Below are 57671 nucleotides of genomic sequence, written 5' to 3'. Positions count from 1 at the left end.
GTTGTTCCGCCCACGCGAGGCCGCCGAGGTCGCTCAGGAAGTGCACGGCGGCGCCGCGCGCGGTCAGCTCCTCGGCCAGGGCGACGCAGCGTACGAGGTGGCCGGCGCCGGTGCGTGGCCCGGCATCGCAGCGGATACCCACGGTGATCGTCACGCCTGCGCGAGCTCCTTCTGGCGTACGTGCGCGTTGAGCACGGTCAGCTCCGGGCGGCCGGCGAGCCAGCCGGCCAGGGCACGCACCGGCACCGGGCGGTCGCCGAAGTGCGCGACGACGGCCTCGATGAGCCGCCAGTCGTCCTCGGTGTCGAGGGTGAGCCGCAGGTGGGACAGGTCCGGCTGCAACGTCAGGCCGAGCACGTTGTAATCGTGCGGGTGCGAGTAGACGTACGAGGTCACGTGCGTGCGGTGATGCTCGGTGGCGAGCTTGTCGATCTCGCGCAGCACCTCGGTTCGGACGATCTCGACGTCGAGCCCGCGCGGCAGCGTGCGCGCTATCGAGGTGCTCAGGTAGTCAAGCGACGGGGTGGCGGCGAAGACGCCGGCGGCCAGCATGATCAGCTCCGGGTCGAGCAGCGGGCAGTCGGCGGTGAAGCGCAGCACCGCGTCGTAGTCGTCCGCGCCGGCGTCGAGCACGCCGAGGAAGCGGCTGAGCACGTCGTCGACCGGGCCGCGGTGCACGCCGACGCCGATCGCCTCGCACTCGGCAACCACCGGGTCGTCGACCTCCTCGGTGGTGGTGGCGACGACCAGGTCGTCGAGCACGCCGCTGTCGCGGGCGGCGCCGACCACCCGGCACAGCACGGTTCGGCCGCCGAGTCTGCGGAGCACCTTGCCGGGCAGCCGGGAGGAGCCCATCCGGGCCTGGACGATGCCGAGTGTTCGCATGGGATTCAGTCCTTGAAGAGGGGTGAACGGCGTACTGCCCTGACGGCCCGGCGGGCGGCCCGGGCGCCGAGCCGGGTGATGCGGTAGCCGACCTTGCCGGCGAACGCGTCGATCTGCAGGCGCGCCCGGCGCAGCTCGGCGTCGCGGTGGATCAGCTCGGTCTCGGCGTAGGCGACGCGGGCGGCGGCGTCGGCCAGCTGTTCCTCCAGCCGCCGTACCTGCTCCTCGTGCTCGCGCAGCGAATCCGGGGCGGCCGGTACGTCCCCGGCGGCGGGCACGGTGCCGGCGAGGCCGGCGGCGGCCAGCAGGATCACGGTGAGCGACGGCACGTCGGCCGCGGCGGGCCACGGCTGCGCGTAGCCGCCGGCCAGCAGCGTTTCCGCGAACTCCCGCAGCACGGCGCCCGGCTCGCCGGTGGCGCGGGCCGGGTCGAGCACGGTGTAGGTGTCGCCGTCGACGAGCACGTTGTCGAATCCGGCCGCCGGCTCGCGCGCGACCCATCCGGCCAGCAGCCGCCGGATCGCGGGCAGGTCGTGGCGCAGGCACGCGCCGATGAGTAGCTCCTCGAGGACCCGGCCCGCGGGCAGGTCGGCGGCCGGCCCGGCGCCGGTCAGGACCGGCGGGACGAGCACGCCGAGTTCGGCGCCGCGGAACGCCAGGGCCAGCCAGCAGGGTGCGAACTCGGCGCCGACCCCGGCCCGGATCGCCGCCGCGGTGAGCCGCCTCGGATCGCTGAGCACCGGCCGGCCGGCGAAGGCCGCGGCGACCGACGCGGTGGCGGCCGCGCTGAGCGCACCGGACGGTCCGTCCCGCAGCGCCGCCGGGGTCGCGGCGAACGCGGGCGCGGCCGGCAGCGGCCAGGCGGCGCCCAGCCAGCCGACGGTCAGGCCCTCGGCCGCCAGCCGTGACTCCAGCCGATCGGGGCTGCCGGGCTTCGTGCCGAACTCGCCCTCGGGGCGCCAGGCGTCGGTGGTGTGCGCGAACGTGACGGTCGCCCGGTCGACGAGGCGGTGCACGCCGAGCTCGTTCTCGACCGACAGCAGCAGGGCGCCGCCGGGGCGCAGGACGCGGTGCAGCGCCCGCACGCTCTCGGCCCAGTCGTACTGCGGTCCCTCGACCGAGCACAGCCGGTCGACGCCGTCGAGCGCCACCACCGCGTCGTACCGCTCGGCGCCGGTGAGCTTGGCGAGGCTGCCGCAGAGCACCGTCGCGCCGCGACCGGCCAGGGCGGCGGCGTCGGGCTGGGACCGCACCAGGCAGGTGACCTCGGCGAACTCGGCGAGCGTGCCGACCAGGGCCGGTGCGTGCGGCCCGGCGAGCAGGACCCGGCCGCCGAGCGGCCGCAAGAGCCCGATCAGGTACGCCGCCAGCGCGCCACCGACCGGCTCCCGGTCCGAGAAGTCAGCCATCTCGCCGCCGATGAGCTCGTAGTTCATGCGGCGGCCCAGCCGAGGACGGCGCGCAGCTCGGCGGGCGAGGCCAGGTCGTCCGCACCGAGCTCGTACAGGGCGGACGCGGTGGCGGCGGCCGGGTCCGGGTGCGGGCCGTGCAGCTCCGGCCACTGGCGGCGGATCCGCTCGGCGGTCACCCGCACCTCGCCGTCGAGGTGCATCGGGTCGCCGTAGACGGCGGGCTCGCAGCCGACGGCGGCGCCGTAGAGCACGGCGCTACTGAGCCTGTTCGACGCCACCCGGCGATGGGCGCGCAGCTCCGCGAGCTGGTTGTGCAGGAACCTGGTGTCGGTGTCGAGCCAGCGCAGGCCGCGGTAGCCGTGGCAGATGACCCGGCCGGCCCGCTCGTAGCGGCGCCGGATCCGGCTGTCGCGGAACTCGTGCCAGTACAGGCAGAAGGTGACCGGGCCGTCCTCGGTCTCCCGGATCTCGTCGATCAGCCGCTGATGGTCGCCGGCGACGTGCTGGCCCTCCCAGCCGTGGAACGGGTACCAGATCGTCCCGGTGCGCGGCGTCTCCGGGAGTTCCGGCCGGGTCGAGAGCAGGTACAGCCAGGGCGCGCCGATCACGGTCGCGTACCGGCGGCCCATCGACCAGGCGCGCCGCCGCGTCTGCTCCGACCAGACGAAGATCGGCCGTCCGGACACGTACGGCGTCCCGGCGCCGAGCCCGTCCACCACGTTCCAGCCGTGCTGCACGTATCCGTCGATCCGCGGCGGATGTTCCGGGTCGAGTCCGCAGTACCCGGCGAGGACGTGCGCGTGGCCGTAGAAGTGGTTGGCGTGGTGCACGGGTTCAGCTCTCCAGAATGGTGCGCAGGGCTTCGACGACCCGGTCCTGGTCCGAGTCGGTGAGGTCGACGAAGAGCGGCAGCGACAGCTGCTCGGCGTAGAAGCGCTCGGCGACCGGGCACATGCCGCGGGCGTACCCGAGGTCCTCGAACGCCGGATGCCAGTAGGCGGGCACGTAGTTGACCTGCACGCCGATCCCGGCCGCGCGCATCCGGTCGTACACCTCGCGGCGGCGGCCGTCCTCGATCCGTACCGGGTACAGGTGGCGCATCGGGTCGGCCCACGCGCGCCGGACCGGCAGCCGCAGCCCCGGCACCCCCGCCAGCAGGGCGTCGTAGCGCTCCGCGAGGGTCGTCCGGCGTGCCTTGAACGCGGCCAGCCGGCGCAGCTGGGAGCTGCCCAGCGCGCAGAGCACGTCCGGCAGCCGGTAGTTGAGGCCGAACTCCGGCACCTCCTGGTGCCAGCCGCCCTCGTCCGGGTGGCGCAGGCGGGCCGGGTCCCGCACCAGGCCGACGGTCCGGAACGCGCGCGCCCGCTCCAGCAGCCCGGCTTCGGTGGCGGCGACCGCGCCGCCCTCGCCGGTGGTCAGGTTCTTCGTCGGGAAGAAGGAGAACGTGGTGAGGTCGGCGAGGGTGCCGACCGGCCGACCGTGGTACGTCGACCCGATGGCGTGCGCGGCGTCCGCGATGAGCACCGCGCCTGCGTTGTCGGCCACCTTGCGCAGCTGGTCGTACTCGGCCGGGTGCCCGGCGTAGTCGACCGCCGTGACGGCCCTGGTGCGCGGCGTCACCGCGGCCTCCGCCGCCGCCGGATCCAGGTTGGCGGTGTCCTCCTCGACGTCCGCGAAGACCACTGTCGCGCCCAGCATGGCGGCGGTCGACGCCGTCGCCACGAACGTCATCGGCGTGGTGACCACCTCGTCGCCCGGGCCGATCCGCGCCGCCGCGTACGCCGTGTGCAGCGCCGCGGTGCCGTTGATGACCGCGACGCAGGGCGCGCCGGCGACGCGTTCGAGCTCGCGCTCGAAGTCGCCGACCCGCGGCCCGGTGGTGAGCCAGTCGCTGCGCAGGGCCGCCGCCACCGCCTCGACGTCGGCGTCGGTGACGTTCTGGCGCCCGTACGGCAGCATCACTTCTCCTCGAGCAGGGCGCTCATCTCGTCGACCTCGAGCCACAGGTCGTTGTTGTCCGACCGGTAGTTGAAGCCGTCCGCCACCCGCTCGCCGCCGGGCGGCGTCTGGTAGCCCCAGCTCGCGACGACCGGCTGCACCACGTAGCGATCGGGGAAGCGCAGCGTGCGGCGGCTGTCGTCGGCGGCGATCATCTCCTCGTGCAGCTTCTCGCCCGGCCGCATGCCCATCTCGTGCGTCGGCGCGTCCGGCGCGACGGCCTCGACCAGGTCGAGGATGCGCATGCTCGGGATGCGCGGCACGAACAGCTCGCCGCCCTGCATCACGTCGAAGGAGTCGACGACGAACCGCACCGCCGCGTCGAGGGTGATCCAGAAGCGGGTCATCCGCTTGTCGGTGATCGGCAGGCTCCGGCCCTCGGCGTTCAGGCGGCGGAACAGCGGCACCACCGAGCCCCGGCTGCCCATCACGTTGCCGTACCGCACGACGGCGAACCGGGTCGGGTGGGTCGCGGCGTAGTGGTTGCCGGCGATGAACAGCTTGTCGGCGACCAGCTTGGTGGCGCCGTACAGGTTGATCGGGCTGGACGCCTTGTCCGTGGAGAGGGCGACGACCCGCTGGACGCCGGCGTTGATCGCGGCGTCGATGACGTTCTGCGAGCCGTTGATGTTCGTCGCCACGTACTCCGACGGGTTGTACTCGGCGGTGTCGACCTGCTTCAGGGCGGCGGCGTGCACGACGTGGTCGACGCCGTGCATGGCGCGGGCGAGGCGCTCGCGGTCGCGTATGTCGCCGATGAAGAAGCGCAGCCGCGGGTCGTCGCCGAACATCTGCCGGACCTCGTACTGCTTCAGTTCGTCGCGGGAGAACACGACGATGCGCTGCGGGTCCAGGTTTGCCAGCGCGTGACCCAGGAAGGCCTTGCCGAACGAACCGGTCGCACCGGTGACCAGGATCGACGATCCACTCAACACACTCATTAATTGCTCCCGGGGATGGCGCGGGCATTGACTCGAGGCGGAAGCATAACTGCGCGGCAAGCCATTTCCAGGTGCTGATCCAGATGCCAGACGCAATTCACGCCGAGTTCAGCTTCGATTTGTCGCGGCGTTGCGACGGCTGAGAGAAGGTGGGTTCCTTCGCCCATCCGCCCCTTGGAGTAAACCAGTGATTGAGCTGCAGAGACTGCGTGAAGCGTTCCGGACGTCGCTGGATCTGCCGCCGGGTACGCCCGTGGACGACCTGCACTACCAGGACAATGAGAAGTGGGACTCGCTGGCGCACATGTCGTTGGTCGCGTCGATCGAAGATGAATTCTCGGTAATGATCGACACGGATGATGTGATCAATATGTCCAGCTTCGGCGAGGCAATGCGAATTCTCGGTAAATACGGGGTGGATTTCAATGAGTGAACGGGTAGCTCTCGTCACGGGAGCCTCCCGCGGTATCGGCCTTGCCGTCGCCCGCCGGCTCGCCGAGCAGGGCAACGATCTCGTGGTGCACGGCCACCGGGCCGAGGCCGTCGCCGACGTCGCGGCCGAGCTCGCCGGCAAGTACGGCGTGCGGGCGGTCGCCGCGCACGGCGACATCGCGGACCCGGAGACCAGCCGGGTGCTGATGCGGGTCGCGTTCGAGAACTTCCGGCGCCTCGACGCGCTGGTGATCAACGCCGGCATCCACGCGGCCGGCGTGCTCGGCATGACCGACGACGCCACCGTGCGGCGGCTGTTCGAGGTCAACGCGGTCGGTGCGGCGTACACCCTCCAGGGCGCCGTCCGGCTGCTCGGCCGTGGGCGCGGACCCGCGGTCGTGCTGGTGTCGTCGATCACCGGCACCGAGGGCGCGGCCGGGCAGGCGATCTACGCCGCGTCGAAGGCCGCGATCTGCGGCCTGGCCCGGTCCGCGGCCAAGGAGCTCGGGCCGCGCGGCATCCGGGTCAACGCCGTCGCGCCCGGCTTCATCGCCACCGACATGCTCGACACGCTCGACGATCGCGGCCGCGCGCAGCGCATCGCGAACACCGCCCTCGGCCGCCTCGGCGAGGCCGACGAGGTGGCCGACGTGATCGACTTTCTGCTCTCCGACCAGGCCCGGTTCGTCACCGGCCAGGTGCTGGGAGTCGACGGAGGACTAAGGCTGTGAACCTGCTCCATCCACAGGCCCGCGTGATCGACGCGGCGACCGGCCGGGTACTCGACCCCGACCAGGTCCTCGCGGCGGCCGCCCGGTTCGCGGGTCTGCCGCCCGGCGTGGTCTTCGCGCTGACGCCGACCGACATCGACTCGGTCGCGCTCTACCTCGGCGCGCTCGCCGCCCACCGCCCGATCTCGGTGCTCGATCCGGACCTGGACGGCGACGTCCTGCGCGCCCTCGTCGAGCGCTTCGCGCCGGCGCTGGTCACCGGCGCGCCCGGCGCGCCGCCCGACGGCTACGCGGTGCGGGACGGCTGGTGGGTCCGCGGGTCGGCCGCCGTCGAACCGCACCCCGACCTGGGGCTGCTGCTCGCCACGAGCGGGTCGACCGGCAATCCGAAGCTGGTCCGGCTCTCCCGGGCGGCGGTGCTGGCCAACGCGGAGGCGATCGGGGAGAGCCTCGGCATCACCCCCGCCGACGTCGCGCCGACCACGCTGCCGCTCTTCTACACGTACGGCCTGTCGGTGCTCAACAGCCACCTGCTGCGCGGCGCGACCGTGGTCCTCGAGCGCGGCGGCATCATGCAGCGCGAGTTCTGGGCGGCCGCCGGCACCTACGGCATCACGACGCTGGCCGCCGTGCCCTACCAGTACGAGATGCTGCGCCGGCTGCGCTTCGACCCGGCGAAATACCCGGCGCTGCGCACGCTCACCCAGGCCGGCGGCCGGCTGCGCGTCGAGCTGGTGGAGGACTTCGCGGCGCGGATGGCCGCCGTCGGCGGCCGGCTCTTCGTCATGTACGGCCAGACCGAGGCGACCGCGCGGATGGCCGTGCTGCCGCCGGACCGGCTCGCCGGCAAGCTCGGCTCCGCCGGCCGGGCGATACCCGGCGGCTCCTTCTCGATCGCGGACGGCGAGGTCGTCTACACCGGACCCAACGTCATGATGGGGTACGCGGAGCGCGCCGCCGACCTGGCCCGCGGCGACGACCTGCGCGGCGTGCTGCGCACCGGCGACCTGGGCCGGCTCGACGACGAGGGCTTCCTGTACCTCACCGGGCGGCTCAAGCGGATCGGCAAGGTCTTCGGCGTCCGGGTCAACCTCGACGACATCGAGCGCACGCTGGCCGGGCACGGTGCGGTCGCGGCGGTCGCGGGCGACGACCGGCTGCACGTGTTCATCGAGGGCGCCGACGCCGAGGCGACCCGCTCGGTCCGCGGCGAGCTCGCGAAGTTCCTGGACACCCACTTCTCCGGCCTGGACGTGCGCGGGATACCCAGCCTGCCGCTGCTGCCCACCGGCAAGATCGACTACCGGTCCCTGGAGGCGCTGGTATGAGTACCTCCTTCACCCGCTCGCAGCCGGAGCGGGATTCGCTGCTGCTCAAGGAGCTCTCCGAGCTGGTCGAGCACCACCGGGCACACTGCGCGCCGTACGACCGCATCCTCGCCGCCGCGGGCTTTCGCGGCGCCGACGCGGTCGCGGACCTGCCGTGGCTGCCGGTGCGGCTCTTCAAGAACCTCGAGCTCAAGAGCATCCCCGACGACGAGGTCTTCAAGGTACTGACGTCGAGCGGCACCACCGGCGACGTCAGCCGCATCTACCTGGACAAGGCCGCGGCCGCGACGCAGACCCGCCAGCTCGGCGCGACCCTGCAGGCGGTGCTCGGCCCGAAGCGCCTGCCGATGGTGCTCGTCGACACCAGGTCGCTGCTCAACGACCGGCGCTCGTTCAGCGCCCGCGGCGCGGGGGTGCTCGGCATGGCCACCTTCGGCCGCGACCACGTCTGGGCACTCGACGCGGACGGCGTTCCCGACCTGGCGGCGCTGCGGGGCTTCCTGGACCGGCACGGCGACGCGCCGTTCCTCATCTTCGGCTTCACCTACCTGGTCTGGCTGCACCTCTACGAGGTCGCCCGCGACAACGGGCTCGACCTGAGCAACGGCATCCTGATCCACTCGGGCGGCTGGAAGAAGCTTGTCGACCGGGCCGTCTCCCCGGAGGAGTTCCGCCGCCGGCTGGCCCGCGACACCGGCCTGGTGCACAGCCACAACTTCTACGGCATGGTCGAGCAGATCGGCACGATCTTCCTGGAGGGGCCGTCGGGCGGCTCGCTCTACTGCCCGGACTTCGCCGACGTGATCATCCGGGACCCGCGGACCTGGCGGGAGCAGCCGGTCGGTGAGCCCGGCCTGATCGAGGTGGTGAGCACGCTGCCCACCTCGTACCCCGGCCACGTGCTGCTCACCGAGGACCTCGGCGTCGTGCACGGCGTCGACGACGGCGACTGGCCCGGCAAGCGCTTCTCCGTACTCGGCCGCCTGCCGCGCGCCGAGGCCCGGGGCTGCTCCGACACGTACCGGGAGGCGGCGTGAGATTCCGGTTCGGAGACCCCGGCGAGCTCACCGCGCCCTCGGCGGACCGGCTGACGGTCGGCGACCCGCGGGTCGTCGACTTCCTGTCCCGCTTCGCGCGCCGGCTGCTCGCGCCCGCCGTCGCCCGGCGCCACCCCGAGCTCGGCTCGCTCGGCTACTTCCTGCGGCCGGCCGAGCTGACCCGGGCCGCGGCCCGGCTGGAGCGGCCGGACGCGCTGGTCTTCCCGCGCGGTAACGTCTTCCACCTGCCACCGGCCAATGTGGACACCATCTTCGTGTACTCGTGGGCGCTGTCCGCGCTGGCCGGAAACCACAACGTGGTGCGCATCTCGTCCCGCTCCGCCGGGGCGGCGGAGACGGTGCTGGAGACGCTCAACGCGACCCTGGAGGACGCCGACCCGGTGATCGGCCGCACCCAGCGGATGGTCACCTACGGCCGGGACGACGCGACCACCGCGGCGCTCAGCGCCTGGTGCGACCTGCGGGTGATCTGGGGCGGCGACGAGGCCGTGCGGGCGATCCGCCGGCACCCGCTGCGCCCGTCGGCCCGGGACCTGACCTTCCCCGACCGGACGTCCTGGGCCGCGCTGTCCGTGCCCGGCTGGCGTGCGGCGGACCCGGCCGCCAGGCGTGCGGCGGCGGCCGGCTTCGCGAACGACTCGTACTGGTTCGACCAGGCCGCCTGCTCCTCGCCGCGCGCCGTGTTCCTGGTCGGCGGCGACCCGGACGGCGTCGCGGAGGAGTTCCTCGCGCTGGTCGGCGAGGTCGTCGCGCAGCGGGGTTGGAGCGTCGACGCGGCCATGGCGGTCGAGAAGCGGATCAACGCGTACGGGCTGGCCGCCGCCGGCGCGGTCACGTCGATGACCTTCCCGCGCAACGAGGTGACCGCGCTGTCGCTGACCGGCGCCGGGGCCGCGCCGCGCCGCTGGATCGGCGCCGGCGCGTTCCCGTTCGCGGCGGTCGCCACCCTTGAGGACCTGGTGCCCGCGATGAACCGGCAGGACCAGACGTTCAGCCACTTCGGCTTCACGCCGGCCGAGCTGAGGGCGTTCGCCGTCGCGCTGGGCGGCCGCGGCGTCGACCGGATAGTGCCGTTCGGATCCGCGCTCACCTTCAGCGCGATCTGGGACGGCTTCGACCTTCCGCGGGAGTTCACGCGGCTGACCACGCTCGACGCATAGGGGCTGTCGTGGAGAACACCGTTCTGTCGGTGGTCGTGCCGATGTACGACGAGGAGGCGGTGATACCCGCGCTCGTCGCCCGGCTCCGGCCGGTGCTCGACGGCCTCGGGGTCGACTACGAGGTGGTGGCCGTCGACGACGGCAGCGCCGACCGCACCGCCAACCTGCTCTTCGAGCACGGCCGCACCTGGCCCGAGCTGCGCCTGGTCAGGCTGCGCCGCAACAGCGGGCATCAGGCGGCGCTCACCGCCGGCCTGCAACGGGCCCGGGGCGACTGGGTGGTCAGCATCGACGCCGACCTCCAGGATCCGCCGGAGGCCATCGCCGAGATGCTGCGGGTGGCCCGCGAGCAGGGCCTCGACGTGGTCTACGGCGTCCGCTCCGACCGCAGCACCGACAGCGCGTTCAAGCGGCACACGGCCGGTGCGTACTACCGGCTCATGCGCCGGCTGGTCGGCGGCGACGTGCCCGCGCAGGCCGGCGACTTCCGGCTGCTCAGCCGCGACGTCGTCGAGGTGCTCAAGAAGCTGCCCGAGCGGGCGCCCGTGTACCGGCTGCTGGTGCCGTCGCTCGGGTTCGCCTCGGCGGAGGTCGCCTACGCCCGGGAGCGCCGCGCGGCCGGCGAGACCAAGTACCCGCTGCGCCGGATGGTCGCCCTGGCCTGGGACAGCACCGCGAACTTCTCCGCCGCCCCGCTGCGGATCGCCACCTGGCTCGGCGGGCTCGCCTTCGTCGCCTGCCTCGCGCTGATGGTCTTCGGCGTCGTCGTCTGGGCCAACGGCACTGTCATCCCGGGCTGGACCTCGCTGTTCCTGGCCGTGCTCCTGCTCTCCGCCGTGCAGCTGATCTGCCTGGGCCTGCTCGGCGAGTACGTGGCCCGGATCTACCGGACCGTGCAGGACCGGCCGACGTTCCACATCGGATTCGACTCGGCCGCCGGCGAGGCCGGGACGGACGAGGTCAGGTCCGTCGAGATCCCGCAGCAGCGGGCAGCAGCGCTGCCGTGACGCTGCTGCTCACCCGGGCGGCCGACGCACCGGCCGCCCGGTACCGCCGTGCCCCGCGCCCGCTGCTCGCGGCCGTGCCGTGGGCGCTCGTCGCCGCGGCGCTGGCGGGCGCGCTGTACCGGGCGGACGTGCCGGCCGGGGACATCGCGCTCTACGGCCTCTACCTCCTCGCCGGCGTGGTGCTGCCCGGCACGCTGGTGCACCGGGCGGTCCGGGGCAGCCGCGGCAACCTGCCCGAGGACCTCGGCTACGGCGCCGCGACCGGCCTGTTCGTGCAGATCGCCGGCTGGGCGCTGGCCGCCGCCACCGGGCTGCAGGCGCTGCTGATCTGCTGGCCGCTGCTGGTGACGGCGGTCTTCGTGGCCGTACCCGGGCTGCGCCGGCACTGGCGGACCGCAAACCCCGCGCCGCTGCCGCTGCGCTGGTCGTGGCTGATGTGCGGTGTCCTGCTCGGCGTGGTCGCCTGGGGCGCGGCCGCCTGGGCCACCGCGCCGCTGCCGCCCGCCGACACGCTCTACTACCAGGACCTCATGTACCACCTCGCGCTGGTGCACGAGATGACCCGCTCGATGCCGTTCGAGGTACCGCAGCTCGCCGGCGACGCCCTGCGCTACCACTACCTGTCCGACGCCGACATGGCCGCCGCATCCATGATCACCGGCATTCCGCCGGCGACCGTCCTGCTGCGGCTCTGGATGGTGCCGGTCGGCGCGATCGCGGTGCTCGTCCTCGCCGCGCTCGGCCGCGAGGTCAGCGGCCGGTGGTGGGCCGGGCCGCTCGCGGGCGGCGTCGCCCTGCTGGGCCTCCCGCTCGGCTTCGGCGCGCCGATCGAGGCGGCCGGCGGCGGCTCGCTCTCGTTCGTCAGCCCGTCGCAGACGTACGCGATGCCGCTGCTCGGCCTGCTCGTGGCGATCGCGATCGACCTGCTGCGCGGGCGAAGCCTCGGCCCCGCCTGGTTCCTCGCGCCCCCGCTGGCGCTCGCCTGCGCGGGCGCCAAGTCCAGCGCGCTGCCGCCGCTGGTCGCCGGCCTGGCCCTGGCCGGCCTGGTGGTCTGGTGGCGGAGCCGGCGGTTCCCGCGGGCGGCGGCCGGGCTGCTGGCCGCGCTGGTCGCCGCGATGCTGCTCGGCGCCCGGCTCTTCGCCGGCGGGGGAGCGGGAGCGCTGGCCGTGCAGCCGCTGAGCGTGCTGCGCTGGCTGCTGCCCTACGACCGGACGCTGGGCGCCGCCGATGGCGTCGCGCCGGACGGGCTGATCGCGCCCGGCGTGCAGGGCGCCGGGATGGACGGCGGCTGGTTCATCGCCTGGCTGGTCGGCTGGTGGCTGCTCGCCCAGTCGCCGCGGCTGCTCGGCGTGCTGTCCCTGCGGCGGCGCTCGGAGCCCGCGGCCTGGCTGCTGGGCGGGATGGTGGTCGCCGGGGCCGGCGCGGCCTGGACGCTCTGGCACCCCTCGGGCAGCCAGCTCTACTTCTTCCTCTGCGCCGCGCCGTTCGGCGTGCTGTTGACGGTCTGGATGCTCGCCGAGCGGACCCGCCGCTGGTGGGTGCCGCTGTGCGGGCTGGTGGCGGGTGCGCTCTGGGCGCTTGTCGCCCCGGCGGTGGCCGCGCCGGCGCGCGACGCCCTTGGCGGCTGGGCCTGGGTGCTCGCCGTGCCGGTGCTGCGGACGCTCGGCCTGGTGCTGGCGGGCGCGATCCTGGTGCTGGCGCTGCGCCGCAGGCTGCGGGTCCTGGTGACGGCCGGCACCGCCGCGGTGCTCGGCGCGAGCCTGGCGGCCGGGGTGGCGCGGCACATCGAGACGTTGTCGCACGGGACTGAACGCTCTCAGCCGATGACGTCCCGCCTGATCACCCAGGAGGAGATGCGGGCCGCGCTCTGGCTGGACGAGTACGCCGGCAACGACGACGTGGTGGCGACGAACGTGCACTGCGTGGCGATCCGGCAGATCCGGCCGTGCGACGCCCGGGCGTTCTGGGTCGCCGGGCTCGCCGGCCGCCGCACGCTCGTGGAGAGCTGGGGCTACTCCGACGCGGCGGTCGCGGCCAACGGCGTCGGCGGACACACGTACATGCTTCAGCCGCCGCCGGACCCGCTGAAGTACGCCCTGAGCCAGCGGGTGTTCACCGACGCGGACCCGGCCGACCTTGACCTGCTGCGCCGGGAGTACGGCGTGCGGTGGCTCTTCGCCGACGCCCGGGCCGGCGCGGTCGCGCCCGCGCTGAGCACGCTGGCACGACCCCGCTACACCAGCGGCCCGGTAACGATCTACGAGCTGGACGGGCCGAGGTAGGCGTCGAGGGCGGGCAGGTCCGGCACGAACCAGATGTGCCGGCCCCGGTTCGACTCGAGCACCAGGGCGCGCAGCGACGCGCTGGCCTCGACCCGCGCGGAGATGTCGCCGACGATCGCCAGCCGGATCTGGTAGTTCACGAACTTCTGCATGACCTCGCCGGCCAGCCCGGTGCGGAGCTCGAAGAAGTCGTCGCCCAGCCGCGACGCCGGCAGGGCGACCACGTCGGAGCGGGTGAACGCCGAGCCGATGAGGTCGAGGGCGTCCTGCACCTGTGCGAGCACCGGACCGTCCGCGGCGCAGACCAGCACCGGCACGCCGTTGCGCTGGAGTACCTCGTCACTCATCGTCTTCCTCCTTGTCGAGCAGGCCGTTCTCCGGGCCGAGCAGGTCGCCGATCAGCCGCACGATGTCGGCGGTCTCCGCGGGGCCGCCCAGGATCACGACCTTCATCCGGGAGTGGCCCTCGTCGTGGATCGTCTGGATCCGCAGCGGCTCGGCGGAGGCCCGGGGCGCCTGGGCGCCGGCGGTCAGCAGGGTGCTCAGGCGGCTCGCCGACGCCGCGCCGATCCCGTCGATCTGCACGATGCTGGACACCTCGACGTGCCGCCGCCCGGGCTCCGCGGTGGCCGGCTCGCCGGTCAGGGCCGCGAGATCGGCCCGGGTGATCCGGTACTGCTTGCCGATCTTGACCGCCTTGAGCCGGCCGTCGCGGACGTAGTTGCGCACCGTCCGCACGTGCAGGCCCAGCAGCTCCGCCACCTGCTCTATCGAGTACAGGTCACTCCTCATCGCTCCCTATCCTTCATCTTTCCGAGGAGTATGCGGTATGAATGTTACCCGGCCCATCCGCCACGGGTGAGGTGGCCGGTGCCTGCGCCCGGTGATGATCGACACGTGACAGCCGAGCCTTGGATCCATTGGGCGCCATCGTCGCGGGCCCTGGTCCTGACGGTCGGGCTCATGATGGCGGTCGCCATCACCGGGCATTACGGGCCGCCCGGGAGCATGCTCGTCGCCGGGCCGCTCGGCGCCCTGCTCCTGCTGCTCCTGGCCCGCTCCGCCGGGCTCGACGCGGACGACGTCGGCCTCGGCCGCCGGTCCTGGCGCCGCGGCGCCGCGTACGCGCTGGTCTGCATCGCGGCGGTCGCCGTCGTCTACCTGATCGGCGCCGCGCTGCCGGCCACCCGGACCGCGTTCCTCGACGAGCGGTACCGCTCGGACATGGGCACGGCGCTGCTTACCGCGTTCGTGGTGATCCCGCTCGGCACGATCCTCTTCGAGGAGGTCGCCTTCCGCGGGGTGCTGTGGGGGCTGCTGCGCAGGGACTGGGGTACCACCACGGCGACCTTGGTGTCGTCCCTGTTCTTCGGGTTCTGGCACGTGCTGCCGTCGCTGCGCCTCAACCAGGTGAACCCGGCCGTCACCAAGATGGTCGGCTCGGGCCCGGCCGGGCAGGTCCTGGCCGTCACCGGCGCCGTGCTGTTCACCGGCGCGGCCGGGCTGCTCTTCTGCGAGCTGCGCCGGCGCAGCGGCAGCCTGCTGGCCCCGATCGGCCTGCACTGGGCGGTCAACGGCCTCGGCGTCCTGGTCGCCGCCGGGCTGGCGGGATGAAACCTGTGGTGAGCGATGGAGAGGACGTACCGGAGATGACGACCACGACCTCGCGGACACAGGCACCCCCGGAGCCGGAGCAGCCGCCGGAGCCGCGGCGCGGCCTGTGGTGGCGGCTGCTGCACCGCTGGCACTACGGCTTCGTCGGGGTGCTCGGCGCGGTGACCTGCTTCTGCCTGTCGCTGACCCCGTCGCTGCTGCCCCGCGGGCCCGGCCTCCAGGCCGTGATCGGCGGCATCTCGGCGGCCATCGGCTACGGATTCGGCGCGCTGGCGGTGTGGCTGACCAGCAAGCTGCTCAACCGGCCGATGCCCCGGCCAGGCCGGCTGGCCTGGCGGATCCTGGCCGCCGTCTCCGCGGTCGCCGTGCTGGTCATGCTGTACCTGGGCGCCGCCTGGCAGCGGGACATCCACGAGCTGATGGGCGTCGACGCGCCGGCGCGGCCGCGCTATCTGGTCGTCCTGCCGCTCGCCCTGCTCCTCGGTGTCGGGCTGGTCGGCCTGATGCGGGCGCTGCGCCACCTGGCCCGCGTCACCGGCCGGCTGCTCGGGCGGGTCATCCCGGCGTCGACCGCCCGGGTGATCACCGGCCTCGCGGTCGTCCTGCTCGCGCTCGGCGTGCTCAACGGCGTGGTGCTCGACGGGTTCTTCGCCATCACCGACAACAGCTTCAAGGCGATAAACGCCGAGACCGAGCCCGACGCCGCCCAGCCCACCGATCCGCTGCGCTCCGGCGGCCCCGGCTCGCTGGTGTCCTGGGCCTCGCTGGGCAAGCAGGGCCGCAACTTCGTCTCCGGCGGGCCGACCACGGACCAGCTGCGCGCCTTCGGCGGCATCCGCGTCGAGCAGCCGATCCGGGTGTACGCCGGGCTGGACTCCGCGGAAACCTCGCGGGAGCGGGCCGCGCTCGCGGTCGAGGAGTTGCAGCGCACCGGCGCGTTCGACCGCAAGGTGCTCCTCGTGATCACCACGACCGGCACGGGCTGGGTCGACTCGGGCGGCGTCGACCCGCTGGAGTACATGTACAACGGCGACACGGCGATGGTCGCACTTCAGTACTCCTACCTGCCCAGCTGGCTGTCGTTCCTGGTCGACAAGGAACGCGCCCGGCAGGCCGGCCGGGACCTGTTCAACGCGGTGTACGGCGCCTGGTCGAAGCTGCCGCTGAGCCAGCGGCCGAAGCTGCTGCTGTTCGGCGAGAGCCTCGGCTCGTTCGGCGCGGAATCGGCGTTCAGCGGCGCCGACGACATCCGCAACCGGGTGGACGGGATGCTGCTGGTCGGCCCGCCGAACCGCAACGAGCTGTGGCGCGAGTTCGTCGCCGACCGCGACCCGGGCACGCCGGAGATCCTGCCGACCTACGAGAACGGCGCCACGATCCGCTTCGCCCGCGACCCGGCCACCGACCTGGACCGGCCCACGCCGACGTGGGCGTCACCGCGGGTCGTGTACCTACAGCACCCCTCGGATCCGATCGTGTGGTGGGGCCCGCGGCTGATGGTGAGCCGCCCCGACTGGCTGGCGGAGCCGCGCGGCGCCGACGTGTCACCCGACATCCGTTGGTACCCGATGGTGACGTTCTGGCAGGTCACGGCGGACATGGCGTTCTCAACCGGTGTGCCGGACGGGCACGGCCACAGCTACGGCGCTGAGCCGGTCGCCGCCTGGGCGGACATCGCCCCGCCGGAGGGCTGGACGCCCCAGCGGACCGCGGACCTCACCGCGCTCATCGCCGCAGGCGGCGGTGACTGAGCCCACCCGCGGCGGAAAACCCATGCAACTTCGCTACATGAGGTAGCAGGTTGAGCGGAGGTCGGGTTAACCCTACTGTCGAATGGGCGGACAGCGGGATCGGTTGGGAGGCCGCCGATGCCTAACGTCAATGACATGATTACCGCACCCGCCCCGGGAGAGCTGGCACCCAGCGTGGCCCAGCGCCTCCTCCGCCAGCTTGGGCTGGACACCCTGTACATCATGATCGGCTTTCCGCTCGGCCTGATCACGATCGTGCTCTTCACGACCGGCTTCTCCCTGGGCATCGGCACGCTGATCATCTGGATCGGCCTGCCGGTGCTGGTGGCCACGTTCATGATGGCGCGCGGATTCGCCATCCTCGAGCGGGTACGCCTGGGTGCGGTCTTCGGCCGCCCGGCGCCGCCCGTCCTCTACAAGCGGGCACCGGACGGCGCGAGCCTGGTGCGCCGGATCCTCACCCCGCTCGGCGACGGCCAGTCCTGGCTCGACCTGGTGCACGGCATCTTCCGGTTCATACCCAGCACTATCGCGTTCAGCTTCGCCATCACCTGGTGGGTCGGCGCGCTCGCCGGCCTCACCTTCCCGCTCTGGGACTGGTCGATCCCGCGCGGACCCGACGACCAGGACCTGCCGATGTTGCTCGGCCTCGGCGACGCGTACTCCACCCGGGTCATCTTCCACATGGCGATCGGCTTCTTCTTCGCCGGCACGCTGTACCCGGTGATCCGCGGGGCGACGCTGCTCGAGGCGCTCTTCGCCCGTGGCCTGCTCTGCGGGGTCAACGAGCTGCGTGAGCAGGTCGCCGAGGCGCAGGCGGCGCGGGACATCGCCCAGGCGCAGAAGACCGCGGCCGTGTCCGCCGAGGCGACCGCGCTGCGCCGCCTCGAGCGGGACATCCACGACGGCCCGCAGCAGCGGCTCGTCCGGCTCGCCATGGATCTGGGCCGCGCCGAGCAGCAGTTCGCCACCGACCCGGAGGCGGCCCGGGCCACCGTCGCCGAGGCGCTCAGCCAGACCCGGGAGACCCTGGACGAGCTGCGGGCACTGTCCCGCGGCATCGCGCCGCCGATCCTGGTCGACCGTGGCCTGCCCGCGGCGCTGACCGCGCTGGCCGGCCGGTGCACGGTCCCGGTCGACCTGGACGCCCCGCACCTGTCCCGCCTGGACCCGGCCGTCGAGTCGACCGCGTACTTCGTGGTGGCCGAGGCGCTCACCAACGTCGCCAAGCACAGCCACGCCACGGAGGTCCGGGTCAGCGTCGAGCCGGCCACGACGGGCCTGCTGATCGTCGTCACCGACGACGGCATCGGCGGCGCGAGCCTGGCCAAGGGCCACGGGCTGGCGGGCCTGTCCGACCGGGTACAGGCGGCCGGCGGCGTGATGAGCGTGGAGAGCCCGGCCGGCGCCGGAACCACCCTTACGGCGGCCATTCCGTTCTGATGGGGGCCCGACGGGCGCACGGCGCCCGTTAGGCTCCTCGGCATGCGGGTGGTGATAGCCGACGACGCCGTGCTCTTGCGCGAGGGTCTGATCCGGCTGGTGGAAGAGAACGACTGCACCGTCGTCGCGGCCGTCGGCGACGGTCCGTCGCTCGTCGAGGCGATCACCACCTATCGGCCGGACGTGTCCATCGTGGACGTCCGGATGCCGCCGACCCACACCGACGAGGGGCTGCGCGCCGCCGTCGAGGCCCGGGGCAAGGTGCCCGGCAGCCCGGTGCTGGTGCTCTCGCAGTACGTCGAGGTCGAGTACGCCGACGACCTGCTCGCCGACCGCCTGGGTGCGGTCGGCTATCTGCTCAAGGACCGGGTCGCGGAGATCGCCGAGTTCATGGACGCGCTGCGCCGGGTGTCGGCCGGCGGCACCGTGCTCGACCCCGAGGTCGTCGGCCAGCTGCTGGTCCGGCGCCGCCGCGACGACCCGCTGCGCAACCTCACCCCACGCGAGCGCGAGGTCCTCGGCCTGATGGCGGAGGGCCGCTCCAACACGGCGATCGCCCGCAAGATCGTGGTGACCGAGGGCGCGGTGGAGAAGCACGTCCGCAACATCTTCACCAAGCTCGATCTCGCCCCCGACACCGAGCAGCACCGCCGGGTGCTGGCAGTGCTGGCCTACCTGCAGTCGTAGGGTTAGCCCTACCATCGAAGCGCCAGGTCACCGGATCGATAGCTGGTGGCTTTCTCCCTAGCGTCTGTTGGCATGAAGCAAACGGAGAATGTCACCGGATTCGCGGCACGGGCCGCGCTGTGGAGTGCGCGGCATCGCACCGTCGCGATACTCGGATGGATCGCCTTCGTCGTCGGCATCACCATCGCGAGTGGACAGATCGGCTCTCACGAGGCGACGATGGCCGACCAGGGGCACGGGGAATCGGGCCGGGCCGACAGGATCGTCGAGCAGGCCGGCTTCCCGGTCCGGCCGGCCGGCGAGATGGTCCTGATCCAGGGCGCGGACCGGGACAAGGCCGTCGCCGACGTCACGAAGACCCTGACCGGCCGGGCGGGCGTCGCCGCCGTCGCCGAGCCGCTGGTCTCGCCGGACGGCGGGTCGACGCTCGTGCCGTTCACCATGAGCGGCGACCCGGAGACCGCCAAGGACCGGGTCCTGCCCCTGCTCGACGCCGTTGCCGAGGTGCAGCAGCGGCACCCCGGCGTGCTCGTCGCGGAGGCGGGCGACGCCAGCGGCGACAAGCTCATCGGCGACTCGCTCGACGAGGGGCTGACCCGGCTGTCGATGCTCTCCATCCCGGTCTCGCTCGGCATCCTGCTCGTCGCGTTCGGGGCGGTCGTCGCCGCCGTGCTGCCGGTCGGCCTCGCCGTCACCGCCGTCGTCGCCGCGTTCGGCCTGCTCGCGGGGGCGAGCCGATTCGCGCCGACCGTCGACGAGACGATGCACGTGATGCTGCTTGTCGGCCTCGCGGTCGGCGTCGACTACTGCCTGTTCTACATCCGCCGGGAGCGCGACGAGCGCCGCAACGGCGCCGATCCGCATCGGGCGCTGGTCATCGCCGCGCAGACGTCCGGCCGGTCGATCTGGATCTCCGGCCTGACCGTCATCGTGGCCATGTCCGGCATGTTCTTCACCCAGGACGCCACGTTCACCAGCTTCGCGGTCGGCACGATCCTGGTGGTGGCCACCGCGGTGCTCGGCTCGCTGACCGTGCTCCCCGCGCTGCTCTCGGCGCTGGGCGACCGGGTCGACGCGCTCAAGATCCCGGGCCTGTACCGCCGGCGCAACGAGGGCCGGGTCTGGGGTGCGGTGCTGCGGGTCGTGCTGGCCCGGCCGCTGATCTCCACGGTGCTGGCCGTCGGCGTGCTGGGCGTGCTCGCCGCGCCGATGCTCGACATGCGGACCAAGGGCGAGAGCATCGAGGACGTGTCGCCGAACTCGTCGATCGTGCAGACCTACGTGAAGATCAACGAGGCCTTCCCGAGCGAGACCGTACCGGCCGAGGTGGTCGTCAAGGCGCCGACCGTGCGCGGCGCGCGGTTCGACGCCGCGCTCGCGGACTTCCGCCGGGCCGCGGCGGCGACCGGCCAGCTCCGCGAGCCGATCGACGTGCGGGTCAACCCGGCGGGCACGGTCGCGGTCGTCTCGGTCGGCCTGGCCGGCAACGGCAGCGACCGCACCTCGGAACGCGCCGTTGAGCTGCTGCGCGGCGGCGTGGCGACGGACGCCTTCGGCAAGGTGCCGGGCGCGACGGTCGCCGTCACCGGTGACACCGCCGGGAGCATGGACTTCAACAAGCGGCTGGACGAGTCCCTGCCGTGGGTGTTCGGCTTCGTCCTGGGGCTGGCGTTCCTGCTCCTGCTGGTCTCGTTCCGCTCGGTGGTGGTCGCGGTCACCGGCGTGGTGCTCAACCTGCTGTCGGTCGCGGCGGCCTACGGAATGCTGGTCTTCATCTTCCAGTACGGCCACTTCGAGTCGTTGCTGGAATTCAAGTCCGGCGGCGGCATCACCAACTGGATGCCGCTGTTCCTCTTCATCATCCTGTTCGGACTCTCGATGGACTACCACGTCTTCGTGCTGAGCCGGATCCGTGAGGGCCACGACCGGGGCCTGCCGACCCGCCAGGCGGTCTCACAGGGCATCGGCGGCACGGCGGGCGTGATCACCAGCGCCGCGGTGGTCATGGTGGCGGTCTTCGCGCTCTTCGCGACCCTCCCGCTCACCGCCACCAAGGAACTGGGCGTAGGCCTGGCGGCGGCGGTCCTGCTGGACGCGACAATCATCCGCGCCGTGCTGCTGCCGGGGGTGATGGCCCTGCTGGGCGAGAAGAACTGGTGGCTACCCCGCTGGCTCGGCTGGCTCCCGGAAATCGCCCACGAACCACCCCCGGCGGTGGAGCCGGAGGCGCAGGACCGGGAACTGGTCCCGACGGCCTGACCGGAGAGAACCAAGAGGGGCGGCCGAACCGGCCGCCCCTCTTTCAGCACGGCCGAACCGGCCGCCCTGCCTCCAGCACGGCCGAACCGGCCGCCCTGCCTTCAACACGGCCGAACCGGCCGCCCTGCCTTCAACACGGCCGAACCGGCCGCGATTCCTTCAGCCCGGCGGCCCCGGCCACGGCCTCGCGTTGCAGCCAGGCCGGGTGGTGTGCCACGGAACTTCGCTGTGTCCGTACGGAATCAGCTCTTGAAAGCGTCCTTGATGTTCTCGCCGGCCTGCTTGAGCTTCGACGTGCTCTGGTCCGCCTTGCCTTCGGCTTCGAGGCGCTCGTCGTCGGTCGCCCGGCCGACGCCCTCCTTGACCTTGCCGCCCAGCTCTTCGGCCTTGTTGTCGATCTTGTCTTCGGCACCCATGGGGGACCTCCAGGTCTAGTGGCGTACGCCTGGACCGTTACCCGCCGTGCCGATCGTCAATCCCGAACGGGCGTAAAAAGTTGCCCAGCGGCAACTATGCGGCCTGCCACGCCGGTGCCGGCATCAGCGATCCCGACTCCCGCAGCAGCTCGCCGAACCGGTCCGCCGGCATCGGCGGCGCGAAGTAGTACCCCTGCGCGGCGATGTACCCCAGCGCCAGCAACTGCTCCGCCTGCTCGGCCGTCTCGACACCCTCCGCGACCGGGTGCAGGCCCAGCACCTGCGCCAGGTGGATCACCGCGGCGGAGACCGGCGGACGGCCGTCGACCTGCGCCTGGGTGAACGAGCGGTCCAGCTTGATCTCGTCGATCGGGCATTCGTGCAGCAGCGTCAGGGTCGAGTGGCCGGTGCCGAAGTCGTCGAGCGACACCCGCACACCCAGGTCCCGCAGCCCGTGCAGGTTGATGATCGACTGGCCCGGTTCCAGGGCCATCGTCTCGGTCACCTCGACGACGATGCGGTCCGGTGCCAGGCCGAACTCCTTGAGCAGGGCCGCCATGCCGTCCACGAACTCGGGCTCGCGCAGGTCGCGGGCCGACACGTTGACGTTCATGACGCCCGGCGCCTCGTCGCCGTGCTCGCTGATCCAGCTCGCGAGCTGGGCGAACGCCGTGCGCATCACCCACTGGCCGAGCGGGACGATCAGGCCGGTGCGCTCGGCGACCGGGATGAAGCTGTCCGGACCGCAGGTGCCGCGGGTCGGGTGCGCCCAGCGGATCAGCGCCTCGGAGCCCATGATCCGGCCGTCGTCCAGCGAGACGATGGGCTGGTAGAGCAGGAAGAGCTGATCGTTCTCGAGCGCCTCGCGCAGCTCCGCGCCGAGGTGGGCGTGCTCCGTGCCGTTCGCGGCCATGCTCGCGTCGTAGTGCAGGCTGGCCGTGCCGGGCAGCTTCTTCGCCGCGTACATCGCGATGTCGGCGTGCCGCAGCAGCAGTGAGGCCTCGTCGCCGGAGCGGCCGTCGGCGATGCCGATGCTGGCGCGGATCGGCAGCTCGTGGCCGTCGGCGTAGACGGGCTGGCGGAGCGAGTTCATCATCCGTCCGGCGGCCAGGTCCGCGGCGGCCGGGTCGGCGCCGTCCAGGACCACGACGAACTCGTCGCCGCCGAGGCGGGCGACGGTGTCCTCGGCGCGGACGCAGTCGGCGAGGCGCCGCGCGACGGCGACCAGCAGCAGGTCGCCGACCTCGTGCCCGAGGGTGTCGTTGACCTCTTTGAAGTCGTCCAGGTCGATGAGCGCCACCGCGACCGGCCGGTCGCCCGGCGCGGTCAGGGCCTGCTGTAGCCGGGAGTTGAACAGCACCCGGTTCGGCAGCTGGGTCAGGGCGTCGTGCTTGGCGCCGTGGTCGAGGCGCTCCAGCAGCCGGCCGTTGTCGTGGAAGGCGGTGAGCTGGCGCAGCACCACGAGCGCCGTGATCAGCACGGCGGCGGCGACCACGACGGTCTCCTCGGTGCTGCGGCCCATCGTCACGGCGATCAGCAGCCCGTCGACCGCGGCGACGGCGGCGTACGGGAGCAGGCTGAACGTGCGGCGCCGCGGTGCGACGACCCCACGGCGCGGCGCGAGGCCGAGGCCGGTGCCGGCGGTGCCGCGCTGGCATGCCGCGGCGAAGGTGGCCAGGAAGTAGACGATCGGCGTCGTGGCCAGGTCGGGGAAGAGGTGCGGATCGACCGCCTCGAACGGCCCGCGGAACAGCGGCCCGACCGAGCCGACGATCATGGCGAACGTGATCAGCCGCAGGGCGCCGTTGTCGACGAAGAGGTGGCTGGAGACCACGAACCTGGCCAGCGCGAAAACGGCGAACAGGGTGATAACGGTGACGAAGAGGGACACGTAGACGGCGCTGCGGTCGCCGCTGTTCAGCGCGTCCCGGGTCGCGTAGTGCCAGACGAAGACCGCCGCGGCCAGCATGAGGGTGCTGGCGTCGAGCACGACCCGGAGCACCTCGCCCGAGGTTCGCGTGCCCAGCGGGAGCCGGTACAGGGCGTAGACGACGCACAGCACGCCGGCGCCGCAGAAGGCCAGCATGACCATCCCGCTCTGCGGGCCGCGCGGGTCGTCCGTGGTCAGCACGTCGACGGCCTTGACCGTGGTACCGGCGCCGACGAAGGCGACCGCGTAGGTCAGGTGCCGCCAGAAGCGGCGGGTCGGCTCGGGCAGCGACGCGGTCCCGGCGGTGCGGAGGAAGGCCAGGAAGACGACGATCACCCCCGCCGAGGACGGCAGCCAGAGGATCAGCTTCGGTCCGAACGGGTGCAGGTAGTCGGCGATCACCAGCAGCAGGGACACGAGCGCGATGGCGCCCGAGGCGCGCAGCAGCCGGTCATGGCGCGCGAGAGGCACCTCAGACGCGCCCATCAGCCAGCTCCTTCGGTCGGTTCCGTACCGCCCTGATCGGTCAGCGGGCGCCCGGCGTGAGTATTTGCACCCCACCTCCTCGTCCGGCGACCCCGAGCCGTCACCTCCGGTTTGCCCCCGCCTCGCCTCGCCGCCACGACCGGCTCAGCCTGTGCCCATACGGTGACGCCTCCGCCGGAGGAACTGGGAGGTACCCGAAGAGTGCTGCGCGCCGCCGTCGACGCCGATCGCGACATCGTGCTCACCTGGCGTAACCATCCCGACGTGCGGGCGGTCAGCCTGACCCGGCACGTCATCGCGCCGGAGGAGCACGCGCGCTGGTGGGCGGGGATCGCCGGTGATCCGGACCGGCACCTGCTGATCCACGACGACACCGGCGTCGTCATCTTCGACACCCGCGCGGACCCGCCCGCCTGGAGCTTCTACCTCGACGTCGCGGGCCTGGGGCCGAACCTGCTCAAGGCCTGGATGCGGCTGGAGCGGGAGGCCGTGGAGTACGCCTTCGGCGACCTGGGGCTGACCCGGCTCGGCGGGGAGACCCTGGCGACCAACGCGCCGGTGCTCGCGCTGCACCGGCGCTTCGGCTTCACCGAGCGGCGCCGGTACGAGCGACTGGTCGACGGCACGCCGCAGACCGTGGTGTGGACCGAGAGAGGGAAATCGCAGTGATCGTCAACGACGTGGAGATCGGTGCCGGCCGGCGGCCGTACATCGTGGCCGAGATGTCCGGCAACCACAACGGCTCCCTCGACCGGGCGCTGGCCCTGGTCGACGCCGCCGCCGAGGCGGGCGCGCACGCCATCAAGATCCAGACCTACACGGCCGACACCATGACCGTCGACGTCCGGCACCCGCGCTTCCGGATCTCCCAGGACCACCAGTTGTGGGGCGACCAGTACCTCTACCAGCTCTACGAGCGGGCGCACACCCCGTGGGAGTGGCACGAGGCGATCTTCGAGCACGCCCGGGGCCGGGGCCTGACCCCCTTCTCCAGCCCGTTCGACCGGACCGCCGTCGACCTGCTGGAGAAGCTGAACGCGCCGATGTACAAGATCGCGTCGTCGGAGATCACCGACCTGCCGTTGATCCGGCTCTGCGCGGGCACCGGCAAGCCGCTGATCATCTCGACCGGCATGGCCGACGTGCGGGAGATCGCCGCGGCGGTCGACGCGGCCCGCGGCGCCGGCGCCCGGGACCTGGTCGTGCTCTCCTGCACCGCGTCGTACCCGGCGCCGCCCGAGCACACCAACCTGCGCCGCATCCCGGTGCTGGCCGAGGCGTTCGGCGTGCCGATCGGCCTGAGCGACCATACGCTCGGCATCGGCGTGCCGATCGCCTCCGTGTCCTTCGGCGCCTGCCTGATCGAGAAGCACGTGACCCTGGACCGCGGCGACGGCGGCGTCGACTCCGCCTTCTCCCTCGAACCGGCCGAGCTGGGCAGCCTGGTCGTCGAGTCGGAGCGGGCCTGGCAGGCGCTGGGCACCACCGCCATCGGCCCGACCGAGGCGGAGAAGGAGGGCCTGCGGTTCCGCCGCTCCCTCTACGTGGTCGCCGACGTCCGGGCGGGCGACGTCGTCACCGAGGACAACGTCCGCTCCATCCGGCCCACCGGCGGACTGGCACCGGACGCCATCGGCCTGGTGCTCGGCCGCACCTTCACCCGGGACGCGGCCAAGGGCACGCCGCTCACCTGGGACCTGATCTGAGAGGCACGGACAACAACGGTGTGGCTCAACGCGAACGGCAAGGAACTCCAGTGGTTCCTGGAGTCGGCATCGGTCTACTGGGAGAAGAACCTCCCGCGGCCGACTGACGACTCCGTCATCCTGGTGGAGGCCTTCCACCAGGACATCCGCGTGAACCTGCGCAACCTGGCGTTCGCGAACGCCATCCGCCGGCTGCGACCGGCCCGGATGGTGGTACTGACCGGGGTCGAGGAGCAGTGGCGGCGCACGCTCTGGAGCGGCTTCGACGTCGCCAAGGTCCGCGAGATCGCGGAGGCGTTCGGCGCGGGCGAGGTGATCGACGTCTGGGACCGGGTCCGCGCGATGACCACGGCCGGTGCCGAGGATCCCACCCTGCTCGCATACACCGACGCCACCTACTGCCGCCTGGCCAAGGTGCCGCGGCTGCCCGCCGGCCACCGCGACCGCCCGGACTACCGGCTGCGGCACGCGTACGCCACCCGGCTCTTCGAGCTCTATCAGGGCCTGTTCGCGGCCGGCAACGTCGTGGCGCTGGTGACCAGCCACGTCGACTACGACCAGTGGGGGCTGGCCGTCGAGTCCGCCCGGCGGGCCCGGGTGCCGATCATCCACACCCAGCAGACCGGCTGCCTGAAGGCGTACGGGCTGTTCCCGGAGGCCGACACCGGCACCGGTACGTTCCGCGAGGAGCTGACCCGGCAGATCGGCGACGTCTTCGAGACGCAGGTGTGGCCGCGCCGCGAGGAGCTGAGGCCGATCGCCGAGCTCGTCGCCTGGCGCGCCAAGGTCAACCTGGGCCGGCCGAGCTGGTGGCGCGGCGGGGTGACCGCCTCGGTGGACCTGAACAACCCGGCGGAACGGGAGCGGCTGCGCAGCCACGTCGTCGGCCGGCTGGGCTTCGTACCGGACAGACCGGTCGTCACCGTCTTCAACCACGCGGTCTCCGACGCGCTGGGCACCAACCGAGAGCTCTTCGCGAGCCTCGCCGACTGGTTCGCCGACACCGCGGCGTACGCGGCCGAGCACCCCGAGGCGCAGTGGCTGTTCCTGGACCACCCGAGCCAGGCACTCTACGACTCGACCGGCTTCTTCGACTCGGTCGCGGCGGCACACCGCAGGTCCAAGCACCTGGCGTTCCGGCCGAGCGCCACGCTGAGCAAGAACGCGCTCTGGAGCCTCACCGACCTGGGCGTCACCGTGCGGGGCAGCGTGAGCAACGAGCTGCCCGCGTACGGCATCCCGGTGATCCAGGCCGGCTGGTCGGAGTGGAGCTCGTGCGGGCTGTCCACGGTGGTCGACGACCGGGACGCGTACTTCAAGACCCTCGAACAGGGCATCACCGCGATCCGCGACGGCGCGGACCTGGTCACCGAGGAGCAGGTCCGCCGCGCCCGGCTCTGGCTCTGGCTGTACCGCAGCGGCACCGACGTGGTCACCCCGCTCGTGCCGCAGTGGGAGGTCTGGCCGGCCGACGTGCTGCTCAAGACGATGCGCGCGACGTTCCGGCACATCGAGGCCGACGCCGACCCGCTCTTCACCGCGGTCGAGCGGATGTGGACCCGGCGGGAGCCGATGCTGACCCGGACGGACCTCTCCTCATGATCGGCACCTGGTTCGCCACCGACTACGACGTCGCGCCGACCGCCATCGAGCTGCCGGCGGACGTCGCCGGCGGCCGGGAGGACGGCGTCTGCGTCGTCGACCAGGTGGTCCGCGGCACCGGCATCGTCGGCCGCGTCTCCGGCGACCACGGCGCGGTCGGGCTCAAGGTGATCAGCCCGGGCGTCGCCACCCGGGTCACGGTCGTGGTCCACCTCGACGAGCTGGCGACCCGCTGGTGGTCCGACCGCGTGCGCCCACAGCGCTTCGCGCCCGAACAGCCGCGGCTGGTGCTGATCCGCGCGCAGGGCGAGCTGCGCGGCGCCGCGCTGCTCTGCCGGCCGCAGGGCCTGCGGCGGGCGGGCGGCGCGAAGGCCGCGGTCTCCTTCGACCTGACGGCCGGTGAGCTCGACGGCGACGGCCTGCTGATGGTCGAGCTCGCCGAGCCGCCGCGGCCGCCGTGGGTGGCCGGGCGGCTTGCCGCGCGCTCGGCCCTCGGCGTCCGGATAGACCAGATTTCCGTACGCGCACAGCCGCCGACACCCGCAGACGACGGCGCACCGGATCCGACGGGCTGCGACCTGGCGCTGCTGACACCGAACCCGCCGGAGCGCTTCCGGCTCGAGGTGACGGCCGTGCCGCCGGCGCCGCCGCTGCCGCGCTCCCCGTCGAACAGGTGGACCCGGCGCCGGCCGGCCCGCGCCGGATTCAAGGTGCTCCGGGCCGCCCGTCGCGCGGGCACCCGGGTGGTCGCCGAGGTCAACCGGTCCCGGCCGGGCACCGTGCGCGCCGTGCACGCGGTCGAACTGCTGACCGGCGTACCGGTGGCGGTCGAGGTGGTGGCGAGCGGGCCCGGCGGCACCGACCTGCGGCTGACCGGCCCGGCGCGGGGCCCGGTCCTGCTCGGTCTCGAACGCCCCGACCGCGGCCTGTCCTGCCGGATCGTGCCGGCGCCATGATCCATCGCCCGGCGCTCGGCGCCGACCCGGTGGCCAACCGGCGGCTGCTCCAGCAGGTGCTGGACACGGTCACCGCCGGAAAGCTGGAGCTGCCGCCCGGCGTGCACGTCATCGCCGACGGGCTGCGGGTGCCCGCCGGCTGGACCATCCGCGGCGCGGAGGTGGCCGGCGCGGGCGGCGGCCGGCCCGGCACCTGGCTCGAGTCGATCGGCGCGACCGGCCACCCGGTCCTGCACATCGTCGGCTCGGACGTCGCGGTGAGCGATCTCGGGCTGCGGCCGCCGCCGGCCGACCCGGGCGAGCACGGCGGCGACCGCGGCACGGCGGTGACGGTCGGCGACTACCTCTACGCGGACGCTCCGGAGTGGATCGCCCGGGTCGACCTGCGCCGCCTGCACGTCGACCGGCCCGGCGCCCGGCACGCGAACTGCGTCGCGCTGATGGGCGCGATCCGCGACGTCACCCTGCACGACGTCACGATCCGTGGCGGCTACACGGGCGTCGCCGTGCACTGGGGTGCGGTGGCCGACGACGTGTCCACGATCGTCGGCCCGACCTACCACCCGCACCGGCTCACCATCACCGACCTGCGGGTGCGCGACGCGATCGAGGGCTTCTACCTCAGCTCCGTGCACGACGTCCGGGTCGAGGGTGCCTGCCTGCGCGACGTGGAGATGGGCTTCCGGCTGCTGCCGGGCGACAACACCGACCGGTTCGTCGGCTCGCCGGTGGTCGGCTCCGCGATCACCATCGCCGACGTCTGCGTCCGCTGGCACGGCCCGCGGTACGCCGTCCGGGTCGCGGGCTGGGGCCGCAGCGAGATCGACGGGGTGGTCAGCGTGCTGCGCTACCGCGACGCAGAGATCCGCGGCTGCACCCTGCGCGGTGCCGGCACCGGCGAGACGTGGTCGCCGATGGTGATCGAGCGGGCCGAGGGCGTCCGGCTGCGCGACAACGTGTTCGAGAGCGGCTCGCCCGGCGACTCCACGGCGTGCTGTGTCCGCGCGGTCCGGGTGTGAGTCGGCCGGGTACCTGCCCGGCGGACGCCGCGCGGGCCCGCCGCCGGGGCCGCGTGACGCTGGGCTAGCGTTGGCCCGTGGCCGAGGTTCGGGAACCGATGGAGCCGGAACCGATGGATCCGGACGTCGACCTGAGCACCCCGGCCGGCCGCGCCGAGCTCGGCCCGCACGCGCTGCCGGTGCTGGCGGCGATCTCCGCCGGTGGCGTGCTCGGCGCACTGGCCCGCTGGGGCATCGGGGCGGCCTGGCCGCACGACCCGCGTGCCTTCGCCTGGTCGACGTGGACGATCAACCTGACCGGCTGCCTGCTGATCGGCGTCCTGATGGTGTTCGTCACGCGGGTGTGGCCGCGGCGGCGGCTGATCCGCCCGTTCTGGGGCGTCGGCGTGCTCGGCGGCTACACCACGTTCTCGGGCGCGTCCGTCGACGCCCTGCGGGCCGCGCCGGGCACGGGCCTGATCTACGTGGCGGCGACGCTTGTCGGCGCGCTGCTCGCGGTCTGGGCCGGCACCGCGGCCGGCGAGGCGATGGTCCGGCGATGACCCTGCTGCTGGTTGCCCTCGGCGCGGCGGTCGGCGCCCCGCTGCGTTACCTGACCGACCGGGCGGTGCAGGTCCGGTTCGGCTCGGCGTTCCCCTGGGGCACGTTCGCGGTCAACGTGGCGGGCTCGCTGCTGCTCGGCCTCCTCGTCGGGCTGCCCGTCGCGCCGTGGCTCGCGAGCCTGCTGGGCACCGGCTTCTGCGGCGCCCTGACGACGTACTCGACGTTCAGCTACGAGGTGCTGCACCTGGGCCGGGCCGGCGGCCGGCCGCGCGCCGCGGCGTACGCGATCGGCAGCGTCCTAGCCGGGCTCGCCGCCGCCGGCGCGGGCCTGCTCATCGCCGCGGCGATCGCCTGAATCAGCTACCCGGGAAGAGCAGCTCGCCGAGCGCCTTGTCGTTGAGCGGCTCCGCGAAGTAGTAGCCCTGCCCCAGCTCGCAGTTGCCGTCGGTCAGCTCGCTGAGCTGCCCGGCGTCCTCGATACCCTCGGCGATCGTCGACAGGTTCAGCGCCTGGCCGAGCTGGATGATGCCCAGCGTCAGCGCCGCGGCCGCCGGCACGTCGCCGACGTCGTCGACGAAGGACTTGTCGATCTTGATGATGTCGACCGGGAAGCGGCGCAGGTACGCCAGGCTCGAGTAGCCGGTGCCGAAGTCGTCGATCGCCAGCCGGACGCCCAGGTCCTTGATCTCTTCGAGCTGCTGGAGCGTCGAGACCCGGTGGTGCACCAGCAGGGACTCGGTCAGCTCGATCACCAGGCAGGCCGCGGGCAGGCCGCTGCTCGCCAGCGCCGCCGCCACCACCCGGGGCAGGTCCGTCTGGTCCAGCTGGACCGCCGAGATGTTGACGCTCACGGTCAGCGGCTGCTTGCCGTCCCGGCGGGCGTTCCACCGCGCCGCCTGGCGGCAGGCCTCGCGCAGCACCCACTCGCCGATCGGGACGATCATGCTGGTTTCCTCGGCCATCGGGATGAAGTCCAGCGGCGGGATGATGCCCCGGTCCGGGTGCTGCCAGCGGACCAGCGCCTCCAGGCCGGTGATCTCGCCGGTCTTCAGCTGCACGATCGGCTGGTAGCGCAGCTCGAACTCGTGCCGGATCACCGCCCGGCGCAGGTCGGCCTCCATCTGGAGGCTGGCCTGGAAGGCGGCCTGTAGCGCCGGTTCGAAGACCTCAAGGCGGTCCTTGCCCTGCTTCTTCGCCTGGTACATCGCCAGGTCCGCGGCGACCATCAGCTCCTGCGCCTCCCGGGCGCCGGCCGCCGTGTGCGCGACGCCGATGCTGCAACTGACGAACGTCTCCTTGCCGCCGAGGTCGAACGGCTCGCGGGTCGCCTCGAGGATCCGGCCCGCCAGCGCGACGGACTCGTCCGTACCGGCCGAGGGCGCCAGCAGCACCGCGAACTCGTCGCCGCCCAGGCGTGCCGCCGTGTCGTCGGGGCCAAGGCAGGCCGTGATGCGCTCGGCGACCTCGACCAGCAGCTGGTCGCCCGCCGCGTGGCCGAGCGAGTCGTTGACCACCTTGAAGCGGTCCAGGTCGACGAAGAGCATCGAGATGCCGTGGTCGCCCTGCTCCGCCGCGACGAACGCCCGCTCCAGCCGGGCCTGGAACAGGGCGCGGCTGGCCAGTCCGGTCAGCGAGTCGTGGAACGCCTCGTTCATCGCCTCGAGGGTCCGCGCGTCGGTCAGCGCCAAGCTGACGTGCTCGGCGAACGCGCGGAGCACGTCCTGTGCCGCCTTGTCCCACGAGCGCGGCGCGACGTGCGTTCCGACCGTCAGGCAGCCGACGACCTCGCCGTTCTCGTGCACGGGTACGGCCATCACGGCCCGCATGCCGGAGCTGACGACCGCCGGGATCGCGATCGGCGAGGCCGCGTAGTCCTCCACCATGACCAGTTCGTCGCCCAGCACGGCGAGGCCCGCCACGCCGGCCGACCGCAGCGGCACGCGCTTCATCTTCGGCAGGATGTCGGGGGCGAAGCCCACGTTGGAGACCATGCTGCCGACCGACGGGTCGTCGCGCTCCAGCAGGTTCAGCGAAGCCGTCTCCAGGCCGAGCAGTTCGGCGGCGCTGCAGGTGATGGCGTCCAGGATCTCTTGCAGCGGTGCGCGGCGGGCGATCAGCCGCTGGATCCGGGTGAGGTGCTCGAAGAGCCGCTGCCGTTCCTGGAGCGAGTCGACCAGGCGGTCGTTCTCCTGCACCTGGCGGCGCTCGCTCTCGATGACCTTCAGGGCGCGCAGGCTCAGTTCGAGCACGCGGGCCATGGCGCGTAGCAGGCAGACGTCCTCGTCGGTGAAGTCCTGGCCGGTGCGGCCGAGCACCAGCACGCCGGGCGTCTCGCCGCCGATCGGGGCGCCGATGGCCGCGTACCCGGTGCCGCCCAGCGTCAGCGTGCCGCGGCGACCGGCGCCGACCTCCGCCAGCGCGGCGGGCCGGAGCTGGTCGGCGAGCACGCCGATGGTGGAGACCACGCGCCCGTCGATGACCAGCGCGGCGGTCTCGGCGTCGAGAGCGCGCGCCGCGCATTCCACTGCCGCCAACTGTGCGGCCGGCCCGTCCGGCCGGTCAGCGACCGCGGAGAGGAACTCCGTCAATCGCTGTGTTGCGAGCATGCCCATGACCTGGACTGTCGGTATACGGGGGCCGGAGTTGAGGCCTTTGCCTCGATTGTCGATGTGAGCCCGCTTTGTTAGGCGGGCCACTCCGGGTGGGGACGGCCAGGTGGAGATCGGCCCTGCGCCCCAAAAGAGGATGTCGATGGCCGTTTGTGCCATTCTTCTCACGTTCAGTTAGTAACTGATCACCGGTGGTTGTCAAAGGCCCACCGGATGGGCGTCAATGAATCGGTGCCCCCGCCTCACACCCTGGCCGCCGGGCGCCTCGGCGGCATGTCCATCGCGTTCCTCGCCATCGCCGCCGTCACTCCGCTCTCCGTCGTCGCGATGGTCGTGCCCCTGGCCTACGCGGACGGCGGCCCGCTCGCGCTGCCGCTGCTCTTCCTCGGCCTGGGGCTGCTCCTGCTGGTCTTCGCGACCGGCTACGTCGCGATGTCCCGGCGGATGCCGCACGCCGGCGCGCTGTACTGCTTCATCGCCCGGGGGCTGGGCCGCCCGCTCGGTATCGGCGCCGCCTGGCTCGCCCTGCTCGCGTACACCGCGCTCCAGGCCGGCCTGTACGCCCTGGCCGGCGCGGCCGTCGAGCCACCGGCCGCGGTGCCGTGGTGGGCGGTGGCGCTCGGCTGCTGGGCCGTCGTCGCGCTGTGCGGCCTGCTACGGGTGACGGTGACCGCCCGGCTGCTCCTCGTACTGGTGCCGGCGGAGGCCGCGGTGATCCTGGGCTACAGCCTCGCCGACGTGACGCAACCCGCCGGCGGGCGGCTGACCTGGGCGGCGTGGGATCCCGCGAACCTGTCCGGGCTGCCGCGCCCGGCGCTCGGCATCCTCCTGGTCCTCGTCGCGCTCGCCTTCGCCGGCTTCGAGACCACCGCCGCGTACGCGGAGGAGGCGCGCGGCCCGCGCCGGGCGATCGCCCGCGCCACCTACCTGTCCATCGTGGTGCTCGCGGTCCTGTTCGCCGCGGCGAGCTGGGCGATGACCGTGGCCACCGGGCCCGACCGGATCGGTGCCGAGGCCGGTGCGCGCGGGCCGGAGCTGATGTTCGACCTGGCGGCGGCCCGGCTCGCACCCTGGGCGGTGACGCTCGGCCGGGTCGTGCTGGTGGCCGGGCTGCTCGCGGCGATGATCGCCCTGCACCAGACGGTCTCCCGCTACCTGTTCGCGCTCGGCCGCGAGCGGGTGCTGCCGCCCGGGCTGGGCCGCACCGGGCTGCGCACCTCGGCGCCGGGTGCCGCCTCGCTGACGCAGACCGTCGTCGTCGGCCTCGTGATCGGCGGTGGCGCGCTGGCGGGCGCCGACCCGGCCACGGCGGCCCGCGTGCTCGGCGTCGGCGGCGGCCTGTGTGTCCTGCTGCTGCTGATCGGCGCCTCGCTGGCGGCGCTGATGTATCTCAACCGCCATCCGAACGGCGAGGGGGTGGCGACCCGGCTGCTGGCGCCGGGCCTGTCGACCGTGGCGCTCGGCGCGCTCGCGTATCTCGCCTTCGCCGACCTGCCGGCGCTGCTGGGCGTGCCGGACCGGGTGGTGCTGCCCGCGGTGGCCGGCGGCACGGTCCTGCTCGGTGTCGTCTACGGCCTGGTGCTGCGCGGCGCCGCGCCGGTGACCTACGCGAGCATCGGGCTGGGCGGCGCCGCGGTCGTGGTGACGCCGTCGGTCGCGGTGGTGCGGCCGGTACCCCGTCAGCGTCAGCCCGGTGCGCACCGGCCCGAGCGGGTCAACCGCGAGGAGCTCACCGGATAGGCGGCGCCTCGTCGCCGAAGAACTCCTCGATCTGGATGAGCGTCAGGTAGCCCTGCGGCTCGACCGCGCCCGCCTCCGCCGGCGGCGCCTTGCGGGTCACGGCGAACTCGCGGGCCTGGTCCGGCAGGTCGGGCAGGTGCGGCATCGGCGGCAGCGCGCCAAGGCCGATCGCCTCGCGGATCACCTCGAACATGCCGGTCACCTCGTGCACCGCGAGCGGGAACAGCTCGGCCGGGCGGCGGCCGCCGGCCTCCGGGGCTGCACAGGTGAAGTTCGCCCGGACCTTGCCGGCGACCCGGCGGATGTCCGCGCTCGGCCGCAGGTGGTCCACGTGCCCCTCGGCGACTATTCCGAGCTCGCACTCCGCCGTACCGGACCGCTGCCACCAGCGCCGCCAGGCCGGGTCGTCGTCCAGGGCCAGCACGACGTGCTGTAGGGCGACCATGTACGCCTGCGGCGAGCGGTCGTCCACGGTGGTCCCCATGAGCGGGTGCAGCCAGCATGGCTCTCGACCCCGGAAGTCCATCACCGCATCGTTACATTTCGGGCATGTGTCGCCCGCGCATTGCCGCTCCGCGCGTACGGGTGGTCGTGCGCCGCCCCGGGCCGGCTTTACACCTGGTCGCGGCGGTCCGGGGCCCGACCCGCCTCCTCTTTCGTGGTAACCCCCGGGCGTCAAGGGCTGTTGAACAGCCGTCCGCACCGGAGCATATGGGGCGAATACCGACGAAGGGCTGTGCATGAGAACACTTCTGGCGACTGCCGCCACGATCGTGCTGGCGGGGTGCGGCGCGACCGCCGCGTACGGAGCCGAGGCCGTGCCGCCGCGCGGTAAGCCCGGATACAAACCCGCCATCGCCTGGCGCACCTGCGGTGACACCGCCCTCCAGTCCCGGACGGCCGAGTGCGGCTTCCTGACCGTGCCGATGGACTACGCGGACCCGGCCGGCAAGACGATCAAACTGGCGGTCTCGCGCATCAAGCACTCGGTGCCGGACGACAAGTACCAGGGCGTCATGCTGATCAACCCGGGCGGCCCCGGCGCGTCCGGGGTGAACCTGTCGGTGCTCGGCGAGAACGTGCCGAACAAGGCCGGCGCCGCATACGACTGGATCGGCTTCGACCCCCGCGGGGTCGGCTCCAGCCAGCCGAAGCTGAGCTGCGACAGCAAGTACCAGGGCTACAACCGGCCGGCCTACCTGCCCAGCACGCCGGAGCTGGAGCGGACCTGGCTCAAGCGGGCGCGGGACTACGCCGCGGCCTGCGCCAGGAGCGGCGGCGCGCTCCTCGATCACCTGCGCACCGTCGACACCGTGCGGGACATGGAGAGCCTGCGCACCGCGCTCGGCGCTGAGCAGATCAACTTCTACGGCTACTCGTACGGGACCTACATCGGCCAGGTGTACGCGACCCAGTATCCCCAGCGGGTCCGCCGCATGGTGCTCGACGGCGTCGTGAACCCGGAGCGGATCTGGTACGACTCCAACCTCGACCAGGACATCGCCTTCGACCGCAACATCAAGATCTACTTCAAGTGGCTCGCCGAGCACGACGAGGCGTACCACCTCGGCAAGACCGGCGCGAAGGTCGAGAAGCTCTTCTACGCCGAGCAGGCGAGGCTGGCGAAGATGCCGGCCGGCGGGGTCATCGGACCGGACGAGCTGACGGACGTGTTCCTCCAGGCGGGCTACTACGTCTTCGGCTGGGACTCGGTGGGGTCGGCGTTCTCGAGCTGGGTCAAGCGGAAGGACCCGGCGCCGCTGCAGGCGCTCTTCGACGCGAGCAACCCGCAGGCGGAGGGCTCCGACAACGGGTACGCGATCTACCTCGGCGTGCAGTGCACCGACAAGCAGTGGCCGCAGTCGTGGGACAAGTGGCGCACGGACAACTGGCGGGTGCACAAGATCGCGCCGTTCGAGACCTGGGGCAACGCCTGGTACAACGCGCCGTGCCTGACCTGGGCCGGAAAGGCCGGCAAGCCGGTACGGGTCGACGGCAGGAAGGTCCCGCCGATCCTGCTGATCAGCGAGACCCTTGACGCCGCGACCCCGTTCTCGGGCAGCCTCGCGGTCCGCAAGATCTTCCCCCGCGCGGCCCTGATCGAGGGCGTCGGCGGCACGACGCACGCCGGCTCGCTCTTCGGCAACGCCTGCATCGACAACTCGGTCGCCGACTACCTTGCGACGGGCGAGCTGCCGAGGCGCGTGAAGGCGAACCGCGCGGACAAGCGCTGCAAGGCCATGCAGCCGCCGGACCCGTCGGCGAGCAAGGCGGAGAGCGCGGCGAGCGTGAACCTGAGCCGCATGGAGCTGCAGAAGCAGATCGGCGCGCACTGAGGCGACGAGCCGGCGCACCCGCGTGGTGCGCCGGCTCGCCGCTGTTTCGAGGCTCACATCCCCGCACCGGCCGCCCGGGGCATCCGGCCCGGTAGTCTTCGCGGTGCGAAGGGGAGTAGCTCCCAATGTCGTGGTCGACATACTGGCCCTGCGGTTCGGGGCCCGGCCACGCGGCCTCGATTCCGAGGCGAGCGAGACCTTCGACTTGGCCACAATTCTGGCCGGGTCGAGGTCGCCCTGCGCCCAAACTCCCGGTCTGACCTGCACCGGGAGTCACCATGGAAGCTTTCCTCGCCGCCACCGCGCTCAGTTTCGCGGTCATCTTCGTGGCGGAGCTGGGCGACAAGTCGCAGCTCATGGCGATGACGTTCGCCACCCGCTTCAAGCCCCTACCGGTCCTGATCGGCATCACGGTCGCCACCGCGGTCGTGCACGCCGTCTCCGTCGGCATCGGCTACGGCCTCGGCGCCGCCCTGCCCACCGGCTGGATCTCGCTGGCTGCCGGCCTCGCCTTCCTGGCCTTCGGCGCCTGGACGCTGCGCGGCGACCGGCTCACCGACGAGGAGAAGACCAAGGCGGAACGCTCGACCGGCTCGGCGATCCTCGCGGTCGGCGGCGCGTTCTTCCTTGCCGAACTCGGCGACAAGACCATGCTGGCGACGATCACGCTGGCCACCCAGCACGGCTGGTTCGGCACCTGGCTCGGCTCGACGATCGGCATGGTCGCCGCCGACGCCCTCGCCATCGTCGTCGGCCGCCTGCTCGGCCGGCACCTGCCGGAGCGGGTAATCAGGTACGGCGCCGCCGCGCTGTTCGTTATGTTCGGCGTCTGGCTGCTCGTGGAAGCCGTCATGGAGCTCAACTAGCAGGGAGTGACCGTGCTGCAATACCGGGCCGAGTTCGACGCCACCGTGACGTTCAGCAACGGCGGCGGCCTGCAGGCGCAGGGCTTCCGGGTGGACGTGCCGAGCGCCGACACGACCGAGGCGGAGATCTCCGCGCTGTTCCTGGCCGCCTGCCGCCTGCTGCTCGTCGACACCGTGGCCCTGAGCGGCGTGCGGATCTTCGCCGATCCGCACCTGGGCACGCCGGGCGGGCCGTCCGAGCCCGGCCGGCGGTGGATCGAGCTCAGCCACGTCATCTCCGCGGGCATGACCACCTACCCCGGGCTGCCCGGACCCGAGATCACGCCGCACCTGACCCGCGAGGCCTCGCGCGGTGTCTACGCACCCGGCACCGAGTTCGCGATCGACCGGATCACCATGGTCGGCAACACCGGCACCTATCTGGACAGCCCGTTCCACCGCTACGGCGACGGCACCGACCTGGCCGGCATTCCGCTGGAGCGGCTCGTCGACCTGCCCGCGGTCGTCGTCCGCACGATCGGCGGCGGCGCCCGCGGCGTCGACGTTCCCGCGCTGGAGGGCCGGAGCGTCGCCGGCCGCGCGGTCCTGCTGCACACCGGCGGCGACGCGCACTGGGCCACGCCGGGATACGCGGTCGACGCGCCCTACCTGACCGGCGCGGGTGCGCAGTGGCTGATCGACAACGGCGCCGCGCTGGTCGGCATCGACGCGGTGAACATCGACGACACCGGCCCGGACGCGGCCGGCGCCCGGCCCGCGCACACGCTGCTGCTCGGCGCCGGCATCCCGATCGTCGAGCACCTGACGGGCCTGGCGAACCTGCCGCCGGCCGGCGGCAGGTTCACCGCGGCGCCGCCGCGGGTGGCCGCGTTCGGGACGTTCCCGGTCCGGGCGTACGCGTCGGTCCCCGCGACCGAGCCGCACGGCCCGGTGCCCGGCGGGCGGCTGCCGGCCTCGGGCGCCTGACGCCAGGCGGCAGCGGCGGCGGGGCTCCTCCTCGCGGGTGGGATTCGGGAAAACGGCTCATGAAGGCTGCGACCGTGCCGATGATGACCGTGTGAGCTTCAATCCCGGAGGACGTCGATGAACGACCTGGAGCCGGGACCGCTGAGGGTGCAGAGGCCCGGTGCGCCCGGACTGACCACGCCGACCGAGATCGGTGTGGCGCGGGCCGCCGCGTTGTTCGAGCGCGTCGACCCCGCGGCCGCCGCGGCGCACCTGGAGCCCGTCCTCGCCGCCGACCCCGATTCCGCGGCCGGCTGGATCCTGCTGGCCCGCATCCGGCTCGTCCTGGATGAGGTGGACAAGGCGCTGGACGCCGCCAACCGGGCCATCGTCCTCGCGCCGGAGGATCCCCGCCCGCTCGCGATCGCCAGCCGCGCGCTCACCCTGCTCGGCCGGCACGAGGAGGCGGTCACGATGGCCTACCGGGCGGTCATCGTCGAGCCGAAGAACCCGCTCTGGCACGACCGCGTCGCCTGGTCGCTGCTCGCCGCCGACCGCCAGTACGCGGACGCCGAGCAGGCCGCCCGCACGGCCGTCGGCCTCGAGCCGAACGAGGCGCACTACTACTTCACCCACGGCGTCACGCTGGACGCGCTCGGCCACGCCGATCAGGCACGCCAGGCGTTCCTGCTCTCGCTGCGGCTCGAGCCGGAGAACCCGGTCGCGCAGCACCGGCTCGCCGTCCTGAACGGGGAGACCGTGCGCCCGCCGGAGAAGCGCAAGCGCGGCTGGAAGCTCTTCGGCAAGCGCGACGCCGACGCCGCCGGGCCGGCCCGCCCGGAGGAGTACCTGCCCTGAGCGGTCACCCGGACCGCCCGCGCGGTGATCACCGGGTGTAGGCCAGCAGGTCGAGATCCTTGAGCTTCGACGGCTCCCGGGCCTGCACCAGCAGCGTGAAGTCCGGGGAGAACAGCCAGAGCCGGGTCCTGCCGTTCTTCTTCGAGCGGACCAGCAGGTTGCCGTCCGGGTCGAAGACCGCGCCGATGATCTTGCCGCTCACCGGCAGGTCGACGATGTCGCCGGTCACCGTGTCCACGATCGCGTCGGCGGGCGCCTCGTCCGGCTCGGCCGCCGCGGCCGGCCCGAGCTGCACGGCGACCAGGTCGCCGGTCGCGTCGACGCTGACCGGGCGGCACGCGGCCCGCCCGTCCGTCTTGCTCTGATCCGGCACGGGCGTGCCGGATCGCGCGGTGGTGCCGGCGGCCACCTCGAGGCCGCAGTTCGGCGTCGCGTAGACGAGCGTGGTGCCGTCGCCCGACCAGCGGAAGTGCCGGCCCTCGAGGCCCTCGGCGAGCGGATCGAGCCGGCCGGTCGCCACGTCGAGCACGCCGGGGTCGGCCGCGTCGATGAGCAGCCGCCCGCCGTCCGGTGACCACGCGGGCGCCTGCTCGGCGGAGGCCGTGCCCGCATAGACCTGCCGGGCGTCCTCCCCGCCGGTCTCCGCCACCATCAGCGCCCCGTCGGTCACGTAGGCGATCCGGGAGCCGTCCGGGGAGACGCCGGCCGCGGAGTTCGACGCCGACAGCACGGTCGACGGGTTACCCGCGCCGGTCAGCCGGACCAGGCGCCCGTCGTCCTCGGCGTCGGCGTAGAAGATCTGGCCGGGCACGTCGACGAGCGCGGTGGACCGCGGACTCGAACTGGAGCTCCGTGGGCGTGGCCGGTCCGGCCGGGAGGTTCCGCCGACGGCCTCTCCCGGCCCGGTGGTCGGCGTCGGAGCCGTCGGTATCACCGGCGCGGGTGCCGAGGGTCCGGCCGGGCCGGCCGCGGCCGGTGGCGCCGGCTCGGCGCCCTTCGGCAGCTGCCACAGGCCGCTGCCGAGCAGGGCCAGCGCGACGACGGCCGCGGCGGTGCCGATCGCGGCCTCCCGCCGGCCGATCCGGCGCGACCGGTCGAGCGAACGCTCGTAGAGGTCGGCGGGTACCACCACGTCGGCCAGGTCGCGCAGCTCCTCGCGCAACGGATCGGGCGCGGTCATCGGCCGCCCTCCCGTGCGTCGGCGAGCGCCCGCAGGTCGGGCACGAGCAGGCGCAGCCGGTCAAGGGCGCGGCCGCACTGCGTCTTGACGGTGCTGACCGAGACGCCGAGCATCTGCGCGGCCTCCACCTCGGTGTGGTCCTCGAAGTAGCGCAGCACGATCACCGCGCGCTGCTTCGGGCTCAGCGCGAGCAGGGCGCGTTGCAGGGTGATCCGGCGTACCGCGGCCTCGGCGGGGTCGTCGATGCTGCCGCCGTGCCGCTCCAGGCCGTCTCCGGGCAGCGCCTCGGCGACCTTCGGCCGCCGCCAGATGGAGACCTGGGCGTGATACATGACCTTGCGGGCGTACGCCTCGGCGTTGCTCGGCCGTTCGAGCCGCGACCAGGCCCGATGCGTGCGCGCCAGGGCCTCCTGCACGAGGTCCTCGGCGAGGTGCTGGTCGCCGGTCAGCAGGTAGGCCGAGCGCAGCAGGGCGTGGGAACGCTCACGAACAAAGGCCGCATAGGCGAAGTCGCGAGCGTCATCCATTCCCGGCTGTCCGATCGGCGTACGGAAAGAGCCGTGAGCGTACATGTCGCGGTCAATCACCGCCGCTGTGGTCACGGGCTGCTCGTCTCCGCCGATTACCGAGTGGGGCGTCAGCCGGTGCCCCCCGTAACTATCGGCACCGGCTGCCGCCGTACTCAGTCATTGACGCGAATGCCTCCAAGATCGGGTGACGGTCCTTTCGGCTGATTCCCCGATGGTCCGAACGGCCGCCGTGATCCGGAACGCGTCCGGCCCCGCGTCGCGCGTTTCGGGCGGGCCGGCGCGACGGCGTGCTCAGGCGTTGACAGTAGGTGATCTCGTCGGTACAACGATTCCACTGTGCACACTCATCCCGATGGGGCCGGTGACTGAATTGCTGCGCGGCCTCGGCGTGAGCGCGGGCACGGCCACCGGGCCCGCGTACCGGCTGCCCGGCCCGCCCCGGCTGCCCCCGCCGCGGCCGGTGACCGACCCGGACCGCGAGCGGGACCGCGCCCTCGCCGCGCTCGCCGCCGTCGGGGAGGACCTCGGCCGCCGCGCGGCGGCGGCCGCCGATGCGACCTCCGGTGAGATCCTGCGTGCGCAGGCCGCGCTGGCCGGCGACCGCGCCCTGAGCGTTGGCGTGGCGAGGGCGGTGCACGCCGGGCACGAGGCGCCGCACGCGGTCGCCGCGGTGCTCGCCGAGTACCGCTCCAACCTGCTTGCGGCCGGCGGGCGGCTGGCCGCGCGCGCCGCCGACCTGGACGACCTGCGCGACCGGGTCGTCGCGCACTGCCTGGGCCTGCCGATGCCGGCGCTGCCCCGGCCGGGATGCCCGTTCGTGCTGGTCGCGGTCGAGCTGGCCCCGGTCGACGCGGCGCTGCTCGACCCGGCGCAGGTGCTCGCCGTTGTCACCTCGGCGGGCAGCTTCGTCAGCCACACCTCGATCCTGGCCCGGGTACGCGGGTTGCCGGCGGTGGTCGCCTGCGGTGGCGCGCTGGAGATCCCGGACGGCACGGTGGTCACCGTCGACGGCACCACCGGCCGGGTCAACCTCGGAGCGGCCGGCGAGGAAGCGGAGGTGCCCGCGCCCCGCGCGGCGCCCGCCGGGGACCACCTCGGGCGGACCTCCGACGGGCATCGGGTGGCCTTGCTTGCCAACATCGGCCGCGCCGCCGAGCTCGGCGGCGCGGCCGTCGAGGGCATCGGGCTGTTCCGCACCGAGCTGCTGTTCCAGCACCACGTCGACCCGCCGACGATGGCCGAGCAGGTGGGCGCGTACGCGGAGGTCTTCGCCGCGATGCCGGACCGCCAGGTCATCGTCCGCACCCTCGACGCCGGTTCGGACAAGCCGCTGCCGTTCCTGCGCGAGCACGACGAGCCGAATCCGGCCTTGGGCATCCGCGGGCTGCGCGTGGCCCGCCGCCGCGGCGACATCCTCCGGACCCAGATCGCGGCGATCGCCGAGGCGGCCCGGCGGCACACGGCCCGGGTGGCCGTCATGGCGCCGATGGTCACGACCGTCGCGGAGGCCGCCGAGTTCACCGCGCTCTGCCGCGACGCCGGGCTGTCCACGGTCGGCGTGATGATCGAGGTGCCGGCCGCCGCCGTCCGCGCCGCGGAGATCCTCCAGGCGGTCGACTTCCTCAGCGTCGGCACCAACGACCTGAGCCAGTACACGTTCGCGGCCGACCGGCGCAGCGGCGAGCTGGCCGACCTGCTGGACCCGTGGCAGCCGGCGCTGCTGTCGCTGATCGCCCTCTGCGCGGCGGCGGGCGCGGCCGTCGGCCGCCCGGTCGGGGTCTGCGGCGAGGCGGCGGCGGATCCCGCCTTCGCGGTGGTGCTGACCGGCCTCGGCGTGACCAGCCTGTCGATGTCACCCGGTGCGATACCGGCGGTCCGGGCGGCGCTGGCGGCGCACACGGTCGACGAGTGCCGGGCCGCGGCGCAGCGGGCGCTCGCCGCCGGTGACCCGGCGGCGGCCCGGGCCGCGGTCACCCGCGTCTGAGCGGTCGCTCACAGCAAGCATTCAGTGTGACTTGTTAGCTTCTGCCCCGAACTGACTGTCCTTAGGGGGATCTCGTGGGCTTCAAGAAGATGCTCGGCGCGTTCGGCGTCGGCGGCCCGAGTGTCGACACGGTGCTGTCCGATTCGCACACCCGGCCCGGCGCGCCGCTGGTGGGGCACGTGAATCTGGTCGGCGGCAGCCACGATGTCGACATCGAACACATCGCGCTGGGGCTGGTCACCCGGGTCGAGGTCGAGGGCGGCGAGGGCGAGTACGGCGCCACCGGCGAGTTCCACCGGGTGCAGGTCGGCGGGTCGATGCGGCTCGCGGAGAAGCAGGAGATCTCCCTGCCGTTCCAGCTCGTCATGCCGTGGGAGACGCCGATCACCGCCGTGCAGGGCCGGCACCTGCGCGGCATGACGATGGGCGTACGCACCGAGGTGGCCATCGCCCGCGCCATCGACAAGGGCGACCTGGACCCGGTCGCCGTGCACCCGCTGCCGATCCAGGAGCGGATCCTCGATGCCTTCGCCCGGCTGGGCTTCGGTTTCAAGAACGCCGACCTGGAGTACGGCCGGATCGCCGGCGTGCACCAGACGCTGCCGTTCTACCAGGAGATCGAGTACTTCCCGCCGGCCCAGTACGCGCACGCCGTCAACGAGGTCGAGCTGACGTTCGTCGCCAACCCGGCGACGGTCGAGGTGGTGCTGGAGTTCGACAAGCGCGGCGACATGTTCGGCCGCGGCCACGACTCGTTCGGCCGCTACACGGTCCCGCACGCCGACGCGGACACCGCCGACTGGGCGCAGGTCGTGGACGGCTGGGTCCGCGAGGCCATCGCGCACCGGCAGAGCTACGGCCACCCGGTGCACGGCGGCCACGGCCACGGCCGGGGACACGGTTCGGGCATGGGCGGGCTCGTCGCCGGCGTCGCGGGCGGGATGGCCGCCGGCTACCTGGCCGGCGAGGTCATGGAGGAGGCCTTCGAGGACTTCAGCGGCGACGAGTAGCACGCGGTCGTTACGCCCGGCCGAGGGGCCGGGCGGATTCACGCGAAGGGAGGATTAGGCCGAATGGGCGCCCATGATCAACCGACCCTCGTAGTCGATTGCGGGTACCTAGAAAACGTTCACAAGTGATAATTCGGACATGTCATTTCGTCGTCCAGTCGTCTCCGCGATCGTCGCCGGGACGTTCATATGCATCTTTCACGGCCCCGCGGTGGCCCACCCGCAGACCGAGACCCGGCCCGCCGACGCGGTGGTGGCAGCACACGCCGCGGCGGCCCGGGCGGCCGGCATCGGCGCGGGGAGGATCGTCGCCCTGTACGCCTTCGACGGTGGACGGTCCAGTTTGATCGCCGATGACTCCGGCAACGGTCACACGCTGAGGCTGGTCGCCGGCAACGGCGGCCGGGTCCTCGCCGTCCAGCACGGCAGCGGCGGCGCCGTGCGGTTCCCGGCCAAGTGCACGACCGGGGCGTGCCCGCACGCCGCGCTCCAGAGCCCGAGCGCCGCCAACCTCAACCCCGGCACCCAGCCGATCTCGTACGGCGCCATGGTGCTGCTCTCCCGCGGCCAGACCTCCAAGGGCCAGAACATCATCCAGAAGGGCTACTCGGCGACCAGCAGCCAGTACAAGCTCCAGGTCGACGGCGCCGCCGGGCGGGCGAGCTGCGTCCTGGTCGGCGCGCGCCCGGGAATCAGGCTCGTCACCAGCTCGATAGCGGTGGCCGACGGCAGCTGGCACACCATCGAGTGCCGCCGCCGGGCCGGGTCCCTGAGCGTGCTCGTCGACGGCGTGGTCCGCGGCAACCGGGCGATCTCCCAGCGGCTCTCGGTCAGCAACAACCGGCCGCTGAGCCTCGGCGGCAAGGGCGCCTACTCGGACAACGACCAGTTCCAGGGCATCCTCGACAACGTCTGGGTGCGCATCGGTTAGCCGTCGCTGAGGCCGGCCCGCATCGCGGCGACAAGCTGCGCGTCCGCGGTGTCGCCCGACAACTCCCACGCGAAGGCGCCGCCGAGGGCCCTGCTCCTGGCGTACGCCATCTTGGTCCTGATGGTGTCGGGGGTGTCGTAGCCCCACCACTGGCCGCCGCAGTGCGCGAAGGCCGTGCCCCCGGCGCTACCGGTGGGCGGGCAGGTGTGGCGCAGCACGGCGTAGTCCTCGATGCCCTTCTCGAAACTGCCAGGCGCCGGCCCGGTCGCACTGCCGCCCGGGCCGGCCACGCTGACCCCGCTCCAGCCGCGGCCGTAGAAGCCCACCCCGAGCAGCACCTTCTCCGCCGGAACGCCGAGCCCGAGCAGCGCGGTGATCGCGGCGTCGGTCGTCGCGGCGGCGCGCGGGATGCCCGGGTACGCGGTCAGCGGCGAGTGCGGCGCCGTCGGCCCGGTGCCGTTGCCGGTGCCGAAGAAGTCGTAGGTCATCGCGTTGAGCCAGCTCGCGGGCCGCGCGGCCGCCGCGTAGTCGGTGGCCTTCAGCTTGCCGAGGTCGCCCGGCACTGCGGCGGTGATCAGCGCGTCCGGCCCGAACGCGGCGCGCAACGCGGTGAGCAGGGCCGGCAGGGCGCCGGGCCCGCTGGCGTCGCAGACCTGCCCGCAGGCGTTCGGGTACTCCCAGTCGATGTCGATGCCGTCGAAGACGCCGGCCCAGCGGGGGTCGCCGAGCAGCCGGCGGCAGGAGGCGGCGAAGCCGTCCGGGTCCCGCGCGGCCTCGGCGAAGCCCTTGGAGCCGGTCCAGCCGCCGAACGACCAGATCACCCTGAGGCCCGGGTGGGCGGTCTTGAGCTTGCGGAGCTGGCCGAAGTTGCCGCGCAGCCCGGTGCCGGGGGTGTCGGCGACCCCGTCCGTGCTGTCCGCGGCGGCGATCGGCTTCTGGTAGTCGGCCCAGCCGTCCCTTGTGGCGCACCGGCCGCCGTCGACCTTGCCGAACGCGTACACCAGGTGGGTGAGCCGGCCGGCGGCGCCGCTGGCGTCGACGTTGCGTACCTGGAAGTTGCGCCCGTAAACGCCCCAGTCGGTGAAGTAGCCGACCACGCGCCTCTCGCCGGCCGGCGCGGCCGCGTGCGGCGACCCGGCCGGTGGCGGTGCGGCGGACGGCGACGAGTCGCAGGCGCCGGCCAGCAGCAGCACGGCTGACAGAACGACGGGTACGACCCGCATGCGGGCCTCCCCGGTCCGATCGCCGAGCCACGAACCTATCGCGCCGGCGTCGGCGAGGGCGCCTGCGTTAGCCCGATCGTGTAGTCCTCGATCGTGTAGCACGACTCGTCGTCGACGGCGCTCAGCGAGTGGTCGATGACGATCTTCGTGGGGTGCGCGTCGGAGAGGTCCCGCTCGACCTCGACCACGGCCGCGCCCTCGCGGCGGGCGGTCTCGGCCTCCTCCTCGAGCTGCTTGAGGGTGGGCACCAGGTCGGCAATGCGCAGCATCAGCGCGCGGCGGGCGGCGTCGTCGAGGCCGACGGACTTCACCACCTTGTCGTCCACGACAGTGACCTGGAAGCGGCCGATCAGCGCTCGTTCGCCGCAGTCGGACGCGAGGGTGAAGCCGTACTTGGCCGGCACCGTCCAGGTGGTCGGGGCCTCCTCCATCACGCTGGGCTCCGTGCCGGCGCAGCCACCGGAGAGGGCGAGCAGCAGAATGCCGGGCAGAACGGTCCTGGGTCGCACGAGGCCCTCCACGGAGTCGACGGTATCGGGTCCGACGCGGTCGGCGGGGTGCCGGTTCCGCCGCGGCGGTGACGGCGTCGGCCGCCTCGGGAGCGCGGGCGTGCCCGGCTGTGCGATCGTTTTCCGGTGGCCGTAAGCACTGGGGGCAGCCCACGTGATCCTGTGCCGGTCCCGGTCGTCCGGGATCGCCGGAGTGCGCTGCGTGCGGTCTTCGCCTGGCCGCGGGTCGTCGACCGGTCCCGCGCGGTCATCCGCAGCGCGGCGACCACGTTCTTCGTCCTGAGCTTCACCCTGTGGCTGATGCCCGGCGTACGCAGCACCGACGTGCTGGACACGATGGGCCTGGTGGTGCTCGTCGCCGCCGTCGGCGCGGTGCTGCGGCCCCTGCTGCTGGCCGGCGTCGTCGCGCTCGGCGGCTGGGGCGCGATGCTGCTCGGCGTGGTCGCCCAGATCATCGTGATGGTGGTGGCGCTGGAGCTGGATCCGTCGAAACGGCTCAGCGGCTGGCCGACCGTCGGTTTCGCGGCGCTGCTGGCCGTCGTGTGCGCGGCGATCCTGGACTGGATGTTCGACAGCGGCACCGAGGACACGTTCGTCAAGGAGGCGCGGCGGCTGATGCGCGGCATCCGCCGGCGCAAGGCCCGGCAGGCCGGCGGTCGCCTGATCACGCTGCGCCGGCCGGCGCCGGGCCAGGAGCCGGGCCTGCTGATGGTGCAGCTCGACGGGGTCAGCGAGCCGGTGCTGCGCTGGGCGGTGCGCGCCGGCAACCTGCCGACCATCGGGCGGTGGCTGCGCGCGGGCACGCACACGATGCGCGGCTGGCACACCGGCCTGCCGTCGACGACGCCCGCCTCGCAGGCCGGCATCCTGCACGGCGCGTCCCAGCAGATTCCCGGCTTCCGCTGGTACGAGAAGGAGACCGGCCGGCTGATCGTGTCGAACCGGCCCCGCGACGCGGCGATGATCGAGCGGCGCTTCTCCGACGGCGACGGCCTGCTGCGCGACGGCGGCGTCAGCATCGGCAACGCGTTCTCCGGTGACGCGGTGACCCGCCTGCTCACCGTCAGCCACGCGGCCCTGCCCGGTCGCTCGGCCCGCGGCTGGGCGGCGTTCATGGCCAGCCCGTTCGGCTTCACCCGGGCGCTGGTGCTCGGCGTCGGCGAGGTCATCACCGAGCTGCACCAGGCCCGGCTGCAGCGCCGCCGCAACCTGCAACCCCGGGTCAGCCGGTCCGGCGCGTTCCTGGCGCTGCGGCCCGCCTCGATGCTGCTTCGCGACGTGAACATCTCGCTGATCGCCGAGCAGATGGCCCGCGGCGCCCCGGCCGTCTACTGCGACCTGGTCGACTACGACGAGGTGGCGCACCACGCCGGCCCGGCCCGGCCCGAGTCGATGCGGCAGCTGGAGAGCCTGGACCGGATGCTCGGGGTGCTCGAGCGCCTGGCGCCGGAGGCCGGCCGCCGCTACCGCATCGTGATCCTCTCCGACCACGGGCAGAGCCAGGGCGCCACGTTCCGGCAGCGGCACGGCGAGACCCTCGACGAGGTGGTCGAGCGCTTCTCCGTGCCGGACCGGGCGGACGCGCCGGCGGCGCCCGCCGAGGAGCCGGGCGCCGAGCCGGACTTCCCCGCCACGCCGGTGGCCCCGCTGCTCGTCGTCTCTTCGGGCAACCTGGCGCTGATCTACCTGACCCGTTTTCCCGAGCGGCTCGACCGGTCCCGGATCGACCGGGAGTACCCGCAGCTCGTCTCCGGGCTGGCGAAGCACCCCGGCATCGGCCTGGTCGTCGTGGACGACGACGGGCCGGTGGCCGTCGGCGCGGCGGGCAGCCACCGGCTCGCCGACGGCACGGTCGAGGGGGTGGATCCGCTGCTGCCGTACGGGCCGCACGCCCGCGCCGACCTGCTGCGGCACCAGCGGGCCGCGCACATCGGCGACCTGGTGCTGATCAGCTCGGTTGACCCGGTGACCGACGAGGTGGCGGCGTTCGAGGAGCTGGTCGGCTCGCACGGCGGACTCGGCGGCTGGCAGACCGACGCGATGATCGTGCACCCGGCCGACTGGCAGATCACCCACGGCGACCTGGACGGACCGGACGCCGTGCACCGCCAACTGGTCGAGTGGCTCGAACTCCTCGGCGTACGCAAGAGGCCCCCTGCCGAGGACGAGGTATACCTGATGGCCGCGCCCTCATGACCACGGTTGTCACGTTGGGGGTGCTGGCCGTTGATGGGCGGCCGGTGCGGGGTGAGCGGCTGGGCGCGCTGGTTCGGGAGCTGGTCGGGGCGCGGGGGCGGGCCGTCTCCACGGTGGCGCTGGTCGAGGCGGTCTGGCGCGGCGACCCGCCGGACGACGCCGCGGGCGCGCTACAGGCCCTGGTGTCCCGGGTCCGGCGGCTGGGTCTCGCGGTGGAGGCGGTTCCCGGTGGCTACCGGATCCCCGCCGACCGGGTGGACGTCGACACGGTGGCCGTCGGCGGCCTGATCGAGCGGGCGCGTGCGGCGCTGCGGGCCGGCGACGCCGAGGCCGCGCGCTCGGCCGCCGACGCGGCCCGTGCCCGGTTCCCGGAGATTCCCGACCTGGCCGAGGGCGCGCGGCTCTTCGCAGACGTCGCCGCGCTGCGGGCCGAGGCCGCGCTGGCCGGGGCCGGTGCCGGTGCGTACGGCGAGGCCGATCTGCGCCGGCTCGCCGCGCACACGCCACCGGACGAGCCGGCCGCCGCGCTGCTCGTGCGGCTGCTCGCGGCGCAGGGTCGCGGCGCCGAGGCCCTCGACCTGTTCGAGCGGTTGCGGTCCGAGCTGGCCGACCGCTACGGCGCGGATCCGTCCCCGGCGCTCGCCGAGGCGCATCTCGCCCTGCTGCGCGGCGAGCTTCGGCCCGCGCCCGCGCCCGGGCCCGCGCCGCGCCGGTCGGCCGCCGCGCTGCCGCGCGCCTGGCGGCGACCGGCGGGTGCGCTGGTCGGGCGGGAGGGCGACGTCTCGGCCGTGACCGCCGCGCTCGCCGAGGCGCCCCTGGTGACGATCGTCGCGTCCGGCGGCGCGGGCAAGACCCGGCTCGCCGCTGAGGTCGCGCGGCGCGCGAACGGCGCGGTGCGGGTCATCGAGCTGGCCGGCGTGCGCTCGCCGGCGGGGGTGCTGCCCGCGGTCGTCGCCGCGCTCGGCGGCGCCGAGACGGAGGCCGCCGCCGGGCTGGGCCTGGAGCGGCGCGTGCTGACCCCGCGGGAGCGGCTGCGAGCGGTCGCGCCGGAACTGGACGGGCTCGTGGTGCTGGACAACTGCGAGCACGTCCTGGACGCCGCCGCGGACGTGGTCGCCGATCTGCTCGCCGCGGCCGCGCCCGAGGTCGCCGTCCTGGCCACGAGCCGGGCACCGCTCGGGCTGGCCGGTGAGGCGGTGCACCGGCTGACGGCGCTGCCCGATCACGAGGCGCTCGCCCTGCTGGAGGCCCGGGCCCGGTCCGGCGGCGCGGTGCCGACCTGGGACACCGGGCGTGCCCTCGCGCTCTGCCACCGGCTGGACAACCTGCCGCTGGCCCTTGAGCTGGCCGCGGCGCGGCTGCGGTGCATGCCGATCGACGACGTCCTGGCCGGGCTCAGCGACCGGTTCGCGTTGCTCGACGACGCCCTGCGCGGGCTGCCGGAGCGGCACGCGAGCCTGTGGGCGATGGTCGACTGGAGCAGCCGGCTGCTCGCCGACGGCGATCGGGAGCTGCTGCACCGCCTCGCGGTCATTCCGGCGCCGTTCACCGCGGACCTCGCCGCCGCGGTCGCGGGGGTGCCGGACGTCCGGCGCGGGCTGGCCGTCCTGGTCGAGCAGTCGCTGCTGAGCATCGAGGGCGACGGCGGCCCACCGCGCTACCGGATGCTCGAGACCGTCCGGGAGTTCGGCGAGGCCCGGCTGGACGCGTCCGGCGGCCGCGGGCCGGCCTCGGACGGCCTGGTGGGCTGGGCGCGGGTGGAGGCGGTCGGGCTCGCCGGGCGGTTCGTCGGCGCCGACCAGCTCGGCACGTTCGCCCGCTGCACCGCCGAGCAGGAGAACCTGCTGGCCGGCCTGCGCTGGGCGATCGCCGGCGACGACGAGGCGGCCGGTATCGACATCACCGTTGCGCTGTTCCACCTGTGGACCGTCCGCGGGCTGCACGTCGAGGTGACCACGTGGGCCGCCGCCCAGCTGCACGCCGACGACTCGCGGGCGCGGCTCCGCTCCGGGATCATGACCGGCGCCGCCGCCGGGCGCACCCTGCCTGACGCCGACCGGCTCGCCTGGTGGTGCCTGCTGGTCGGGGTGAACGCCGGCATCACCGGGCCGCTGCGGGTCGCGGTCCTCGCGCGCCGGGCGCTGGGCGTGCTCCTGTCCGAGCGGCCCGGCGAGGTCTCCTCGCGGGTGAAGGTGCTCGCGCTTGCCGTGCCCGCCTTCGACCGGATCCGGCCGGAGACCAGCCTGGCGGGCGCCGAGGAGCTGATCGCGTACCCGGATCCGTACGTGCAGGGCTTCGGCCTGTTCCTGCGGGCGGCGCTGCGGGAGAGCGGCGGGCTGCCCGGTACCTCCGTCGCCGACGCCGAGCTGGCGTACCGGCGCTTCGAACAGGCTGGTGACCACTGGGGGATGGCGATGGCCGCCCAGATCGTCGGGCACACCGTCGGCTCCCGCGGCGAGGGGCAGGCCACCGAGTGGCTGGCCCGCAGCGTGCGGCACATGGAGCTGGTGGGTGCCACGCAGGACGCGCACTCGATCGGGGTGCTGCTGGACGTGCGGCGGACGCTCGACGGCGATCCGGTCGCCGAGCGGCGGCTGCGCGAACTGGTGGCGTCCGCACCGACCGCTGACGACGACGCCGTGCACGCCTGCCTGGGCCTGGCCCACCTGGCCTGGCGGCGTGGAAACTACGACGAGGCGCTCGAATTCGCCGACGCCGTGGACCGGACCGCCGGCCTGTTCGAGGAGCATCTGCCGCGCCGGCGGGTCGCGTTTCGGGTCGGCGTCGCGATCCTGCACCTGTGGGTGGGCGAGGCCCGGCCGGCGGCCCGGGCGGCGGCATCGGCCCGGGCGGCCGCCTCGCTGACGCTCGCGCGGGACGCGGCCCTGTCCGCACACGGGGAGAGTCCGCTGCTCGGGGCGTGGGCGCTCGGGGGTGCCGAGCTCGCGACGTTCCACGGCGACGACGCGAGCGCCCGCGAGCTGTGGATGCTGGGCATCCGGGCGGGCGCGGACGCCGGCATGGTCTTCCCGTACGGCGAGGGCGCCCGGCTGGCCGCCGCCCTCGGCACCGAGGAGCAGCGCCGGGAACTGCTCGCGGCCGGCCAGTACCGGACGGCGGCGGCCATCAGCTCCCGCATCCGGGAACTGATGGCCGGCCTCGTTTAGCTCAGACCTTCTTCCGGTACGCCCGCAGCGCCAGCGGCATGAACACCACGACGAAGAGCGCGGACCAGGCCAGCGTCCACCACACGTGGTTGTCGAGGGGCGTGCCGAGGAACAGGCCACGCATCGCTCCGACCAGGTGCGTCAGCGGGTTCACCTTGACGAAGCCCTGCATCCAGCCGGGCAGCGTGTCGGTGTTGACGAAGACGTTGGAGGCGAAGCTCAGCGGCATGATCGCGGCGAACATAATGCCCTGCACCGCGCCCGGGGTGCGCACCTTCATCGAGACGAAGACCGGCAGCCAGCTCAGGCAGAGCGCGAACAGCACCGCCAGGCCGCAGCCCGCGAGCGCGCTCAGCGGATCGGTCGTGATCCGGAAGCCCATCACGTAGCCGATCGCCAGCGTGGAGACGGTGACGATCACGTACCGCACGATGTCGCCGAGCACCGCGCCGAGCAGCGGCGCCGAGCGCGGCACCGGCAGCGACCGGAACCGGTCGAAGATGCCCTTCGCGATGTCGGTGTTGAGGTTGACGCCGATCGCGATGCAGCCCGTCGCGATGGTCTGCGCGAGGATGCCCGGCAGCAGGAACTGCAGGTACTCCTCGGTGGATCCGGCGACCGCGCCGCCGAAGATGTACACGAAGATGACCAGGAACAGCACGGGCTGAAGCGTCACGTCGATGAGCGCCTCGGGCGTACGCGCGGTCTTGATCAGGCTGCGCTTGGCGAGCGCGAGCGAGTGCCGCACGAGCCGGAACGGGCGCGGGCTCGGTGCCACCTGCGTGGGCAGGACCGGGTTGCCGGTCCGGGGAGCGCCGATCGTCGTGGTCACGCCGCCACCTCTTCCTTGGTCGTGGTGTCGTCCTCGGCGGCGGTCCGCCCGGTGAGCGTGAAGAAGACCTCGTCGAGGCTCGGCAGGTGCAGGGCGAGCTCGGTGACGGCGACCCCGGCGGCGGCCAGCCGGGCGACGGCCTCGGTCATGGCCCGGTCGTCGGCGACCGGAACGGCGAGCATGCCCTTGCGGATCTCGTCGGCCTGCGCGCCCGAGGAGACCTCGGAGAGGATCGACGCGGTGAGCCGGAGCTGCTCCGGGTCGGACGGGCGGACCTCAAGGGTCTGGCCGCCGACGACCCGCTTGAGCCCCTCGGGGGTGTCGTGCGCGATGACCCGGCCGTGGTCGATCACGGTGATCTCGTCGGCGAGCGCGTCCGCCTCCTCCAGGTACTGGGTGGTCAGCAGCACGGTCGAGCCGCCCTTGACGAGCGTGCGGACGACCTCCCACATGTCCTCGCGCTTGGCGGGGTCGAGGCCGGTCGTCGGCTCGTCCAGGAAGATCACGTCGGGGGAGCCGACCAGGCTCGCGGCCAGGTCGAGGCGCCGGCGCATGCCGCCGGAGTAGGTCTTGGCCTGCCGCCCGGCCGCGTCGGTGAGGTCGAACCACTCGAGCAGCTCGGCGGCACGCCGGCGGGCGCCGGCCCGGCCCAGGTCCAGCAGGGTGCCGAAGAGCTCCAGGTTCTGCCGGCCGGTCAGGTCCTCGTCGACCGAGGCGTACTGGCCGGTGAGGCCGATCACCTGGCGGACCTTCTCGGCCTCGCGGACCACGTCGAAGCCGCTGATGCGCGCGCTGCCCGCGTCGGGGTTCAGCAGCGTGGAGAGGATGCGGACGGCGGTGGTCTTGCCGGCGCCGTTGGGGCCGAGCACGCCGAGCACGGTCCCCCGAGGCACGGCGAGATCGACGCCCTGTAGGGCCTTCGTCGACCCGAAGTGCTTGACGAGGCCCTCGGCCTCGATCACCAGATCAGCTGTCATGGGTGCCAGCGTGCCCGGGCCCGCTGACACGCCACCGACACGGCGCCTACATGGTCTTCCGCGCGGCCTGACGCTGGAGGACATTCCAGTACCTACCGGGCGCGACCCGGGCCAGCACGTCGGCGATCCTGGCCGCCCAGGTGATCACCAGCCGGGGCTTGCGTGCCCGCACCGCCGCGATGATCAGCTTCGCCGCCTCCTCGGGCGGCATGGTCAGCGAGGTGCGGGTGAACTCGGCGGCCCGGGCGGCCTGGCTGCCGTCGGTGTCGGGGCCGGACAGCCGGGCGCTGGTGGCGATGTTGGTCCGGATGCCGCCGGGGTGCACCACCGTGACGCCGACCGTACCGGCCAGCTCGTGCCGCAGCGCCTCGGAGAAGCCGCGGACGCCGTACTTGCTGGTGACGTAGGCGACCTGGGTGGGCGGTGCGATCAGGCCGAAGAGGCTGGAGATGTTGACGACGTGCGAGCCCGGGCGGCTCAGCAGCTGTGGCAGGAACGCCTTCGTCGTGCGGATCACCGCGTGCAGGTTGATCTCCAACAGCCAGTCGAAGTCGGCCATGCTGACCTCGTCGAAGGTTCCGCTCAGCGCCACGCCGGCGTTGTTGATCAGCAGGTCGGCGCCGCCGTGCAGTGCGGCGACCTCGGCGGCCAGGTCCAGCCGGTCCCCGCCGTCGGAGAGATCGACGACGTGGGTGCTCACCTGCTTGGCGCCGGACTCGCGGGCCTGCCCGGCGATCGTGGCGAGGCCCTCGGCGTCGCGGTCGACGAGGGCCAGAACGGCGCCGCGCCGGGCCAGGTCGAGCGTCAGGGCGGCGCCGATGCCGCTGGCCGCGCCCGTGACGACACAGGTGCGTCCGGCGAATGCGAAACGATTCACGATCATGCTCCTTCTGGACCGCGCGATCTCCGGGACGCTACCGGCCGGCCCGCGCGCCGTGAACCGTCAGGCCCGGACCTCCTGGCGATCGAGGGCGGCGGCCGCGCGGGCGCGGCGCCGGCGGATGTGGCGTATGTGCAGCCAGGCATAGCCGCCGACGGCGATCACCACCGCGGCTATCGCCCAGTACCGGTACTCGTGCGCCCGATCGATGATCTCCACCAGGTGGGTGCCCAGCAGGTACGAGACGGTCGTCCACCAGCCGACCCAGAGCGCGGCGCCGATCGTGTTGTAGATCAGGAAGGTCCGCCAGGGCATCGCGGTTATGCCGGCGATCACCCCGTTGAGCTGCCGCAGGCCGTCGATGAAGCGGGCGACCACCACGATCCGGTTGCCGCGCCGGGCGAAGAACCGCTCGGCGCGTTCCAGGCGTTCCGGGGTGATGAAGATGTACTTGCCGAAGCGGTGCACCGCCCGCCGGCCGCCGCGCACGCCGATCCAGTAGCCGATGTTGTCGCCGAGCACCGCCGCCACGAACGCGATCGCGGCGACGGCGAAGATGTCCATCCGCCCCCAGCTCGAGTAGATCGCCGCGGCGATCATGAGCGTCTGGCCCGGCGCGGGCACGCCGAAGCTCTCGACCCCGATGACGCCCGCCACGGCGAGGTAACCCCACTTGTCCAGGATGGGAGCCACGCTGTGCAGGAAGCTGGGTAGATCGTCCGCGGGGGGCATGGGCTGAGCGGTCTCCCGTCATCGGTGTCGGGACTCGCGCCCCCGACGTCACACGGTAACCACCTATCGGCAACGACGACACGGGGGTGAGCCCGACGATCCCTCGCCGGGGCACCCCCGGAACCCGCCCGGACGAGCACGCCCGTCAATTTTGCGGAGGCGCGTCTCCCGGACCGTTTCCCCAGGTCAGGCTCGGTGTGGTCGCCAGCGTGAAGCGGAGCCGCCCGCCCTTGGTGAGCACGCTCGCGGGCAGCCAACCCTTTGTTGTCTTTTTCCCGTTAAGAGTGAGTTTCCGTACGTAGACCGCCTTGTCATCGGTGCGCGGCGCGGCGATCGTCAGGTCCCTGCCACTCGCCAGGTGTACGACCGCGCGGGGGAAGAGCGGCGTGGTGAGCGCCAGCTCCGCGCGGGTCGGCACGGTCGGGTAGATCCCCAGCGCCGAGAAGACGTACCAGGCGCTCATCGTGCCCGCGTCGTCGTTGCCGGGTATGCCGCCGGTCCCGTTGCTCCACTTCCCGTCGATGATCGCCCGGACGGTCTCCTGCGTCCGGTACGCGGCGCCGAGGTAGTTGTAGAGGTACGGCGTCTGGATGTCGGGCTCGTTCGTCGCGTCGAACCTCGTGCTCTTGGTGGCGCTCAGGTCGAACGTGCCGTCCGGGTTGCGGAAGAACGCGTCGAGGCGCTCGAGCGCGACCTCGTTCCCGCCCATCGCCGCGGCCAGCCCGACCACGTCGGAGTAGACCATCCAGGTGTACTGCGCGCTGCTGCCCTCGACGAAGCCCGCGCCGGTCGAGGGGCTGAAGCCCTCGGCCCAGTGCCCGTCGGCGTACCGGTCGCGCATCCAGCCGACGTGGGCGCCGTCGGCCGGCACCGGGGTCGGCACGGCCGGGTCGGCCAGCTCCAGCTCGGCGAGCTGCACGATCGGCGCGCCGCCGTTCGCGGTGACGTCGAGCCGGTAGTCGCGGAACGGCCGCGGCTCGGCGACGGTGTACAGCCGGGTCTGTCCGCGTGCCTCGAACGTCTGCCCGGTCCGCGTGTCCAGGTCCGTCCAGGTGATGCCGTCGTCCGAGCCCTGCAACCGCCAGTCCTTCGGGTCCCGCGCCGGCACGTCGTTCGCGGAGGTCAGCGCGTACGTCTCGACCGTCAGCGGCGCGGACAGGCCGGCCCGGACCCAGCCGGTGGTGGCGAACGTGAGCCACTTCGTGCCCTTGTCGCCGTCGAAGGCCTGCGCCTTGCCCTCGCCGGGCGGGTTCTCGCCGCTCGCGGTGATCTCGGTGATCCGGTCGCGGATGTTGTGCTCCAGGCCCGGGTCGGCCCGGGCGGCGGGGTCGAAGACGTTGCGCCAGTTGTGCGAGCGGCGGAGGAACTCCGCGTGCTTCTCGTCCTCGCCGAGTGCCTTGGCCAGCTCGGCGATGCCGTAGTCGGCCGCCGCGTCCTCCAGGGTCTCGGCCGCGCCGCCCCAGCAGTGGCAGTCGTCGGCGGGCACGTAGCCCAGCGCCAGGTACTTGTCGAGGGAGGGCCGCTGGCCGACGCATTCGACGTTGCAGCCGGCGTCGCTGGAGTCGTTCTCCGTCGGCACGGTCGCCGCGCGCACCAGCGAGTCGAAGGCGCCCCGGACGTCGAAGTCGCGGGCGCCGAAGGCGTACATGCCGGCAACCGCGGCCGCCGACGGGTCGCCGGACATGACCGCGGTCTTGCCGTGTTGCAGCAGCCAGCGGTCCCATTCGCCGTCGCGCTGGGTGGCGTAGTTGAACAGGGACTGCGCGAAGTCGGCGGCCGTCTTCGGGTCGAGCAGGGCGAGCAGCTGCACCTGGGCCCGGTAGACGTCCCAGCCGGAGAACGTGCCGTACTGGGCCGCCTGCCGGGTGGCCAGGGTGTGTATCTCGTCGTCGGCGCCGTAGTAGCGGCCGTCGACGTCGCTGGTCAGGGTGGGTTCGAGCATGGCGTGGTACAGCGCGGTGTAGAACGTCGTCGTCTGGTCGTCGGTGCCGCCGCCGATACGGATCCGCTTGAGCCGGTGCGACCAGGCCCGGCGGGCGGCGGCCTTGATCGACTCGAAGGTTCGCCGGTCGGGCGACTCGCGCTCCAGGTTGGCCCGGGCGCCGTCCAGGCTCACGTACGAGATGGCGACGCGCATCCCGACGCTCGTCGTGCCGGGCGCGAACGACACGTAGCCGCCGGAGCCCCGGCCCGGGTTGGGCCGCCCGGTGGCGCTGTAGCCGCTGCCGCCCTCGGCGTCGGTGCCGCCCGGGTTCAGCGTCGCGTCCTTCCAGGTGCCGGTCGCGGCGAACGGCTGATCGAGCTTCGCGACGAAGTGCAGGGTGTAGTAGGCGTGCGAGTTGTCGGTGCTCTGCGGTCCGCAGAAGTTGCCGGCGCTCACCGAGCCGCTGACCGTCCGCGTCGCCGGGTCGAGGTGCACCGTCGCGGCCTCGCTGCCGGTCTCCGACATCGACGTGCGGAAGAGCAGGCCGGCCGGCTTGTCGGCGGGGAAGGTGAACCTGCCGAAGCCGGTGCGCGGCG

50 protein-coding genes (2 of these 50 cut by a window edge) are annotated in these 57671 nt (G+C 73.1%); 29 read left to right on the top strand and 21 right to left on the bottom strand.

Going from position 1 to position 57671, the window contains the following annotated elements; genetic code table 11:
- The 6 genes in view from BJ971_RS36865 to pseB are tightly spaced (at most 5 nt apart) and all read right to left on the bottom strand, a layout consistent with a single transcriptional unit that may run on beyond the window.
- Positions 1-148: the start of a PseG/SpsG family protein gene (locus tag BJ971_RS36865; RefSeq protein ID WP_377885326.1), read on the bottom strand. It extends 890 nt beyond the left edge of the window; only the first 148 of its 1038 coding nucleotides appear in the window; the start codon lies at positions 146-148; its stop codon lies beyond the left edge, outside the window.
- Between the two features lie 2 nt (positions 149-150).
- A complete protein-coding gene (locus BJ971_RS36860; RefSeq protein ID WP_184997920.1) occupies positions 151-885 on the bottom strand; it encodes a cytidylyltransferase domain-containing protein in 735 nt (244 codons plus the stop codon).
- A gap of 5 nt (positions 886-890) precedes the next feature.
- Entirely contained in the window at positions 891-2321 is a 1431-nt protein-coding gene (locus BJ971_RS36855) for a hypothetical protein (RefSeq protein WP_184997919.1), read from the bottom strand.
- Positions 2318-3127 (bottom strand): hypothetical protein, encoded by an 810-nt coding sequence (locus tag BJ971_RS36850; RefSeq protein ID WP_184997918.1) that lies wholly within the window; start codon positions 3125-3127, stop codon positions 2318-2320. Before BJ971_RS36850 ends, BJ971_RS36855 begins: the two co-directional genes overlap by 4 nt.
- A gap of 4 nt (positions 3128-3131) precedes the next feature.
- A complete protein-coding gene (locus BJ971_RS36845; RefSeq protein ID WP_184997917.1) occupies positions 3132-4256 on the bottom strand; it encodes a DegT/DnrJ/EryC1/StrS family aminotransferase in 1125 nt (374 codons plus the stop codon).
- Complete coding sequence (pseB, locus tag BJ971_RS36840) at positions 4256-5230, bottom strand: UDP-N-acetylglucosamine 4,6-dehydratase (inverting) (protein ID WP_184999292.1); 975 nt, start codon at positions 5228-5230, stop codon at positions 4256-4258. The genes BJ971_RS36845 and pseB overlap by 1 nt, the downstream gene beginning before the upstream one ends.
- A 193-nt stretch (positions 5231-5423) precedes the next feature.
- Here pseB and BJ971_RS36835 point away from each other — a divergent pair, with 193 nt between their 5' ends.
- From BJ971_RS36835 to BJ971_RS36805, 7 genes are read left to right on the top strand one after another with little or no spacing between them, the layout of a single operon-like run.
- On the top strand, positions 5424-5669 hold the full coding sequence (locus tag BJ971_RS36835; RefSeq protein ID WP_239087668.1) for an acyl carrier protein: 246 nt from the start codon (positions 5424-5426) through the stop codon (positions 5667-5669).
- Positions 5662-6399 carry an SDR family NAD(P)-dependent oxidoreductase gene (locus BJ971_RS36830; RefSeq protein WP_184997916.1) on the top strand — a complete coding sequence of 246 codons (738 nt, stop codon included), beginning with the start codon at positions 5662-5664 and terminating at the stop codon, positions 6397-6399. Before BJ971_RS36835 ends, BJ971_RS36830 begins: the two co-directional genes overlap by 8 nt.
- The gene (locus BJ971_RS36825) at positions 6396-7727 is read left to right on the top strand and encodes an AMP-binding protein (protein WP_184997915.1); all 1332 of its coding nucleotides are present in this window, start codon (positions 6396-6398) and stop codon (positions 7725-7727) included. The genes BJ971_RS36830 and BJ971_RS36825 overlap by 4 nt, the downstream gene beginning before the upstream one ends.
- Positions 7724-8764, top strand: coding sequence for a LuxE/PaaK family acyltransferase (locus BJ971_RS36820; protein WP_184997914.1), 1041 nt, complete (start codon positions 7724-7726; stop codon positions 8762-8764). The genes BJ971_RS36825 and BJ971_RS36820 overlap by 4 nt, the downstream gene beginning before the upstream one ends.
- The gene (locus BJ971_RS36815) at positions 8761-9945 is read left to right on the top strand and encodes an acyl-CoA reductase (RefSeq protein ID WP_184997913.1); all 1185 of its coding nucleotides are present in this window, start codon (positions 8761-8763) and stop codon (positions 9943-9945) included. Before BJ971_RS36820 ends, BJ971_RS36815 begins: the two co-directional genes overlap by 4 nt.
- Before the next feature lie 8 nt (positions 9946-9953).
- Complete coding sequence (locus BJ971_RS36810; protein ID WP_203709509.1) at positions 9954-10952, top strand: glycosyltransferase family 2 protein; 999 nt, start codon at positions 9954-9956, stop codon at positions 10950-10952.
- Positions 10949-13234 carry a hypothetical protein gene (locus BJ971_RS36805; protein ID WP_184997912.1) on the top strand — a complete coding sequence of 762 codons (2286 nt, stop codon included), beginning with the start codon at positions 10949-10951 and terminating at the stop codon, positions 13232-13234. The genes BJ971_RS36810 and BJ971_RS36805 overlap by 4 nt, the downstream gene beginning before the upstream one ends.
- On the opposite strand, the gene BJ971_RS36800 is transcribed toward BJ971_RS36805, so the two are convergent.
- Together BJ971_RS36800 and BJ971_RS36795 are read right to left on the bottom strand one after the other, a co-directional pair.
- Positions 13210-13581 (bottom strand): DUF4180 domain-containing protein, encoded by a 372-nt coding sequence (locus BJ971_RS36800; protein WP_184997911.1) that lies wholly within the window; start codon positions 13579-13581, stop codon positions 13210-13212. The two genes, BJ971_RS36805 and BJ971_RS36800, sit on opposite strands and share 25 nt — an antisense overlap.
- Positions 13574-14026 carry a helix-turn-helix domain-containing protein gene (locus BJ971_RS36795; protein WP_184997910.1) on the bottom strand — a complete coding sequence of 151 codons (453 nt, stop codon included), beginning with the start codon at positions 14024-14026 and terminating at the stop codon, positions 13574-13576. The genes BJ971_RS36800 and BJ971_RS36795 overlap by 8 nt, the downstream gene beginning before the upstream one ends.
- A 105-nt stretch (positions 14027-14131) precedes the next feature.
- On the opposite strand from BJ971_RS36795, the gene BJ971_RS36790 reads away from it, so the two are divergent.
- The 5 genes from BJ971_RS36790 to BJ971_RS36770 all read left to right on the top strand — a co-directional run bounded on the left by BJ971_RS36790 (position 14132) and on the right by BJ971_RS36770 (position 20988).
- A complete protein-coding gene (locus BJ971_RS36790; protein WP_239087667.1) occupies positions 14132-14848 on the top strand; it encodes a CPBP family intramembrane glutamic endopeptidase in 717 nt (238 codons plus the stop codon).
- 8 nt (positions 14849-14856) lie between these two features.
- Positions 14857-16599 (top strand): alpha/beta hydrolase, encoded by a 1743-nt coding sequence (locus tag BJ971_RS36785; RefSeq protein WP_203709507.1) that lies wholly within the window; start codon positions 14857-14859, stop codon positions 16597-16599.
- A gap of 135 nt (positions 16600-16734) precedes the next feature.
- Positions 16735-18042, top strand: a complete 1308-nt coding sequence (locus BJ971_RS36780) for a sensor histidine kinase (RefSeq protein ID WP_239087666.1) — start codon at positions 16735-16737, stop codon at positions 18040-18042.
- Between the two features lie 42 nt (positions 18043-18084).
- A complete protein-coding gene (locus BJ971_RS36775; protein ID WP_184997908.1) occupies positions 18085-18729 on the top strand; it encodes a response regulator in 645 nt (214 codons plus the stop codon).
- 72 nt (positions 18730-18801) lie between these two features.
- Positions 18802-20988, top strand: a complete 2187-nt coding sequence (locus BJ971_RS36770; RefSeq protein ID WP_184997907.1) for an MMPL family transporter — start codon at positions 18802-18804, stop codon at positions 20986-20988.
- 242 nt (positions 20989-21230) lie between these two features.
- On the opposite strand, the gene BJ971_RS36765 is transcribed toward BJ971_RS36770, so the two are convergent.
- The gene (locus BJ971_RS36765; RefSeq protein WP_184997906.1) at positions 21231-21404 is read right to left on the bottom strand and encodes a CsbD family protein; all 174 of its coding nucleotides are present in this window, start codon (positions 21402-21404) and stop codon (positions 21231-21233) included.
- A gap of 94 nt (positions 21405-21498) precedes the next feature.
- Positions 21499-23820 carry a putative bifunctional diguanylate cyclase/phosphodiesterase gene (locus BJ971_RS36760; RefSeq protein WP_184997905.1) on the bottom strand — a complete coding sequence of 774 codons (2322 nt, stop codon included), beginning with the start codon at positions 23818-23820 and terminating at the stop codon, positions 21499-21501.
- A 201-nt stretch (positions 23821-24021) separates the two neighbouring features.
- Between BJ971_RS36760 and BJ971_RS36755 the strand changes: the two genes are divergently transcribed.
- The 7 genes from BJ971_RS36755 to crcB all read left to right on the top strand — a co-directional run bounded on the left by BJ971_RS36755 (position 24022) and on the right by crcB (position 30001).
- A complete protein-coding gene (locus BJ971_RS36755; protein WP_184997904.1) occupies positions 24022-24489 on the top strand; it encodes a GNAT family N-acetyltransferase in 468 nt (155 codons plus the stop codon).
- Positions 24486-25526 carry a pseudaminic acid synthase gene (gene pseI, locus BJ971_RS36750; protein WP_184997903.1) on the top strand — a complete coding sequence of 347 codons (1041 nt, stop codon included), beginning with the start codon at positions 24486-24488 and terminating at the stop codon, positions 25524-25526. The genes BJ971_RS36755 and pseI overlap by 4 nt, the downstream gene beginning before the upstream one ends.
- An 18-nt stretch (positions 25527-25544) precedes the next feature.
- Positions 25545-27128 (top strand): hypothetical protein, encoded by a 1584-nt coding sequence (locus tag BJ971_RS36745; protein WP_184997902.1) that lies wholly within the window; start codon positions 25545-25547, stop codon positions 27126-27128.
- On the top strand, positions 27125-28084 hold the full coding sequence (locus BJ971_RS36740) for a hypothetical protein (RefSeq protein ID WP_184997901.1): 960 nt from the start codon (positions 27125-27127) through the stop codon (positions 28082-28084). The genes BJ971_RS36745 and BJ971_RS36740 overlap by 4 nt, the downstream gene beginning before the upstream one ends.
- On the top strand, positions 28081-29103 hold the full coding sequence (locus tag BJ971_RS36735) for a right-handed parallel beta-helix repeat-containing protein (protein ID WP_239087665.1): 1023 nt from the start codon (positions 28081-28083) through the stop codon (positions 29101-29103). Before BJ971_RS36740 ends, BJ971_RS36735 begins: the two co-directional genes overlap by 4 nt.
- A 98-nt stretch (positions 29104-29201) precedes the next feature.
- Complete coding sequence (locus tag BJ971_RS36730) at positions 29202-29645, top strand: fluoride efflux transporter FluC (RefSeq protein WP_203709514.1); 444 nt, start codon at positions 29202-29204, stop codon at positions 29643-29645.
- Positions 29642-30001, top strand: a complete 360-nt coding sequence (crcB, locus tag BJ971_RS36725; RefSeq protein ID WP_184997900.1) for a fluoride efflux transporter CrcB — start codon at positions 29642-29644, stop codon at positions 29999-30001. The genes BJ971_RS36730 and crcB overlap by 4 nt, the downstream gene beginning before the upstream one ends.
- 1 nt (position 30002) lies before the next feature.
- On the opposite strand, the gene BJ971_RS36720 is transcribed toward crcB, so the two are convergent.
- Complete coding sequence (locus BJ971_RS36720; protein WP_184997899.1) at positions 30003-32258, bottom strand: putative bifunctional diguanylate cyclase/phosphodiesterase; 2256 nt, start codon at positions 32256-32258, stop codon at positions 30003-30005.
- 228 nt (positions 32259-32486) lie between these two features.
- Between BJ971_RS36720 and BJ971_RS36715 the strand changes: the two genes are divergently transcribed.
- On the top strand, positions 32487-33995 hold the full coding sequence (locus BJ971_RS36715) for an APC family permease (protein WP_239087664.1): 1509 nt from the start codon (positions 32487-32489) through the stop codon (positions 33993-33995).
- Here BJ971_RS36715 and BJ971_RS36710 read toward each other — a convergent pair.
- Positions 33985-34479: a hypothetical protein gene (locus BJ971_RS36710; protein WP_239087663.1), complete on the bottom strand. Its 495-nt coding sequence runs from the start codon at positions 34477-34479 to the stop codon at positions 33985-33987. The genes BJ971_RS36715 and BJ971_RS36710 overlap by 11 nt on opposite strands.
- Before the next feature lie 256 nt (positions 34480-34735).
- Here BJ971_RS36710 and BJ971_RS36705 point away from each other — a divergent pair, with 256 nt between their 5' ends.
- The 4 genes from BJ971_RS36705 (at position 34736) to BJ971_RS36690 (ending at position 39000) form a co-directional block, all read left to right on the top strand.
- Positions 34736-36331: an alpha/beta hydrolase gene (locus tag BJ971_RS36705; protein ID WP_184997896.1), complete on the top strand. Its 1596-nt coding sequence runs from the start codon at positions 34736-34738 to the stop codon at positions 36329-36331.
- A gap of 278 nt (positions 36332-36609) precedes the next feature.
- Positions 36610-37197, top strand: coding sequence for a TMEM165/GDT1 family protein (locus tag BJ971_RS36700; RefSeq protein ID WP_184997895.1), 588 nt, complete (start codon positions 36610-36612; stop codon positions 37195-37197).
- A 12-nt stretch (positions 37198-37209) separates the two neighbouring features.
- Positions 37210-38163, top strand: coding sequence for a cyclase family protein (locus tag BJ971_RS36695; protein WP_184997894.1), 954 nt, complete (start codon positions 37210-37212; stop codon positions 38161-38163).
- 117 nt (positions 38164-38280) lie between these two features.
- Positions 38281-39000: a tetratricopeptide repeat protein gene (locus BJ971_RS36690; protein WP_184997893.1), complete on the top strand. Its 720-nt coding sequence runs from the start codon at positions 38281-38283 to the stop codon at positions 38998-39000.
- 28 nt (positions 39001-39028) lie between these two features.
- Here BJ971_RS36690 and BJ971_RS36685 read toward each other — a convergent pair whose 3' ends face one another.
- Both BJ971_RS36685 and BJ971_RS36680 read right to left on the bottom strand, forming a co-directional pair.
- Positions 39029-40180, bottom strand: coding sequence for a TolB family protein (locus BJ971_RS36685; protein WP_184997892.1), 1152 nt, complete (start codon positions 40178-40180; stop codon positions 39029-39031).
- Positions 40177-40707, bottom strand: a complete 531-nt coding sequence (locus tag BJ971_RS36680; RefSeq protein ID WP_184997891.1) for a SigE family RNA polymerase sigma factor — start codon at positions 40705-40707, stop codon at positions 40177-40179. Before BJ971_RS36680 ends, BJ971_RS36685 begins: the two co-directional genes overlap by 4 nt.
- Before the next feature lie 364 nt (positions 40708-41071).
- Between BJ971_RS36680 and BJ971_RS36675 the strand changes: the two genes are divergently transcribed.
- The 3 genes from BJ971_RS36675 to BJ971_RS36665 all read left to right on the top strand — a co-directional run bounded on the left by BJ971_RS36675 (position 41072) and on the right by BJ971_RS36665 (position 44635).
- On the top strand, positions 41072-42694 hold the full coding sequence (locus BJ971_RS36675) for a putative PEP-binding protein (RefSeq protein ID WP_184997890.1): 1623 nt from the start codon (positions 41072-41074) through the stop codon (positions 42692-42694).
- A gap of 74 nt (positions 42695-42768) precedes the next feature.
- Positions 42769-43704 carry a sporulation protein gene (locus tag BJ971_RS36670; RefSeq protein ID WP_184997889.1) on the top strand — a complete coding sequence of 312 codons (936 nt, stop codon included), beginning with the start codon at positions 42769-42771 and terminating at the stop codon, positions 43702-43704.
- Positions 43705-43843: 139 nt separating this feature from the next.
- Positions 43844-44635, top strand: a complete 792-nt coding sequence (locus tag BJ971_RS36665; protein WP_184997888.1) for a LamG-like jellyroll fold domain-containing protein — start codon at positions 43844-43846, stop codon at positions 44633-44635.
- Here BJ971_RS36665 and BJ971_RS36660 read toward each other — a convergent pair.
- Both BJ971_RS36660 and BJ971_RS36655 read right to left on the bottom strand, forming a co-directional pair.
- Positions 44632-45858 carry a glycoside hydrolase family 18 protein gene (locus tag BJ971_RS36660; protein WP_184997887.1) on the bottom strand — a complete coding sequence of 409 codons (1227 nt, stop codon included), beginning with the start codon at positions 45856-45858 and terminating at the stop codon, positions 44632-44634. The two genes, BJ971_RS36665 and BJ971_RS36660, sit on opposite strands and share 4 nt — an antisense overlap.
- Positions 45859-45893: 35 nt before the next feature.
- A complete protein-coding gene (locus BJ971_RS36655) occupies positions 45894-46367 on the bottom strand; it encodes a DUF6174 domain-containing protein (RefSeq protein WP_203709501.1) in 474 nt (157 codons plus the stop codon).
- 162 nt (positions 46368-46529) lie between these two features.
- Here BJ971_RS36655 and BJ971_RS36650 point away from each other — a divergent pair, with 162 nt between their 5' ends.
- A complete protein-coding gene (locus BJ971_RS36650; protein WP_184997886.1) occupies positions 46530-48563 on the top strand; it encodes an alkaline phosphatase family protein in 2034 nt (677 codons plus the stop codon).
- Positions 48560-51730: an ATP-binding protein gene (locus BJ971_RS36645; RefSeq protein ID WP_184997885.1), complete on the top strand. Its 3171-nt coding sequence runs from the start codon at positions 48560-48562 to the stop codon at positions 51728-51730. The genes BJ971_RS36650 and BJ971_RS36645 overlap by 4 nt, the downstream gene beginning before the upstream one ends.
- A gap of 1 nt (position 51731) precedes the next feature.
- Here BJ971_RS36645 and BJ971_RS36640 read toward each other — a convergent pair whose 3' ends face one another.
- From BJ971_RS36640 to BJ971_RS36620, 5 genes are all read right to left on the bottom strand, one after another.
- Complete coding sequence (locus tag BJ971_RS36640; RefSeq protein WP_184997884.1) at positions 51732-52562, bottom strand: ABC transporter permease; 831 nt, start codon at positions 52560-52562, stop codon at positions 51732-51734.
- Positions 52559-53539 (bottom strand): ATP-binding cassette domain-containing protein, encoded by a 981-nt coding sequence (locus tag BJ971_RS36635; RefSeq protein ID WP_184997883.1) that lies wholly within the window; start codon positions 53537-53539, stop codon positions 52559-52561. Before BJ971_RS36635 ends, BJ971_RS36640 begins: the two co-directional genes overlap by 4 nt.
- 46 nt (positions 53540-53585) lie before the next feature.
- Positions 53586-54416 (bottom strand): SDR family NAD(P)-dependent oxidoreductase, encoded by an 831-nt coding sequence (locus tag BJ971_RS36630; RefSeq protein ID WP_184997882.1) that lies wholly within the window; start codon positions 54414-54416, stop codon positions 53586-53588.
- A 66-nt stretch (positions 54417-54482) separates the two neighbouring features.
- Entirely contained in the window at positions 54483-55151 is a 669-nt protein-coding gene (locus BJ971_RS36625; RefSeq protein ID WP_184997881.1) for a DedA family protein, read from the bottom strand.
- Positions 55152-55296: 145 nt separating this feature from the next.
- A protein-coding gene (locus tag BJ971_RS36620) for a GH92 family glycosyl hydrolase (protein WP_184997880.1) crosses the window boundary here: on the bottom strand, positions 55297-57671 show its 3' portion. Its footprint extends 484 nt past the window's final position; only the last 2375 of its 2859 coding nucleotides appear in the window; its start codon lies off the right edge, out of view; it ends in the stop codon at positions 55297-55299.

Source organism: Amorphoplanes digitatis (assembly GCF_014205335.1).
In the GTDB taxonomy this organism is placed as follows: domain Bacteria; phylum Actinomycetota; class Actinomycetes; order Mycobacteriales; family Micromonosporaceae; genus Actinoplanes; species Actinoplanes digitatus.
Note: the sequence above shows the minus strand (reverse complement) of the source record. Positions and strands in the feature narration are given on the sequence as shown.

Excerpts from the sequence above, each read along its gene's own strand:
- BJ971_RS36860 (WP_184997920.1), bottom strand. The coding sequence starts at position 885 with ATGCGAACACTCGGCATCGTCCAGGCCCGGATGGGCTCCTCCCGGCTG.
- BJ971_RS36855 (WP_184997919.1), bottom strand. The coding sequence starts at position 2,321 with ATGAACTACGAGCTCATCGGCGGCGAGATGGCTGACTTCTCGGACCGG.
- BJ971_RS36845 (WP_184997917.1), bottom strand. The coding sequence starts at position 4,256 with ATGCTGCCGTACGGGCGCCAGAACGTCACCGACGCCGACGTCGAGGCG.
- BJ971_RS36830 (WP_184997916.1), top strand. The coding sequence starts at position 5,662 with ATGAGTGAACGGGTAGCTCTCGTCACGGGAGCCTCCCGCGGTATCGGC.
- BJ971_RS36820 (WP_184997914.1), top strand. The coding sequence starts at position 7,724 with ATGAGTACCTCCTTCACCCGCTCGCAGCCGGAGCGGGATTCGCTGCTG.
- BJ971_RS36800 (WP_184997911.1), bottom strand. The coding sequence starts at position 13,581 with ATGAGTGACGAGGTACTCCAGCGCAACGGCGTGCCGGTGCTGGTCTGC.
- BJ971_RS36795 (WP_184997910.1), bottom strand. The coding sequence starts at position 14,026 with ATGAGGAGTGACCTGTACTCGATAGAGCAGGTGGCGGAGCTGCTGGGC.
- BJ971_RS36780 (WP_239087666.1), top strand. The coding sequence starts at position 16,735 with ATGATTACCGCACCCGCCCCGGGAGAGCTGGCACCCAGCGTGGCCCAG.
- BJ971_RS36775 (WP_184997908.1), top strand. The coding sequence starts at position 18,085 with ATGCGGGTGGTGATAGCCGACGACGCCGTGCTCTTGCGCGAGGGTCTG.
- BJ971_RS36770 (WP_184997907.1), top strand. The coding sequence starts at position 18,802 with ATGAAGCAAACGGAGAATGTCACCGGATTCGCGGCACGGGCCGCGCTG.
- BJ971_RS36765 (WP_184997906.1), bottom strand. The coding sequence starts at position 21,404 with ATGGGTGCCGAAGACAAGATCGACAACAAGGCCGAAGAGCTGGGCGGC.
- BJ971_RS36760 (WP_184997905.1), bottom strand. The coding sequence starts at position 23,820 with ATGGGCGCGTCTGAGGTGCCTCTCGCGCGCCATGACCGGCTGCTGCGC.
- BJ971_RS36740 (WP_184997901.1), top strand. The coding sequence starts at position 27,125 with ATGATCGGCACCTGGTTCGCCACCGACTACGACGTCGCGCCGACCGCC.
- BJ971_RS36735 (WP_239087665.1), top strand. The coding sequence starts at position 28,081 with ATGATCCATCGCCCGGCGCTCGGCGCCGACCCGGTGGCCAACCGGCGG.
- BJ971_RS36730 (WP_203709514.1), top strand. The coding sequence starts at position 29,202 with ATGGAGCCGGAACCGATGGATCCGGACGTCGACCTGAGCACCCCGGCC.
- crcB (WP_184997900.1), top strand. The coding sequence starts at position 29,642 with ATGACCCTGCTGCTGGTTGCCCTCGGCGCGGCGGTCGGCGCCCCGCTG.
- BJ971_RS36720 (WP_184997899.1), bottom strand. The coding sequence starts at position 32,258 with ATGGGCATGCTCGCAACACAGCGATTGACGGAGTTCCTCTCCGCGGTC.
- BJ971_RS36710 (WP_239087663.1), bottom strand. The coding sequence starts at position 34,479 with ATGGGGACCACCGTGGACGACCGCTCGCCGCAGGCGTACATGGTCGCC.
- BJ971_RS36705 (WP_184997896.1), top strand. The coding sequence starts at position 34,736 with ATGAGAACACTTCTGGCGACTGCCGCCACGATCGTGCTGGCGGGGTGC.
- BJ971_RS36700 (WP_184997895.1), top strand. The coding sequence starts at position 36,610 with ATGGAAGCTTTCCTCGCCGCCACCGCGCTCAGTTTCGCGGTCATCTTC.
- BJ971_RS36690 (WP_184997893.1), top strand. The coding sequence starts at position 38,281 with ATGAACGACCTGGAGCCGGGACCGCTGAGGGTGCAGAGGCCCGGTGCG.
- BJ971_RS36685 (WP_184997892.1), bottom strand. The coding sequence starts at position 40,180 with ATGACCGCGCCCGATCCGTTGCGCGAGGAGCTGCGCGACCTGGCCGAC.
- BJ971_RS36680 (WP_184997891.1), bottom strand. The coding sequence starts at position 40,707 with ATGGATGACGCTCGCGACTTCGCCTATGCGGCCTTTGTTCGTGAGCGT.
- BJ971_RS36665 (WP_184997888.1), top strand. The coding sequence starts at position 43,844 with ATGTCATTTCGTCGTCCAGTCGTCTCCGCGATCGTCGCCGGGACGTTC.
- BJ971_RS36660 (WP_184997887.1), bottom strand. The coding sequence starts at position 45,858 with ATGCGGGTCGTACCCGTCGTTCTGTCAGCCGTGCTGCTGCTGGCCGGC.
- BJ971_RS36645 (WP_184997885.1), top strand. The coding sequence starts at position 48,560 with ATGACCACGGTTGTCACGTTGGGGGTGCTGGCCGTTGATGGGCGGCCG.
- BJ971_RS36635 (WP_184997883.1), bottom strand. The coding sequence starts at position 53,539 with ATGACAGCTGATCTGGTGATCGAGGCCGAGGGCCTCGTCAAGCACTTC.
- BJ971_RS36625 (WP_184997881.1), bottom strand. The coding sequence starts at position 55,151 with ATGCCCCCCGCGGACGATCTACCCAGCTTCCTGCACAGCGTGGCTCCC.